This is a genomic window from Hyphomonas sp. (assembly GCF_016125515.1).
In the GTDB taxonomy this organism is placed as follows: Bacteria; Pseudomonadota; Alphaproteobacteria; order Caulobacterales; family Hyphomonadaceae; genus Hyphomonas.
This window is the reverse complement of sequence record NZ_WGLO01000009.1, coordinates 162,763-213,207: the sequence shown is the minus strand read 5'-3', so window position 1 is coordinate 213,207 and position 50,445 is coordinate 162,763. Positions and strand designations below refer to the sequence as shown.

Annotated in this window: 46 protein-coding genes, 2 tRNA genes, 1 pseudogene and 1 other annotated feature (1 of these 50 only partly in view); of the genes and pseudogenes, 15 read left to right on the top strand and 34 right to left on the bottom strand. The window is 62.8% G+C overall.

Translation table 11 applies throughout. The features are described 5' to 3' along the window. Nucleotides 1-386 precede the first annotated feature (386 nt). The 4 genes from GC148_RS09155 (at nucleotide 387) to GC148_RS09140 (ending at nucleotide 2,701) form a co-directional block, all read left to right on the top strand. Nucleotides 387-764: a helix-turn-helix domain-containing protein gene (locus GC148_RS09155; RefSeq protein WP_291070370.1), complete on the top strand. Its 378-nt coding sequence runs from the start codon at nucleotides 387-389 to the stop codon at nucleotides 762-764. A gap of 131 nt (nucleotides 765-895) precedes the next feature. Then, on the top strand, nucleotides 896-1,585 hold the full coding sequence (locus GC148_RS09150) for a hypothetical protein (protein WP_291070369.1): 690 nt from the start codon (nucleotides 896-898) through the stop codon (nucleotides 1,583-1,585). 4 nt (nucleotides 1,586-1,589) lie between these two features. Then, on the top strand, nucleotides 1,590-2,351 hold the full coding sequence (locus tag GC148_RS09145) for a hypothetical protein (protein WP_291070368.1): 762 nt from the start codon (nucleotides 1,590-1,592) through the stop codon (nucleotides 2,349-2,351). 122 nt (nucleotides 2,352-2,473) lie between these two features. After that, entirely contained in the window at nucleotides 2,474-2,701 is a 228-nt protein-coding gene (locus GC148_RS09140) for a hypothetical protein (protein ID WP_291070367.1), read from the top strand. Between the two features lie 129 nt (nucleotides 2,702-2,830). Here the strand turns inward: GC148_RS09140 and GC148_RS09135 are convergent. Continuing rightward, nucleotides 2,831-2,906 (bottom strand) — tRNA-Lys (locus GC148_RS09135). Nucleotides 2,907-3,021: 115 nt separating this feature from the next. On the opposite strand from GC148_RS09135, the gene GC148_RS09130 reads away from it, so the two are divergent. Continuing rightward, entirely contained in the window at nucleotides 3,022-3,636 is a 615-nt protein-coding gene (locus GC148_RS09130) for a hypothetical protein (RefSeq protein ID WP_291070366.1), read from the top strand. A gap of 7 nt (nucleotides 3,637-3,643) precedes the next feature. On the opposite strand, the gene GC148_RS09125 is transcribed toward GC148_RS09130, so the two are convergent. The 3 genes from GC148_RS09125 to GC148_RS09115 all read right to left on the bottom strand — a co-directional run bounded on the left by GC148_RS09125 (nucleotide 3,644) and on the right by GC148_RS09115 (nucleotide 6,309). Next, entirely contained in the window at nucleotides 3,644-4,783 is a 1,140-nt protein-coding gene (locus GC148_RS09125) for a serine hydrolase domain-containing protein (protein WP_291070365.1), read from the bottom strand. A 124-nt stretch (nucleotides 4,784-4,907) separates the two neighbouring features. Further along, a complete protein-coding gene (locus GC148_RS09120) occupies nucleotides 4,908-5,771 on the bottom strand; it encodes a division plane positioning ATPase MipZ (protein ID WP_291070364.1) in 864 nt (287 codons plus the stop codon). Nucleotides 5,772-5,844: 73 nt separating this feature from the next. After that, a complete protein-coding gene (locus GC148_RS09115) occupies nucleotides 5,845-6,309 on the bottom strand; it encodes a hypothetical protein (protein ID WP_291070363.1) in 465 nt (154 codons plus the stop codon). A gap of 67 nt (nucleotides 6,310-6,376) precedes the next feature. Here GC148_RS09115 and panC point away from each other — a divergent pair, with 67 nt between their 5' ends. Beyond that, a complete protein-coding gene (panC, locus tag GC148_RS09110; protein WP_291070362.1) occupies nucleotides 6,377-7,258 on the top strand; it encodes a pantoate--beta-alanine ligase in 882 nt (293 codons plus the stop codon). Here panC and GC148_RS09105 read toward each other — a convergent pair. The 13 genes from GC148_RS09105 to GC148_RS09045 all read right to left on the bottom strand — a co-directional run bounded on the left by GC148_RS09105 (nucleotide 7,242) and on the right by GC148_RS09045 (nucleotide 21,106). Continuing rightward, a complete protein-coding gene (locus GC148_RS09105; RefSeq protein WP_291070361.1) occupies nucleotides 7,242-8,336 on the bottom strand; it encodes a histidinol-phosphate transaminase in 1,095 nt (364 codons plus the stop codon). The two genes, panC and GC148_RS09105, sit on opposite strands and share 17 nt — an antisense overlap. Nucleotides 8,337-8,391: 55 nt before the next feature. Then, nucleotides 8,392-9,372, bottom strand: a complete 981-nt coding sequence (locus GC148_RS09100) for a LacI family DNA-binding transcriptional regulator (RefSeq protein ID WP_291070373.1) — start codon at nucleotides 9,370-9,372, stop codon at nucleotides 8,392-8,394. Between the two features lie 138 nt (nucleotides 9,373-9,510). After that, a complete protein-coding gene (locus GC148_RS09095; protein WP_291070360.1) occupies nucleotides 9,511-10,488 on the bottom strand; it encodes a LysR family transcriptional regulator in 978 nt (325 codons plus the stop codon). A 144-nt stretch (nucleotides 10,489-10,632) separates the two neighbouring features. After that, entirely contained in the window at nucleotides 10,633-11,595 is a 963-nt protein-coding gene (locus GC148_RS09090; protein WP_291070359.1) for a UDP-glucuronic acid decarboxylase family protein, read from the bottom strand. Between the two features lie 279 nt (nucleotides 11,596-11,874). Then, nucleotides 11,875-12,882, bottom strand: a complete 1,008-nt coding sequence (locus tag GC148_RS09085; RefSeq protein WP_291070358.1) for an alpha/beta hydrolase — start codon at nucleotides 12,880-12,882, stop codon at nucleotides 11,875-11,877. An 11-nt stretch (nucleotides 12,883-12,893) separates the two neighbouring features. Beyond that, nucleotides 12,894-14,174 (bottom strand): TRAP transporter large permease, encoded by a 1,281-nt coding sequence (locus tag GC148_RS09080; RefSeq protein ID WP_291070357.1) that lies wholly within the window; start codon nucleotides 14,172-14,174, stop codon nucleotides 12,894-12,896. Continuing rightward, nucleotides 14,165-14,674, bottom strand: a complete 510-nt coding sequence (locus tag GC148_RS09075) for a TRAP transporter small permease (RefSeq protein ID WP_291070356.1) — start codon at nucleotides 14,672-14,674, stop codon at nucleotides 14,165-14,167. The genes GC148_RS09080 and GC148_RS09075 overlap by 10 nt, the downstream gene beginning before the upstream one ends. Then, nucleotides 14,671-15,690 (bottom strand): TRAP transporter substrate-binding protein, encoded by a 1,020-nt coding sequence (locus GC148_RS09070; protein WP_291070355.1) that lies wholly within the window; start codon nucleotides 15,688-15,690, stop codon nucleotides 14,671-14,673. Before GC148_RS09070 ends, GC148_RS09075 begins: the two co-directional genes overlap by 4 nt. A gap of 110 nt (nucleotides 15,691-15,800) precedes the next feature. Further along, nucleotides 15,801-16,799 (bottom strand): sugar kinase, encoded by a 999-nt coding sequence (locus GC148_RS09065; RefSeq protein WP_291070354.1) that lies wholly within the window; start codon nucleotides 16,797-16,799, stop codon nucleotides 15,801-15,803. A 24-nt stretch (nucleotides 16,800-16,823) separates the two neighbouring features. After that, a complete protein-coding gene (kduD, locus tag GC148_RS09060; protein ID WP_291070353.1) occupies nucleotides 16,824-17,582 on the bottom strand; it encodes a 2-dehydro-3-deoxy-D-gluconate 5-dehydrogenase KduD in 759 nt (252 codons plus the stop codon). Nucleotides 17,583-17,591: 9 nt separating this feature from the next. Next, nucleotides 17,592-18,437 carry a 5-dehydro-4-deoxy-D-glucuronate isomerase gene (gene kduI / locus GC148_RS09055; protein WP_291070352.1) on the bottom strand — a complete coding sequence of 282 codons (846 nt, stop codon included), beginning with the start codon at nucleotides 18,435-18,437 and terminating at the stop codon, nucleotides 17,592-17,594. An 89-nt stretch (nucleotides 18,438-18,526) separates the two neighbouring features. Then, nucleotides 18,527-19,621 carry a LacI family DNA-binding transcriptional regulator gene (locus tag GC148_RS09050; RefSeq protein ID WP_291070351.1) on the bottom strand — a complete coding sequence of 365 codons (1,095 nt, stop codon included), beginning with the start codon at nucleotides 19,619-19,621 and terminating at the stop codon, nucleotides 18,527-18,529. Between the two features lie 81 nt (nucleotides 19,622-19,702). Further along, the gene (locus GC148_RS09045) at nucleotides 19,703-21,106 is read right to left on the bottom strand and encodes a pectate lyase (RefSeq protein WP_291070350.1); all 1,404 of its coding nucleotides are present in this window, start codon (nucleotides 21,104-21,106) and stop codon (nucleotides 19,703-19,705) included. Nucleotides 21,107-21,290: 184 nt separating this feature from the next. Between GC148_RS09045 and GC148_RS09040 the strand changes: the two genes are divergently transcribed. From GC148_RS09040 to GC148_RS09030, 3 genes are all read left to right on the top strand, one after another. Beyond that, nucleotides 21,291-22,139: a hypothetical protein gene (locus tag GC148_RS09040; RefSeq protein ID WP_291070349.1), complete on the top strand. Its 849-nt coding sequence runs from the start codon at nucleotides 21,291-21,293 to the stop codon at nucleotides 22,137-22,139. 176 nt (nucleotides 22,140-22,315) lie between these two features. Continuing rightward, the gene (locus tag GC148_RS09035) at nucleotides 22,316-25,165 is read left to right on the top strand and encodes a TonB-dependent receptor (protein ID WP_291070348.1); all 2,850 of its coding nucleotides are present in this window, start codon (nucleotides 22,316-22,318) and stop codon (nucleotides 25,163-25,165) included. A gap of 201 nt (nucleotides 25,166-25,366) precedes the next feature. Then, a complete protein-coding gene (locus tag GC148_RS09030; protein WP_291070347.1) occupies nucleotides 25,367-26,917 on the top strand; it encodes a family 43 glycosylhydrolase in 1,551 nt (516 codons plus the stop codon). On the opposite strand, the gene GC148_RS09025 is transcribed toward GC148_RS09030, so the two are convergent. From GC148_RS09025 to pelA, 3 genes are read right to left on the bottom strand one after another with little or no spacing between them, the layout of a single operon-like run. Next, nucleotides 26,914-27,420 carry a hypothetical protein gene (locus GC148_RS09025; RefSeq protein ID WP_291070346.1) on the bottom strand — a complete coding sequence of 169 codons (507 nt, stop codon included), beginning with the start codon at nucleotides 27,418-27,420 and terminating at the stop codon, nucleotides 26,914-26,916. The genes GC148_RS09030 and GC148_RS09025 overlap by 4 nt on opposite strands. Before the next feature lie 28 nt (nucleotides 27,421-27,448). Beyond that, nucleotides 27,449-29,059 carry a carboxylesterase family protein gene (locus tag GC148_RS09020; RefSeq protein WP_291070345.1) on the bottom strand — a complete coding sequence of 537 codons (1,611 nt, stop codon included), beginning with the start codon at nucleotides 29,057-29,059 and terminating at the stop codon, nucleotides 27,449-27,451. Next, nucleotides 29,008-30,189, bottom strand: coding sequence for a pectate lyase (gene pelA, locus GC148_RS09015; RefSeq protein WP_291070344.1), 1,182 nt, complete (start codon nucleotides 30,187-30,189; stop codon nucleotides 29,008-29,010). Before pelA ends, GC148_RS09020 begins: the two co-directional genes overlap by 52 nt. A gap of 867 nt (nucleotides 30,190-31,056) precedes the next feature. Between pelA and GC148_RS09010 the strand changes: the two genes are divergently transcribed. Beyond that, nucleotides 31,057-32,100 (top strand): AGE family epimerase/isomerase, encoded by a 1,044-nt coding sequence (locus tag GC148_RS09010; protein WP_291070343.1) that lies wholly within the window; start codon nucleotides 31,057-31,059, stop codon nucleotides 32,098-32,100. 155 nt (nucleotides 32,101-32,255) lie between these two features. Here the strand turns inward: GC148_RS09010 and GC148_RS15945 are convergent, their stop codons facing one another. The 9 genes and pseudogenes from GC148_RS15945 to GC148_RS08975 all read right to left on the bottom strand — a co-directional run bounded on the left by GC148_RS15945 (nucleotide 32,256) and on the right by GC148_RS08975 (nucleotide 39,650). Next, nucleotides 32,256-32,522 carry an SUMF1/EgtB/PvdO family nonheme iron enzyme gene (locus tag GC148_RS15945; RefSeq protein WP_366063511.1) on the bottom strand — a complete coding sequence of 89 codons (267 nt, stop codon included), beginning with the start codon at nucleotides 32,520-32,522 and terminating at the stop codon, nucleotides 32,256-32,258. 4 nt (nucleotides 32,523-32,526) lie between these two features. Beyond that, nucleotides 32,527-32,685: pseudogene (locus tag GC148_RS15940) on the bottom strand (SUMF1/EgtB/PvdO family nonheme iron enzyme); the annotation flags it as partial. 216 nt (nucleotides 32,686-32,901) lie between these two features. Next, nucleotides 32,902-34,136, bottom strand: a protein-coding gene (locus GC148_RS09005) for an IS3 family transposase (protein WP_291070342.1) whose coding sequence is annotated in 2 segments (ribosomal slippage) — nucleotides 32,902-33,842 and nucleotides 33,842-34,136 — 1,236 coding nt in all. Because the reading frame shifts where the segments join, the coding sequence is not laid out codon by codon here. Beyond that, nucleotides 33,733-33,849, bottom strand: a sequence feature (AL1L pseudoknot). (Overlaps the previous gene by 117 nt.) A 185-nt stretch (nucleotides 34,137-34,321) precedes the next feature. Further along, the gene (locus GC148_RS09000) at nucleotides 34,322-35,782 is read right to left on the bottom strand and encodes a DNA cytosine methyltransferase (protein ID WP_291070341.1); all 1,461 of its coding nucleotides are present in this window, start codon (nucleotides 35,780-35,782) and stop codon (nucleotides 34,322-34,324) included. A 94-nt stretch (nucleotides 35,783-35,876) separates the two neighbouring features. Continuing rightward, nucleotides 35,877-36,284: a very short patch repair endonuclease gene (locus GC148_RS08995; protein WP_291070340.1), complete on the bottom strand. Its 408-nt coding sequence runs from the start codon at nucleotides 36,282-36,284 to the stop codon at nucleotides 35,877-35,879. 99 nt (nucleotides 36,285-36,383) lie between these two features. Then, nucleotides 36,384-37,250: a hypothetical protein gene (locus tag GC148_RS08990; RefSeq protein ID WP_291070339.1), complete on the bottom strand. Its 867-nt coding sequence runs from the start codon at nucleotides 37,248-37,250 to the stop codon at nucleotides 36,384-36,386. A 218-nt stretch (nucleotides 37,251-37,468) separates the two neighbouring features. Next, nucleotides 37,469-37,545: transfer RNA gene (locus GC148_RS08985), tRNA-Arg, on the bottom strand. A gap of 69 nt (nucleotides 37,546-37,614) precedes the next feature. Next, on the bottom strand, nucleotides 37,615-38,658 hold the full coding sequence (locus GC148_RS08980) for a serine protease (protein ID WP_291070338.1): 1,044 nt from the start codon (nucleotides 38,656-38,658) through the stop codon (nucleotides 37,615-37,617). Beyond that, nucleotides 38,655-39,650: a P1 family peptidase gene (locus GC148_RS08975; protein ID WP_291070337.1), complete on the bottom strand. Its 996-nt coding sequence runs from the start codon at nucleotides 39,648-39,650 to the stop codon at nucleotides 38,655-38,657. Before GC148_RS08975 ends, GC148_RS08980 begins: the two co-directional genes overlap by 4 nt. 78 nt (nucleotides 39,651-39,728) lie before the next feature. Here GC148_RS08975 and ggt point away from each other — a divergent pair, with 78 nt between their 5' ends. The 4 genes from ggt to GC148_RS08955 all read left to right on the top strand — a co-directional run bounded on the left by ggt (nucleotide 39,729) and on the right by GC148_RS08955 (nucleotide 43,683). Continuing rightward, nucleotides 39,729-41,504, top strand: coding sequence for a gamma-glutamyltransferase (gene ggt / locus GC148_RS08970; RefSeq protein ID WP_291070336.1), 1,776 nt, complete (start codon nucleotides 39,729-39,731; stop codon nucleotides 41,502-41,504). Nucleotides 41,505-41,521: 17 nt separating this feature from the next. Further along, nucleotides 41,522-42,109, top strand: a complete 588-nt coding sequence (locus tag GC148_RS08965; RefSeq protein ID WP_291070335.1) for a thymidine kinase — start codon at nucleotides 41,522-41,524, stop codon at nucleotides 42,107-42,109. Nucleotides 42,110-42,224: 115 nt separating this feature from the next. Then, a complete protein-coding gene (locus tag GC148_RS08960; RefSeq protein WP_291070334.1) occupies nucleotides 42,225-42,779 on the top strand; it encodes a rhodanese-like domain-containing protein in 555 nt (184 codons plus the stop codon). 82 nt (nucleotides 42,780-42,861) lie between these two features. Next, nucleotides 42,862-43,683, top strand: coding sequence for a ferredoxin--NADP reductase (locus GC148_RS08955; protein WP_291070333.1), 822 nt, complete (start codon nucleotides 42,862-42,864; stop codon nucleotides 43,681-43,683). Here the strand turns inward: GC148_RS08955 and GC148_RS08950 are convergent. The 5 genes from GC148_RS08950 to GC148_RS08930 form a co-directional block, all read right to left on the bottom strand. Next, on the bottom strand, nucleotides 43,680-44,135 hold the full coding sequence (locus GC148_RS08950; protein WP_291070332.1) for a hypothetical protein: 456 nt from the start codon (nucleotides 44,133-44,135) through the stop codon (nucleotides 43,680-43,682). The genes GC148_RS08955 and GC148_RS08950 overlap by 4 nt on opposite strands. Nucleotides 44,136-44,193: 58 nt before the next feature. Then, nucleotides 44,194-45,174, bottom strand: a complete 981-nt coding sequence (locus GC148_RS08945) for an alpha/beta hydrolase (protein WP_291070331.1) — start codon at nucleotides 45,172-45,174, stop codon at nucleotides 44,194-44,196. 67 nt (nucleotides 45,175-45,241) lie between these two features. Continuing rightward, complete coding sequence (locus GC148_RS08940; RefSeq protein WP_291070330.1) at nucleotides 45,242-45,397, bottom strand: hypothetical protein; 156 nt, start codon at nucleotides 45,395-45,397, stop codon at nucleotides 45,242-45,244. Nucleotides 45,398-45,440: 43 nt separating this feature from the next. Next, nucleotides 45,441-47,552 (bottom strand): protein-disulfide reductase DsbD domain-containing protein, encoded by a 2,112-nt coding sequence (locus tag GC148_RS08935; protein WP_291070329.1) that lies wholly within the window; start codon nucleotides 47,550-47,552, stop codon nucleotides 45,441-45,443. A gap of 180 nt (nucleotides 47,553-47,732) precedes the next feature. Beyond that, nucleotides 47,733-48,521, bottom strand: a complete 789-nt coding sequence (locus GC148_RS08930; RefSeq protein ID WP_291070372.1) for a SapC family protein — start codon at nucleotides 48,519-48,521, stop codon at nucleotides 47,733-47,735. Between the two features lie 113 nt (nucleotides 48,522-48,634). On the opposite strand from GC148_RS08930, the gene GC148_RS08925 reads away from it, so the two are divergent. After that, nucleotides 48,635-50,445, top strand: partial view of a DUF885 domain-containing protein gene (locus GC148_RS08925; protein WP_291070328.1) — the 5' portion only. It continues 64 nt past the right edge of the window; 1,811 of the gene's 1,875 nt are visible here — the first part of the coding sequence; it begins with the start codon at nucleotides 48,635-48,637; the stop codon falls past the right edge of the window.

The window sequence follows — 50,445 nt, the reverse complement described above, 5'->3', positions numbered from 1 at the left end:
TCAAGAATAGCTCGGCGCAGAAGCCGAAATCGAAAAAGGAGAAGGCATCGTCTTGACCCGCAAATGAAACTCGAAAGATAGTCTAAAGGCGGGTCAGTTCTCGATGGAAACCCCGGGTCAGTTCTCAGCAGAAATCAACACTCTCCAATTTCGGCAAGCCACAGCGAACACCCACGTCCGAGTTTGATCGCAAGATCCAGGTCATCCATTCGGGACGGATGCCTGATCCCGTGAGGTTAGGCAATGTCGCCTTCGGGCCAATCTCGGTCATGAATAGCTTGCGCGATCAATGACTGACTTAAGGCCCTTTGCAGACACAGATGTATCTGGAGCATTTGGGTGCTAGGCTTCAAAAGGTCATTGCAAGCCTCAACCGGGACCCAACTTTGAAAAAGCCGAAGAAGAAACGCGCAGATCGAAGCGCGACCGAGACTGACTTTGTCGTCGGCGCCAATGTTCGGCGGCTGCGGGCGGAGGCGGAACTGACTTTAGCCGAACTGGCGGCTGCGTTGAGTATCAGCCATCAGCAGCTCCAGAAGTACGAGACGGGCGCGAACCGGATCTCTGCCGGCATGCTCTATGAGCTGGCGCGCTTTTTTGCGCAGCCTGTCGATGCATTTTTTGAGGGCAGCGAAGACCCAGAAGCGGAAGATGCGGACCTCATCCGCGCTAGGCGCAAATGCCACGCGATCATTGAACGAACCTCGTCGCGAGAGACGCTGGAGTTGATGGCAAAAGTCATACGCTCAATGTCGGGCGATTGAAGTCTATCAGACACGGCGTTCTTCAGCAGACAACCGTGCCGCACAAATCGGGTCTTTGAGCTGGGCCCTCCCGAACATCTACGAACGTCCACGGAACGATGCTTGCTCCGAGCCCCATTTTGCCAACAGATTTGGGCGAATATCCGGAGACGGACGGCATGGGTGGTTTCGGCAGCGGTGGTCACAACAGCAAAGGTCGAAGCCTCGTCGAGGCCCAGTACCGGCTTGATGCGAGCAACCTGCAGCGCCGGGGCCTCACCCGCCTCGGCAATGTCTCGCAGCTCAGCTGGAAGGACCATGACGGCAGTATCGGCCGCTCGATCCGGGTCATCGGCGGCAACGATGCCATCACGCTTGAATACTCCTGGCGAAAGAGGGACGGCGCCTGGCAGGCACATTCCGAGCGGGTTGAGCTTGACCGCGTCGCGAGAAATCTCGGCGGGGAGGAAACCTACTTTCTTTGCCCGCGCTGCTCCGTTCGCGTGAAGCGCATCTACGGGGCTGGTGTCCGATACCTTTGCCGAACCTGTCACGCCCTGGTCTATGCCTCGACACAGGAACGACCCGGCAACAGGGCAACCCGCAAGAACCAGAAGCTGCGCCGGAAGCTCGGGGTGGAGATCGGACTCGGCGACTGGGTCGGGCCGAAACCCAAGGGGATGCACCAGAAAACGTTCGACCGGTATCGCGCGCGGATCCAGATCGCGGAATCGGAAGTCTACGACGACATGCTGGTGCTGCTCGGACGCATGGAGAAACACCGCGTGAATCACACCGCCAAGATCCGCCGGCAGTTCGCTGCTTTGCCCTTCTGGAGATGAAGTCTTGAGCGAGACAGCCATTGTCCTCCCGAACCGCGTTGAGCCCTCTCCCTACGAGCAGGCGCTCCTGCCCTGGGAGGATGACGACGCGTTCCGGGCGTTGCGGGAAGAGTATCTTGCGGCTCACCTACCCGGCAGCCCGGCCGAACGGCATATCGTTGAACAGCTTGTCTGGTGTGACTGGCGCAGGCGCCGGCTCGTGCTTGGCGAACGCGCGTTACACCTTGCGCAGCTGGAGCGGCGGAGCAGTACGAAGCACGGAGACGATCTCGCCGAACGCGCCCTGATCACCCACGGCGTTTCCAAGATCGAGTTTTCGTCCATCGATGCGGTGACGAGTACGGCCGAGTTCGACGACGATCTGGCGGAAGATACAAAAGACGACATGAAGCACACCGAAGTTGCGCTCGCGCTCCTCGGGACAAGCCGCAAAGATGCCTACGAACAGGCTGTGGCCGCCCTGCGCGAGGACAGCCGGGAATACTGGGAAAACCATGGTCCCGGGGACGACCCGGAGACCTATCCTCCGAATGCCGAAGGCCTGCAGCGGTTCATCAAGCGCGAACTTGTACCTCTGCTGAACCGGAACCAGGCCGAAGCGAAGTTCCGGCCGGACGTCCGCCTGCAAGCCTGGGGCGAGAGCCTCGATCCTGACCGGATGGACCGTCTGATGCAGCTCGATGAGCGGCTGCTCAGGCAATATGACAAGCTGCTCGGGATGCTGCTCAAAGCCGGCCGCGCACGCGCGACACCCTCCGGCGGCTGAACAGCCGGCTGTCCGCGACTTTCGCTTTGGGTCCGCGATGGTCGCTATTCGTGACCTTCATCTTTGGGTAGTGCGACTCCCCTTAAAAATTGTCCGAAGGATTCTCTCGCGGGAGGGGCATGATGGCGCGGCAGCAGCTTTGGACGTTCGACAGCGCGACGGTTGATTTCGAAGACCTCGATGCGGTGGTCACCGCGACCCACGGACCGAGCCTCGCCCAGATATGCATCCGGTTCCGGCTAAGCCGCGCACAACTCAGCGGTGAGGTCGACACCTTGCGCCGGCGTCTGGAATGCCTTGCCGTGGACAAGGTTCTGGACCTCGCATCATTCCTCGATTTGCCGGGTTGAGAGCGGCGCTGGGGGCGACTCGACGGATCTCTGACCGCGTCGATTTGCGTTTTGGCACACTTGTGGCACACTTTGGTGAAATCCGCTTCGGAGAGGCGGTTAGGTCGCTGGTTAGTGTCTTGAAAAAATTGGTGTGCCCAACAGGGTTCGAACCTGTGACCTACTGATTAAAAGTCAGTTGCTCTACCAGCTGAGCTATGGGCACCACCGGACGGTCTGAATCGACCGAAGCGGCCATTTAGGCTGCGCGAAGGGGCCGGTCAACCGCTACCTGCACGGTGCGGCTTGATGCAGCCGCTATTTTATCGTTCCCTTGGCTCATGAAGGTATTTTTTGCTGCTTCTGTGCTGGTTCTGGCACTCGTCGGGTGCGCCAGCCGCGATAAACCGGCCGAATCCGGCGCCGACGGCTCCCTGGCGCAGAATGTCGAAGCCGCCGCCGACAGCACCGTCACCCAGACCCAGGACGGGTTTGCCGACGCGGCGCTGGCGCCGTTGGAGGACCTGAACCTGCGCCGGGAACAGATTCCCCCGCTGCTGGCAGCAATGAAGTCGCCCTACGACCTGCCGGTGGACCTGTCTTGCGAACAGATCGCGTCGATGATCGTCGAGCTTGATGCCGTCTTGGGCCCCGATTGGGACACCGCCAACCCGGACGAGCGCCTCAACACCGAGAAGCTGGCGGACGAAGCGGCCGATGCGGCCCTGGGCGCAGTCGAGTCGGGTGTGACGGGGTGGATCCCCTATCGCGGCCTGCTGCGCGAAGCGACCGGCGCCGCCGCGCACCAGCGCAAGTATAACCAGGCCTACAAGATCGGCGCCCAGCGGCGCACCTACCTCAAAGGCTACGGCCTCGCGATGCAGTGCGACCTGCCCGCCAAGCCGGACTTCGAAAAGATGCAGGCCGATGCCGACGGCCGCATCGTCTACAAATAGCGATTGGTCAGGCGGCCATCGCGCCCCAGGCTGCCATCAGGATCATGAAGGCACGCATGTCGCCCGTCGTGGTCGCCGCCATCTTGTTCATGGCGTAGGCGTAAGTGGCGCGGGCATCCATGTCGATCACGACCAGCGAGCCGCCATACCCGCCCCAGTAGATCGTGTTGGGGTTCGGGAACGGCACAGCGCCGCCGGCGAGGCCAAAGCCCATGCCGTAACGAACCGGAATGCCGAGGATCTTGTCATGGCCCTCGATCTGCAGTTCCAGCGCCTTGCGGCAACCGGCCTCGGACAGGATCTGCTTGCCATTGGCATACCCGCCATTCGCCATCAGTGACTGAACCGCCGCGACAGAACGCGCATTGCCCGTGCCGCCAGCGGCCGGAATTTCAGCGCCGCGCCAATCCCGCGTGCGGGTGTCCAGGGGATTGATCGGAGGGTTGGACGACATGTTCGCCACCAACGGGCTGACCTCGCCCTGACCAATGCCGGATCCCGGCGGCGGCGGCGTCAGGTCGGCCACGCGGTGGTCTTCGGAGGCCGGGAGACCGATATGGAAGTCAGCGCCAAGCGGCCCCGCAATCTCCTTGCGGAAAACCGTGCCGACCGTCTCGCCGGCCACCCGGCGCACGACTTCGCCCACCAGATAGCCTTGCGTCATCGCGTGATAGCCCGGCGCTGTGCCCGGCTCCCAGTACGGCGCCTGCGCGGCGAGCAGGCTGGTCGCCTTCTCCCAATCGTAGAGGTCTTCGCGCACGAGCGGCTCTTTCCAACCCGACAGGCCGGCGGAGTGGCTCATCAGGTGCGCCACCGTGACATCTGCCTTTCCGTTGGCGGCAAATTCGGGCCAGTATTTCGCCACCGGCGCTGCGAAATCGAGTTCGCCCCGGTCCGCCAACAGCAGCGCCGTCAGGGCGGTCATCGTCTTCGTCGTCGAATAGACGTTCACGATCGTGTTCTTTTCCCAGGGGCGCGTCTGGGCTTCGTCGGCCCAGCCGCCCCAGAGGTCCGCAACCGTCTCTCCGTCCACCGTCATGCAGAATGACGCGCCGTTCTCCTGCCCACCTTCGAAATTGGATTCGAAGGCGGCGCGCACGGGCGCGAATTTCTCCTGCACGAAACCGTGGCTCTCGATCTTGCTCATTCCGGACCTCCCCTGCGCCGGCCCTGTTCTTCGGGCGCGTACGCACGACAGGAGTAGGCACCCCCTGATGGCGAGGCAAGATTGCATTGCCTCGCTTGTCGCAGGGGAACGTGGGTGGGCAGCGCTAGAAGCTGAACTCGGCGCCGACGAGTTCGGGCAGCTGCAGGACGATCACGAGATCGCGCAGCTCCTGACGGGCGGCCTTGTGGCTCATCGTGAAGGCGACGTTCGAGTTCGCTTCGCTGAGGTCCAGCAGCGTCAGGCCGGCGGGGAAAAGTTCGCGGTAGATCACGCGCTCGGACAGACCCGGCGCCAGGCGGAAACCGATCCGCTTGGACAGGTTTTCGAGCGCGCCGCCCACGCGCTCCTTGTTGCGGGCCGCCAGCGGCGACATGCGGTTGCGCATCACCACCCAGTCGATCGGGCGGCGGCTGGTCTGGGCTTTCTTCTTGCGGCAGTTCCAGACCATCTCGGAATAGAAGCTCGGCCGCAGCACTTCGAGAGTCTGCGGGTTCACATCGCCCAGCAGGTCGAAATCCACGAAGCTGTCATTCAGCGGCGTGATCAGCGTATCGGCATACATATGCGCAAGACGCGACAGGAACGTGTCGCCGCCGGGTGCGTCGATGATGATGAAGTCGCAGTCGCGCTTGAGGCGCGCCAGTGAGCTCAGGAAGCGCTGGCTTTCTTCGGCTTCGGCCTTGTCGAGATCGCGCTCCTGGCTGGCATCGACGCGCACGATCGCCGGCATCGGCAGCGTGGCGCCGGTATTCTGCATCCAGCGGGTGCGATTCTCCAGATACCGGGTGAGCGAGCGCTGGCGCACGTCGAGGTCGATCACACCGACCTTCTTGCCGATGCACAGAAGCGCAACGCTGAGGTGGATCGACACGGTGGATTTACCCGCGCCGCCCTTCTCGTTGCCGATGACAATGACGCGGGCCTCAGCTGCCTGCGGCGTGATGTCGGCCAAGCCGGTCCGGCTCATGGAAGACATCCCGTCGGCGGGCATCAAGGCTACTCCACAATCTGCACGGCCTGAGGCCGGCTAAACCAACAAATCACGCAACGCGTGGAAGTGATTCAATAGACGCGGAGGGTTTCTGAAGTGTTAGGGAGCTCTCGATGAAGAGGTCGTCATCGTCGAAGGCCACGACATTTGTCAGCACCGGAACCGGGGCTGCAATTTCGTCGAACAGAGCCGGATCGAGCGCGACCGATGACGCGGCCACGGGAACGTAAGCTTCTTCAGCCGACAGCGGCATCTTGGTGAGGTTCGAGAGAACCGCACGCAGACCGGCCAGCGCACCCGACACCCGGCCATATTCCTGGTCGAGCATGTAGGCCTCGGACGAAACGGCCGCCTGCGGACGATCGAACATCCAGCTGTCCGTCAGGTCCTCAGCTTCCGCACCGCTGCGCCTGGGTTCCGGTTCGCGAACGCTGATGCTGGCCTTGCGCAGACCGAGCGTGACAGCTCCGAAGAGCGCGAAGGAACGAACAGTGTTAACGATGCGGTGTGTCATGACTTGGAAATTCCGGCCTATGGGTTAACAACCCGTTTACTTCATCCCGAAGCAGGGCGTTATCAAAGTGAATTCCACGACAGAAAAGACCGTCACCGTGCTGCGCACGCGTGTGGCGCTACAGCAACAGGTGCGTGACTGGACAGCCGCAGGCGAAACGGTCGGATTCGTGCCCACCATGGGCGCCCTTCACGAGGGTCATATCTCCCTCGTTGAAAAGGCAAAGGAAAACGCCAGCCGGACGATCACGAGCATATTCGTTAACCCGACCCAGTTCGCGCCCGGCGAAGATTTCGAAACCTATCCCCGCCGCGAAGCGCACGATCTGGCCCTGCTCGCAGAGGCCGGATGCGATGTCGTTTATATGCCCGGTGTTGCAGAAATGTATCCCGATGGTTCGGTCACGGACGTTCGGGTGAACGGCATGTCGGACCTACTGGACGGCATCTACCGCCCGCACTTCTTCTATGGCGTGGCGACAGTCGTGGCGCGGCTTTTCCTGCACGCGCAGCCGGATGTCGCTGTTTTTGGAGAGAAAGATTTCCAGCAGCTGCAGATCATCCGCCGGATGGTGCGCGATCTGGGCTTCCCGATTCGAATCATCGGCGGCGAAACCCGGCGCGAGCGCGACGGCCTCGCCCAATCGTCCCGCAATCTCTACCTCTCTCCCGAAGAGCGCCGTATCGCCGGCGCGATGTACGCCGCCCTGCACCGTGCCTCCGTACGCCTCGCGATCGGCTCTCTGCCCGGCGAAGTCCGCGCCGAAGCCGAATCACACATCCTCAAGGCTGGATTCAAAAGCGTCGACTACATCGCGCTGGTCGATCCCGATTCGCTGATGGCCCTCGCCGACGACGCTCCGCTCGCACAAGGCACAAACGCGCGCCTTCTAGGCGCCGGCTGGCTGGGCCGCACCCGCCTGATCGACAATCTCAGCGTTTCGCGGTGAAGGCCTGCAAGGCGTCGAGCACCCTGGTGTTGTCCTCGGCGCTGCCCACGGTAATCCGCAACTTCGTCGGCAAGCCATAGCCGCCAATCGCACGCACAAGGATGTCCGCATCCTTGAGGAACTGGTTGGCTTCCGCCGCCCGCGCGGCTGAGCCAAATTCCGGCACGACGAAGTTCGCGTGCGATTCCGGCGTCGGCAGCCCCATCGCATTCAGCGCTTCGGTCATCTTCGCGCGCCAAAGCGTGTTGTGTTCTCGCGACATGGCCAGGAAGGCATCATCGCCGACGCTGGCGATCCCGGCCGCAACCGCAAGTGCGTTCACATTGAAGGGGCCGCGGATGCGCTGGAACGTGTCTGCAATCGGTCGCGGCATGTAGGCCCAGCCGAGGCGTGCGGCGGCCAGTCCATAGATCTTCGAGAAGGTGCGCATCATCACAGTCGTATCGCGCCGGTCGACCAGATCACGCAGCGCGGCCTCATACTCCGGTCCGAGATACTCCGAATAGGCGCCGTCCACGACGAACAGCACATGCGGTGGCAGCGCGTCCTGCAGCGCCTTCAGCTCCTCGACCGACAGCATGGTGCCGGTCGGGTTGTTCGGGTTTGCGAGGAACAGGATCTTCGTGCGCGGCGACACCCCGCCGAGGATCGCGTTCACCCCCGCCTTCATGTCGGTCTCGGGCGCCTTCACGGCGGTCGCCCCGTGCGCACGCGTCGAGACCTCGTACATCGAGAAGGCATGCTCGGTGAACAGCACCTCGTCGCCCGGTCCGGCATAGCACTGGGTCAGCAGATGGATGATCTCGTCCGACCCCGCCGACGTGACCACCCGCGCTGGATCGGCAATGCCTTTGGCCATCGCAATGGCCGCCCGGAGCGCGCCATAGTCGGGATCAGGATAGATCTGCAGGCCTTCTGCCGCCGCATTCCGGATGGCTTCGACCGCACGCGGGCTTGGTCCGAACGGGTTTTCGTTCGAGGCCAGCATGGCCACGGGGCCGGTTGCGCCCTGGAGCTTTCCGCCAGGAACATAGGCTTTGGTATTGGCGATATGGTCGAGGGGCTTGATCGTGTTCATCGCCCGCGCGCTTACACCAAAGCCGGCGGGCCGGAAATGCCCTCGATTGCCGCGTTCAGGCTTTGGGCGGCGCCGTCGACTCGCGCACGACGAGGCGGTGGGGCAGCACGATGGACGTTTCCGGGCCACGCTCGACGCCGCCGAACAACATGTCCGCTGCCTTGCCGGCCTGTTCCCGGATCGGCTGGTAGATGGTCGTCAGCGAGGGCGCGACCACGGAAGCGAGCGGCGTATCGTCGAAGCCTGCCACCGAAAGGTCTTCCGGCACGCGGATGCCCTTCCGGTAGGCGGCGGCGAGCGCGCCCGCCGCCATGTCGTCATTGCTGGCAAAAATCGCGGTGGGACGAGCGCCGAGCGCCAACAGTTGCTCGGTCGCCTGTACACCGGACTCAAAATGGAAATTGCCCCGGCAGACCAGTTCGGACGAGGGCGAAATGCCATGCCGAGCCAGGCCCTTCAGGAAGCCCGCCTCGCGCAGGCGGGCCTGAGGATGCTCCGCCGGTCCTGCGATGAACCCGATACGGCGGTGCCCCAGGGATACGAGATGGTCCACCATCTCCCCGGCCGCGCTTTCATCATCCATGCTGACATGCCCGGCTTCGCCGTCCGCCTCGATCGGCGCCAGGCGCACGAAGGGGATGTCCGCTTGGGCCAGATGGCGCATGATCGCGGCGTCTTCGGTCAGCGGTGGCACCAGGATCACGCCGGCAAGGTTCGGACGCCCTCTCAGGGATACGATGCTGTCGAGACCGCCGCTGGCCTGTTCGAAGATCGCGTTGAACCCTTCGGCGTTGCAGCGCTCCAGCACGCCAATCTGGATCTCGCTCGTATAGTTGCGCGAAGGATTGGAGAAATAGACCGCGATCAGCCGGCTTTGGGCGGCCCGGAGGCTGCGAGCGAAAGGGTTGGCGCGATAGCCCAGCGTGCGGACAGCGTCCATGACCCGGGCCCGGGTCGGCTCGCGCACATTGGGTTCACCATTGAGGACGCGGCTGACGGTCTTGAAGGAAACGCCGGCTTCGCGCGCGACGTCGATGATCGTGGCCGGCCGGCTATCGTGCGTGTCGATGATCGTTCCCCGTCACTCTTCGGCGCACGCACGGTCTGCGCACGCCGCCGCGCGGTAGAATATGTCCTCGCGGTTTTCGGGCAAGCCCGGCGGCGCAGGCGCCCGTCAGACTTCGCGCCGGATCTCAGGGCGCAGCTGGCGGACCTTGGCGGCATATTCGCTGGGGTGCACGAACTCGTCGTCGAACCACAGCGCCTCTTCACTCGCGAACAGTCGCCGGATCCAGTCGATGAGCGGCGCGCCCTGCGGCAGCCGGCGCACGCGCTCGGAATAGGTGATCCAGAACCGGATCGGGGCAATTTCCGGCAGCTCCAAGGCAACCAGGCGCGGGTCGATCACGGACATGAATGACGGAAGGATGCCGATGCCGCCGCCCTTGGCGCAGGATTCGGCGATTGCGGTGCCGGAGTTCGTGATGAACGCAAAATCGACCATCTTGCGCAGTTCTGACATCCGCGGCGCCCAGCGCTCGACCTGGTTCACGTAGGATGTGTGCAGGATGCAGCGGTGCTTGTAGTAGTCTACCAGACTGTCGGGTGTTCCCTTTTCATCGAGATAATCCTGGGACGCGAAGCCGACATAATGCTGGACCCCCAGCTTGTGCGCGATCTTCTGGTTGCGGCGTGGCTCGGCAAAGCTGATCGAAATATCGTCGTCTTCTTCTGCTTCGGACTCCGGCGTTTCTTCGCGGACGATCATCCGCACCTGGATTTTCGGATGCTGCTCGTGGAACCGCGCGAGCCGCGGCGCGATCCAGTAAGGCCCGAGACCATCGCCCGTGCGCAAGGTGATCGTGCCGGTCACAGGCGCGCCTGCAAATGACGTGTCCCGCTGGATCTCGTCGGCAAGGGTCGCCATTCGCTCGACATAGGCGAGGACCTGCTTGCCGGTTTCGGTGAGTTCAACGCCCCGGGTCGAGCGGAGGAACACTTTCGAACCGAGCGACCGTTCCAGATCATCGATCTTGCGGCTGATCGTCGGCGGCGACTCGCCGAGCCGCGCGGCCGCAGCACTCATGCTCAAGAGTTCGGATACGACACGGAAAACGCGCAACGTGTCCCAATCCAGACGATCAATGGACATCGGATTTCACCCGCCAGCGCCCATCATCGGGCCAGCCAAAAAACTGTAGCCCGGTCTGATCGTGCTGGTCAAACCCGTCAACCCAGAAATGCATATGACGCAACGTCATCGACTTCCGGTTGATCGGCTTTCTTCAGACGGTGTCTATTGAGCGGCCATTTTACCCGAAAGCATGCCGTCGAAGTAGGAGATCGTCTTCGTCAGGCCGTCGCGCAGCTGGATTTTCGGCTCCCAGCCGAGGATCTCCTGCGCCTTCTCGATATTGGGCTTGCGCTGCTTCGGGTCGTCCTGCGGCAGAGGCATGAAGACCAGTTTCGACTTGGAGCCCGTCAGGTCGATGACCTGCTCGGCCAGCTGGCGGATCGTGAACTCACCGGGGTTGCCGATGTTGATCGGGCCGGTCACGTGGTCCGGGGAGTCCATCAGCGAAATCAGGCCGCGAACCAGGTCGTCGACATAGCAGAAGCTGCGCGTCTGCTGGCCGTCGCCGTACAGCGTGATGTCTTCGCCTTTCAGGGCCTGGACGATGAAGTTCGAGACCACGCGGCCGTCATTCGGATGCATGCGCGGGCCGTAGGTGTTGAAAATGCGGGCCACCTTGATGCGCAGCTTGTGCTGGCGGTGATAGTCGAAGAAGAGCGTCTCGGCGCAGCGCTTGCCTTCGTCGTAGCAGGAGCGCGGACCGATCGGGTTCACGTTGCCCCAATACTCTTCCGGCTGGGGGTGGACCGCCGGGTCGCCATAGACCTCGGAGGTCGACGCCTGCAGAATCTTGGCTTTCACACGCTTGGCGAGGCCCAGCATGTTGATGGCGCCATGAACCGAGGTCTTGGTCGTCTGGACGGGGTCGAACTGGTAGTGGATCGGGCTTGCCGGGCACGCCATGTTGTAGATCTCGTCGACCTCGACATAGAGCGGGAAGCAGACGTCATGGCGCATCATCTCGAAGCGCGGGTGGTTCTGCAGGTGTGCGATATTGGTGCGCGTACCCGTGAAGAAGTTGTCGGCGCAGATCACGTTCGCGCCGGCCTCGAGCAGACGCTCGCAGAGGAACGAGCCGATGAAGCCGGCCCCGCCGGTGATCAGGATGCGACGCTCAAGGTGCATGACTATTGTCCTTTAACTATACCGGCGCCTCGAAAGCGCCCTGCCGCGCGAGATTCTGCAAGTTCCGTGCAAAACGCCGCCGGACTTCGCCTGATTGCGTGTGAACCACAACTTGCGGGGGAGGAAAACTGCCGGGACACCGCTCAGGTGGGTTCTTCGCGGGGCCAAGCAGGTCCAGCCCTGGTCCAGCGCGGTTCATCCGGGGGCACCAAGTGGTTCAATCTGGCTCGATAGCGGTTCGCGATGGGCTCTCGCGCGGCCAGGGAATCGACCGCCGCGTTAACCCTGCCCGCCGGACGCGTTCGCGTCGCCGGGGAAGATGCCCTTCGCCCTGCCCCACCCGGCGATCAGCTCAGGCCAGACTTCGCGCGGCGTACCGGCGATGCCGCGCAGTCCGAACCCGTGGCCGCCTGTTTCGAACAGGTGCAGCGCCACGCTGCAGCCTGCTGCGCGTAAGGCGGCGTGCATCATCAATGCATTCTCGACCGGCACGGCGGTGTCGTCCTCGGCATGCATGAGGAAAACGGGTGGCATGGCGGGATGTACGAGGGTTTCCACCGAATTTGCCGCCTCGGCTTCCGGCAACGGGGACGGTCCGATCAGGCACAGCCTTGACCCTTCATGCGCGAATGGACGGGTCATCGTGATCACCGGATAGATCAGCGCCGCCGCATCAGGGCGCGCAGATTGGCCATCGGCCGGGTCTACGGCATCGTAGACCGCCGCGCCGTAGCGGGTTGCCAGCATGCCGGCGAGGTGACCGCCTGCCGAAAAACCCATGATCATGATCCGCGAGGAATCAACGCCGTCCGCCTTGGCGCGCGAGCGGATCACGCGCATGGCGCGCTGCGCGTCCTGCAAGGGCGCGTCCGGACCCGCAGCCCATCCCTGGTGGGGCAAGCGGTAGCGCAGGACATAGACAACCGCCCCGCTTGCAATGAAGTGGCGCGCGCCTTCGAAGCCTTCCTTGTCGATCACGACCCATTTGTAGCCGCCGCCGGGAATGATCAGGATCGCGGAACCATCGGGCCGGGCCGGTTTGAACACCGAGAGGCTCGGCGTCGTCACATCATGGGCCGCGCGGTCGAGCAGGCCGAAGGGATTGTCGCGGAAGACGATATGCTCGGTCAGCCCGTCCGGCACTCCACCCGGGAGGCCGGCCGGCCAGAGCGGGATCACGTCCTCCGGTTCCGAAGGCGCGGACGCCAGAGCCGCCGGCCCAGAAACGCAGGCGCTGGCGCTGAGCGCGGCCATCGAAACCAGAAAGGCGCGGCGCGGCAGGTCCATGCTGGGCCGCCCTATTTGAACAGGCCCGGCAGGGTCAGCGACAGCGCCGGAACGTAGGTGATCAGCAGGAGCGAAACGACGAGCGCCATATAGAATGGCCAGATGGTCTTCACGGCCTTCTCGACCGGAAGGCCGCCGACTGCGGCGCCGACAAACAGAACCGAACCGACCGGCGGCGTGACGAGGCCGATGCCGAGATTGAGCATCATGATGATGCCGAAATGGACCGGATCGACCCCGACCTCCATCACCACCGGCAGGAGGATGGGCGTGGTGATCACGATCAGTGGTGACATATCCATGAAGGTGCCGAGCACGAGCAGCATGACGTTGATGATCAGCAGCACCATCAGGGGATTGCGGGTGATGGAGGTGATCAGCGCGGCGAGCTGCGACGGCGCTTCCAGCACGGCGAGCGCGTAGCCGAACGCGGTGGCGGCACCGATGATCAGCAAGACCATCGCGGTGACCTTGACCGACTGCATGGCGGCTTCGACGAACTTGCTCCAGCCGAGCGAGCGATAGACGAAAGCGCCCACAAAGATGGTGTAGATGACGGCAATCGCCGAGGACTCGGTGGCCGTAAAGATTCCTGACAGGATGCCGCCCATGATGATCACCGCAGCCATCAGGCCGGGAATGGCGACGAGCAGCGCCTTGGCAAAAACGCGCCAGCCCGGAAACGATCCCGCCACGTAGCCGCGTTTGACCGCAACAAGCCAGGTCACCACCATCAGGATGGCCGCGGTCACCAGACCGGGAACGACACCGGCCAGGAACAGGTCGCCGATCGGGACACCGATGCCGGATGCCGCCGAGTAGATGATCATGTTGTGCGACGGCGGAATGAGCAGGCCCACGATGGCGGACGTGACCGTGACGTTGACCGCATAGTCCGCGTCATAGCCCTTCTGCTTCATCAGGGGCATCAGCGTAGAACCCATGGCCGACGCGCTGGCGATGGCCGAACCGGACACGGCGCCGAACATGGTCGAGGCGCCGACATTGACGAGACCGAGCCCGCCGCGCGTGCGCCCGAGCATCGCTTCAGCGACCTCCACCAGCTTCTGCGCGATACCGGACCGGTACATGAGATCGCCCGCAAAGATGAAGAACGGGATCGCCATCAGCGTGAACACGCTGACGCCGGCCGCGAGCCGCTGGAAGACAACAACCAGCGGAATATCCATTGCGAGAAAGGTCGCAATCGACGCGCCCAGCAACGAATAGGCCACCGGCACGCCGAGCGCGAGCAGCACGAACAAAGTGACCATCAGGATGATCAGTTCCATCGGGGGTCTTCCTCATCCTTCAGCTTCTGGGAGGCGAGCACTTCCAGCGTCCGCTCGAATGCAAACAGTGCCATCAGCGCGCCTGCGATCGGCAGGCCGAGATAGGCAAGGCCGCGTGAGATGCCGAGCGAGGGGATCACATGGCTCCAGGTGCGCATCACCAGTTCGCCGCCCCAGATGAGCATCGCGGCGCCGCAAGCGCCGACGACAGTATTTGACGCCACCTGCATGACCTTGCGCAGCGGCGGGGACACGGCTTCTTCCAGCGCGACGATGCGGATGTGGAAACCCTGGCGCACGCCGGCGGCGGCGGCGAGCGAAACGTACCAGATCATCAAGGTGAGCGCGGCCTGCTCCGACCAGGAGGGCGTCGAGTTCAGCACATACCGGCCGAACACCTGCCAGCCGACGATGACCGTCATCAGCACAAGGCCAAAGGCGGAAATCTTCACGAGGATATCTGCGATCACGTGTGTGATGCGGGACAGGCTTTCCATCATCCGACCTCTGACATCGCTTCGATTTCCTTCAGGAGGCGCTTCTGTTCGTCGGTGACGACATACTTGTTCCAGACCGGCCGCATGGCCGCCGCGAACGCGGCAGGGTCTGCGATCTCGTTGACCTTGATACCGGCGGCGAGCAATTTCGAGCGCGCTTCATCGACGGCCGCGTCCCAATGTTTGCGCATGAAGGGCACCGAGTCCTTGGCGGCCTGGCGCACCCGTTCCTGATCCGGCTTGCTGAGCTTGTCCCAGCGCCGTTTCGACATCACGAGCACTTCCGGCGCAATCACGTGATGCGTGAGGCTGTAGTACGGCGCGACTTCGAAATGCCGCCCGCTTTCGTAGGATGGCCAGTTGTTTTCCGCGCCGTCGATCACGCCCTGAACGAGCGCCTGATAGACTTCCGCGAGGCTCATCGGCGTTGCGTCCGCGCCCAGCGCCTTGATCATTGACACGTACAGGTCGGAGTTCGGTACGCGGATCTTCATGCCCTTCATGTCGGCGGGCGTGTAGATCGGCCGTTTGGTGTTGTAGAAATTCCGGTCGCCGCTGTCATAGAAGCAAAGCCCGATCAGGTCGTGCTTCGTCAGGGAGGCGAGGATCTCGTCGCCGATGGGGCTGTCCAGCGCCTGGCGCATGTGTTCGTTGGAGCGAAAGAGGAAGGGCAGCGCCGGGATGGTGGTGACGGGTTCGATTGCGTTCAGCGGCGCGAGGTTCACGCGGTTCATGTCGAGCCCGCCGAAGACAGTGATCTCCAGCGTGTCGCGCTCTGATCCCAGCTGGCCGCCCGCATAGGTCTTGATGTCCAGCCGGCCGTCGGTCCGCTCCCGCAGAAGCCGGGCCATCTCGTCCACGGCAGTCACGGTCGGATAGTCCGGCGGGTGCGTGTCGGACGAGAGGAAGGCCCGCCCGCCCTTGCGCCCGCACGCCGAAAGAACACCGGCCGCCGCCCCCGCAAGCAGAACGCTGCGCCGGCTCAGGCCTTCAGAGGCAATCTCTTTGGTGTTGGTCATCGGCGTTTCCCTGCCCCGGCGGATTTTCCGCTCGGCCTCCGGCATCTTCTTCTTTTGCGGCCCATACTGACCGTATGGTAACCGGTGTCAATACCTTACACACTTTGCCTTTAGCGGCGCACGTCCAGGCTTCCGCCCGCCATCGCGGCCTCGACTTCGGCGACGCTGACCCGGTTGAAATCACCCGGGATCGAGTGCTTCAGCGCCCCTGCTGCGGCCGCAAATTCGATCACGTATTGCGGATCGCGGCCCTCAAGGACGGCGTGGAGCGCGCCCGCAGCGAAGGCATCGCCGCCGCCGATCCGGTCGACCACGCCGGGAAGGTCATGGCGGCGGGAGACCCACCGCCCTTCCCGCGTCACCAGTTCGGCGGCCAGCGCCTGATCCTCGACGGAGGCCTGCACACGGGTCGTGGCAGCAATTCGCTCCAGTCTCGGGAACGTGTCGAAGGCCGCCTGGAAGGCCTCGGCGCGCGAGACGAAGGACCGGCCAAGGATCAAGGCCAGATCGCGCTCATTGATGAAGGCCGTGCTGGCGCCGGAGAGGATTTCTTTCAGGATCCCGGGGCCGTCGCCCTTCCAGGCGTCCCAGAGGAGCGCGCGGTAATTGCCATCGAAAGAGACCGGCACGCCCATTTCGTTGGCCGCCTTGACGACGCGCACGGCGGCCTCGGCTGCCCGGGGCCCGATCGCGGGCGTCACACCCGAAATGTGGAAAAGATCCGCTCCCGGAAGAAGTGCGGACCAGTCGATCGCGTCCGGCGCCGCTGCGGCAAAGGCAGACCCCGCGCGGTCATAGGTGATCGCAGAGGGGCGCAGCACTGCGCCGGGCTCCAGGAAGTAGAGCCCCATGCGTTGCGGGCCGCGCAGCACGCTGCCCGTGGCAACGCCCGCCCGCTGCAATTCGCCGAGCGCCGCCGCGCCGAGAGGGCTCGCCGACACCACGCTGGCGAACTGGACCCGGTGTCCGAACGCGGCCAGCGAGACGGCCACGTTGGCCTCGGCGCCGCCAGTGCAGACATCCAGCGACCAGGACTGAAGCAGGCGCTCGTTGCCCGGCGCGGTGAGGCGCAGCAGCAATTCGCCGAAGCAGATGACGCGTGCACCCATGTTGGCGGTCTCCCGAGCCCCTGACTAGCGCGCGAGCCAGCCGCCGTCCACGGCGAGGATTGTTCCGTGCACATAATCCGAAGCGCCCGAAGCGAGGAACACGGCCGCCCCGGCAAGGTCCGAAGGCTGCCCCCAGCGCCCGGCCGGAATGCGGCCGAGGATCTCGGTGTTGCGCTTTTCATCGGCGCGCAGGGCGTCGGTATTGTTGGTGGCGAAATAGCCGGGCGCGATGGCGTTCACGTTGATGCCGTGCTTGGCCCATTCGTTCGCCAGCAGCTTGGTCAGCCCCGCCACGCCGCTCTTCGAGGAGGTGTAGCTCGCCACTCGGATTCCGCCCTGGAAAGACAGCATCGAGGCGATGTTGATGATCTTGCCGCCATCGCCGCCCGCCACCATGCTGCGTGCGACCGCCTGGCTGAGGAAGAAGACTGACTTGAGGTTCACATCCATCACTTCGTCCCAGTCGGACTCTGTGAAATCCAGGGCGTCATTGCGTTTGATCGTGCCGGCATTGTTGACGAGGATGTTGATCGGCCCGAACGGCGTTTCCGCCTTCGCGGCCACATCGCCGGCCGTTGAGGGTTTCGAGAAATCCGCCGGTACAAAGGCAAACTTCCGCCCCAGCGCTTTCACCGCCGCCTCGGTTTCGGATGGCGTGGAGCGCCCGGCCGCCACGATGTCTGCGCCTGCTGCTGCGAGCCCGACTGCCAGCCCCTGGCCGAGCCCCGTATTGGCGCCGGTCACGAGCGCCACCTTTCCCGTCAGATCGAATGCCGATGACATGTCCTGCCCCTATTTCAGCTGGCAGATATCGAGCACGTTCATGTCGGTATAGTCGAGGTTTTCCCCGCCCATCGCCCAGATGAAGGCATAGCTCTTGGTGCCGGAGCCCATGTGGATCGACCAGGGCGGCGAGATCACGGCCTCGTCATTGTTCATCACGAGGTGGCGCGCCTTGTCCGGCTCGCCCATGAAGTGGAACACGCGGTCATTCTCGCCCATGCCGAAGTAGAAATACACTTCCGAACGGCGATCATGCAGGTGCGGCGGCATCGTGTTCCAGACCGAGCCAGTATCGAGGATCGTCAGACCAAGGAGCAACTGGCAGGACTTGGCTGTGGTCGGCACAATGTACTGGTAGATCACGCGCTTATTGCTTTCCGCGAGCGAACCCCGCTCCAGCGGAACGGCTTTTTCGACCGACAGCTTGACCGTCTCATGACGGGCGTGGGCCGGTGTGGAGACGAGGTAATACTTCGCCGGCGAGGCGGCATCGGCCGAGGCGAAATCGACCTTCGAGCCCATCGGCACATAGAGGCCGTCGCGGGGCGCCATTTCGTAGGCTGTTCCATCGACCGTCACGGCGCCGGCGCCGGCGCCGACATTGATGACCCCGAGTTCGCGCCGCTCCAGGAATGGCTGGCCCGCAGCCGAGGCTGGCTCGGTCTGGTCCGGAAGGGAGACTTTTGACTTCACCGGCATCGCGCCGCCGATGACCATGCGCTCATTGTGCGAATAATTCAGCTTCATAGTGTCCGCGACGAACAGGCCCGAGACGATATAGCGGGCGCGCAGATCGTCGTTCGAGGCGCCTTCCATCATGTCTGGATGCGTGGCGTGGAACGTTTTCTCGAACATCTGGCACTCCCGTTCTTTCTGAGTTTGGTAACCGGTGTCATATCAACTGGGGCAGCACACTGCAAGCGGCCTTGTCGCCCGCGTTGGCTTTAACCCGCTTTCGGCGGCGGCGCGGTGGAATCCCGCACCACGATTTCCGGCGCAAAGCTGATGATTTCGGTCTGTTTCTTGCCCGCTGCCTTGTCGAGCAGCAGCCGGGCCGCCGCCCCGCCCATCTCGCGGATCGGCAGGCGAACGGTCGTCAGGGCCGGCCAAAGCCGCCCCGCGATCGGCGTATCGTCAAAGCCGACAATCGAGATGTCATCCGGAATGCGCAGCCCGGCCTTGCGAACCGCCACATAGGCGCCGGTCGCCATCTCGTCGTTGCCGGCGAAGACCGCGGTCGGACGCCGCTTAGCGTAGATCAGCCGCTCCATCGCCTGCAGGCCCGAATCGAAAGTGTATCCTGCCTCGGCGATCATGTCGGATGGCAGGCTGCGGCTGGCCTCGGCCAGCCCCCGCACGAAGCCGCTCCGGCGCTCATGGGCCGAGCGGAAGGTTTCGGGTCCCTGGATGTGGGCGATGTCGACGTGGCCGAGCGAACACAGGTGGCGCGCGGCCTGCGCCGCACCTTCGGCGTCGTGCGTGCGAATCATCCGCTCCGGCGTGTCCAGTTCCACCGACGCGATGCGCACATAGTCCACGCCATGCTCGCGCAGCATGTCCGCCAGCTCCTCGTCCTCGGACACCGAAGGCGGCAGGATGAGACCGAAGGGCTTATGCTGCAGGATGAACTGGCGCAGCCGCTCCCAATAATTGGCATCGGCCCGGTTCACCGGCCTCAGCACCAGCTGGAAATCGGTATCCTCAAGCCCGTCGAGGATGCCGCGCTGCATGTTCACGACGTATTGCGGACTGGGATTGTCATAGACCAGCCCCACCAGGAACGACCGGCGCAGGGCGAGGGCCCGGGCCTGCGGATCCGGCGTGAAGCCGAGTTCGGCGATGATCGTCTTCACGAGATGCCGGGTTCGCGGCTTGACCAACGGACTCTCGTTGATCACTCGGGAAACGGTCTTCTTAGACACCTTCGCGATGCGCGCGATATCGTTGATGGTCGCGCGGCCCGTCAGCCGGAAAGCGGCAGCTTCGCGAAGGGCATCAGCGATTTCAATTTGTTCTTCGGAGTCGGGTACTTCGGTCAAAAACAGGCCCTTGGTTCAACGGGAAAACTTGCCAAATACCTGTCTCGCGCGGAGACCAGCATTTGGCAAGTTCCACCCCGTTCAGGTCCCCCGGCCCTTCTGGCTGCTGTCCAGCGCCTCGGGCGCCTTCGGCAGCATGGTTTCGAGGTCCCAAAGCGTCTCGTCAAAAGCGCGGTAGGTCGGCGTCATCCGGGGATAACCGCCCACTTCGGACTGGCTGTCGATGATGTCGCCCCGGCCTTCCGCCACATCTGCCAGTACCCGAACGTCATGCCCGTCCCGGTCCCAGGGCCGCGCGCCGGCACTGGCAAGCACGAACCGCTCGACATCCTCTGCCGCGAGGACCGGAAGGCCTTCCGGCAGCGGCTGCGGCGATTCCGCATCGACGATCCGGGCGCGACCGGTCGTGTAGCGTCCGCGTTGCGGGAGCGCATCACCCTTCCAATCTACCGCGATGTTTCCTTTTGCGTAGACTTCAAGGTCGCCATCACCGCCGATCATCAGCAGGGGCAGTCCTTCGCGGGTGGACTGGCCGCCGCGCATCACGTTTGCGATCAGATCCATGCGGCCCACCTCGAACGGGACCGCGCCCCATTCGAGCCCCTGGAGATTGTAGTGCACGGCCCGTTGGCCGGGATTATAGATGAAATTGTTGACGATCTGGCCGTGCACACCGCCTTTGAACAGCGGATTGCGCTCATAATTGTGCGCATACAGATTGGCGTAGATCAGGATGTCCGTGACGTTGTCATGGATCAGCGAACCTTTCGAATGCTCGAATTTCGGGTGGGTCGCGTCGGACAGTCCTTCGGCCACCAGATTGTGGCTGTACAGGATGTTGTGCGAGGTGCCCTTGTGCCAATCGTCCGGCGTTTCGCCGGTGAAACGCGGGCCGGACGCAGACATGTTTTCATCCACCGCCCAGGTGAGCGAGCAGTGATCAAGGATCAGGTTGTGCGCGCTGGCGGTCGAAATCGAATCTTCGGCAAAGCCCGAACCGCGTTCCTCGCCATTATCGCCAGGCCGGACGCGGATGTGCTGGATGATGGCGTCGCTGGCCTTCACGTCGATGCCGCCCCGGATCAGCGTGATGCCCGGCGAAGGCGCCGTCTGTCCTGCTATCGTGACATGCGGATTTGAGATGACGAGCGTTTCCTTCTCGAGATCGATCACACCGCCCACCTCGAACACGATGATACGGGCGCCTTCCTTTTCCACAGCGTCGCGGAAGCTGCCGGGGCCGCGATTGTCCAGGTTCGTGACCTTCACGATCTCGCCGCCACGTCCGCCGACCGTGATCGATTCCCAATCCATTGCGGGAAAGAACCATTCTGGTTGAACCGGAGGCGGCGCATAGGCATCCGCCAGTTCGACCGTCTCCGGCGCGCTGGTTTCGCCAGAGCCCAGCGGCGTTGCACAGCTGGCGAGCGGCGCGAGTGCAGCAAACGCGAAGGCCGCAGCGACCCGGTGGAGTTGCATGGACATCAATGTCCTCCCATCTAAGCTTCTAAGCGTTTTTCCGGGCACCGAGACATAAAATTCGATTGACACACACCCGATTGCCCACATTATGACACCGGTTTCCGCGCCTGTCCAGCGACGGCGGGGCCATAAAACAATTGGACACGCGGGCGGAATGAATTGCGGCGGCGACGAGGGATAGAACGGCATGCAAGACCCAAGACCTTTGACACGCTCGGGTGCTTCTGCGGTGGATCCGCGGGCCTCGGCGTTTGTTGAGGCCCGTCTGGCAGGTCGCTCCATCGCCGCCTATCCGGGCGATCTGCCTGCCACGCTGGAGCAGGCTTATGCCGTCCAGTCCCAAGCCATCAATCTGTGGCCGGACGAGATTGCCGGCTGGAAGGTCGGACGTATCAATCCGCCCTGGGACGCTCAGCTTGGCACCGATCGACTGGCCGGTCCGATCTTCAGCCGGCAGATTGTAGAGGCCACTGAATCGGCCAGCCCGATCTTCCTGTTCCAGAACGGCTTTGGAGCCGTCGAAGGCGAAGTGGTCATCGAAGTCGGCGAGGATGCGCCCGCTGAAAAACTCGACTGGACGCTCAATGAAGCCAAGGAAATTGCGGCTTACCTGCGGGTCGGCGTTGAAATCGCCTCCAGCCCGTTTGCTGAAATCAATGACCATGGCCCGCTCGTTACCATATCCGATTTCGGAAACAATAACGGCTTGATTCTCGGCGCCGAGATTCCCGGTTGGCGCGACGCGTCTCCGTCAGACTGGAAGTTCCGTACGTCTATAAATGGCGTGGAGGTTGGCGCAGCAGACGCAATGTCCGTACCCGGCGGTCCGTTCGAATCGCTGCGCGCGCTGCTAGAAATATGCGCCCGCCGAAACCTGCCCCTCAAGCGCGGGATGCACATCTCGACCGGCGCTGTCACCGGCGTCCACGTGATCGCTCCCGGCCAGTCCACGCTTATCGAAATGGCCGGCCTGCGCGCCATTCCGTGCCGCGCAGAAACCGCACACAGCACGTATTCACCGGCCAGCCGCGCCTGATCAAAGAAACAAATTTTGCAGCACTCGCCAATGATGCACCTGATCATGACAAGATCGAAACAAAAGCAATTGACACCGGTATCATGCTTTGCCATGCTACCGGTAACAAACTGAACGGCTTCTCTTGAAGGCGGCCGTCTTGCAGAAAAACGCTCAATTCTGGGAGGAGAGCACCGATGCGTTTCAAGGATACCAGCTTCAATTTCCGGCTACTCATGGGCGCGGCCGTTGTCGGTCTGATTGCGGGCGGCGCCACGGCACAGGAGCAAGACGCCCCTGAAGACGAAAGCCGCCAGGAAACAGTCGTCGTCACCGGCTTCCGGCAGAGCTTGCAACAGGCCATCGCGGTCAAGCGCAATGAGACCGGCATTGTCGACGCGATCAGCGCAGAAGACATTGCAGATTTCCCTGACCTCAACCTCGCGGAAGCCCTGCAGCGGGTTCCTGGCGTGCAGATCGACCGTGACGGCGGCGAAGGCCGTTCGATCAACGTCCGCGGTCTCAGCTCGGACTTCGTGCGTGTGCAGATCAACGGCATGGAAGCCCTCGCAACCACCGGCGGCCGTGACGGCCGCGCCAACCGAAACCGCCAGTTTGACTTCAACGTCTTCGCTGCCGACCTTTTCACGAGCGTGAAAGTCGCCAAGTCGCAAGAAGCCGAAGTCGAAGAGGGCTCGCTTGGCGCAACGGTTCAGCTGCGTTCGGCCAAGCCATTTGACTATGATGGCTTCACGATGGCCGCCGGCGCAAACGCCTCGTACAATGACTTGTCGGAAAACACCGATCCCCGCTTCACGGGCCTGATCTCGGACCGCTGGCTCGATGGCCGCCTCGGCGCGCTTGTGTCGGTCGCCTACTCGACCCGCAACACGTTCGAAGAAGGCTCAAGCTCGGGCCGGTTCCGCGTCCCGGCTGACGACGGCTGTAACGGCCCGAACTACGTCAACATCACTCGTTGCTACCAGTCCGTTGGCACCATCACGGATGCGAGCGGGAACGTACTGACGGGCACAGCCGCTCAAGTTGCCGCCGCCAACGCGGCTGCTCCGCGCATTCCGCGCTATGGCCGCATCAGCTACGACCGCGAACGCCTCGGCCTTACGGGCGCGATCCAGTTTGAGCCGTGGAACGGCACCGAGATCACATTCGACTCGCTCTATGCGAAACTCGACCAGACGCGCAAAGAAGAGTTCCTCGAAGTTATCTCGCTCGCCCGCGAAACCGCCGCCCAAGGCCTGCGGACAATGGACCTCATCAGCGGCGTTGTGGACAACAACGACACGCTCGTCCAGGCGACGTTCAATGACGTCGATGTCCGCACCGAGCAGCGGATTGACGTTCTTGCCACCGAGTTCTTCCAGAATTCGCTGTCGTTCGAGTCGGACCTGTCGGACTCCCTCCACCTTTCCGGTCTTTTCGGCGTCTCGCGCGCGATCGGCAAAAACCCGCAACAGACAACCGTGTCACTTGAGCGCCATGACGTCGACGGCTATTCTTATGACTACTCCGATCCGAATCTGCCGGCGTTCAGTTACGGCTTCGACGTAACGGACCCGGCCAACTTTACGTTCACTTCGAGCAACGCTCTCGGTGATGCGTCGATCATCCGTGAACGGCCGAACAAGACCTTGAACTCCTACGAGACCGGCCGGATCGATCTGGCTTGGGACATCAATGACATGCTCACGCTGTCCGGCGGCGTTTCGCAAAAGGAGTTCGGATTTGACGTTAAGGAACGTCGCAAGGCAACCGAAGGCGTCTCTGCCGCCACTCTGACGGCGCTTGCGAACAACGGCTATACGCTCGCGGACTATACAACCACGATCACCGGCTTCGGAAACGGCATGGATCTGCCAGGCGGCACGCCGACTACCTGGGTCATCCCCGACTTGAACGCCCTCAACGCCATCGTCGATTTCGATTGTGATTGCGTGAACGAGTATGGAGACTGGCGCCTCAGCCAGTTCGCCGGTGAAACCCGCAGCGCGACGGAAACGTCGAAAGGTGCCTACGTCCAACTCGATTGGCGCACCGATTTTGGCTACGTCCCGGTGCGCGGAAATGTCGGCGTGCGCTACGTGGAAACTGAACTCGAAGCGACCGGCATCCTCAGCGGTTCGCCGACCACAGCCGTCTTCAAGTATGAAGACACACTGCCGGCGCTGAACATCGTGATCGAGCCTGCCGAGAACGTTTTGCTTCGCATCGCCGCGGCAAAGACCATCGCTCGTCCCAGCCTTGCCTCGTTGACGCCGGGTGGCTCCGTGGATGCCAGCCCTCCGGGCCTGTCACTCACAGCCGGCAACCCATTCCTCGAACCGATCCGCTCAAACAATGTGGATCTCTCGTTGGAATGGTATCCGTATGATGAGGCTCTCTTCTCGGTCGCCCTGTTCCGCAAGAACATCGAGAGCTTCACCCAACGTCTGCGCCAGGACATCCCCTACTCGCAGACCGGTTTCCCGGTATCGCTCCTGCCGCCAGGCGTGACGCAGGACGACATCTTCGCGGTGACAACCTTCGTCAACACCCCGGGCGGCGTGGTCAACGGCTTCGAAGTGACACTTCAGACGCCATTCAACTTCGACTTCGTCCCCGAAGCCTTGCACGGCTTCGGAGGTCTGGTGAACTACACCGAAATTGAGTCGGAATTCGACTACATCATCAACCCGACCAGCGGCGCTACGGTGACCCAACCGCTCATCGGCCAATCCCCGTCCTCGATGTCGGCGACGCTTTACTACGAGCGCGGCCCGTTCGAAGCCCGCATCTCCAGCAGCTGGCGCGACGAGTACCTGACCACCGTGCCTGCATCGAGCGGAAACGATGTCGAAGGCAAAGCCGCCACGATGAACATCGACTTCTCGGCCTCCTACGAACTGTCCGAACAATTCGAGCTGACCTTCGAAGCGATCAACATCACGGACGTTTATGACGAGCGCTGGATCAACAGCGAACGCCACAACAACCTGAACTACGAGCACACGGGCCGCGAGTTCGTGGTCGGCGTTCGCTATCGCTACTAAAGACTGAACGGACACGTGCGGAATCGCCTACTCCCTCGGCCGCACGTCCTCAATTGAACCTTTGCCGCCGGCTCGCCCCTACGAGCCGGCGGATTTGTATCTAGCAGCCTACGATGACAGAGCATCCCTATGACGTTCACCCGCCGCATGACCCTTGCAGGCCTGGCTGGCCTCCCCCTCACAGCATGTTCGACCGCGTCAATGACCACAGACCCACGCGAAGGCCTGCTCTCCCCTTCCGGGGAGCGCTGGTCAGGTCTCGCATGGGCGCGAGGGTTCGAAGGCCAGCGCCGCGCCGATCTCGGCAATGGCAAATTCCTGAACCCCGTCTTCGCCGGCGATCATCCCGATCCCTCGGTCCTTCGAGACGGCGACACATATTACATGACGTGCTCAAGCTTCGACGCCTACCCAGGCCTCGTGATCTGGAAATCAACTGACCTTGTGAACTGGTCCTCGATTACCGCTGCCCTAACAACGCCCATCGGTTCGGTATGGGCGCCGGAGCTTTGCAAGCATGCCGGACGCTACTATCTCTACATTCCCGCCCGCTTTCCAAACTACCGGTCAAACTACGTCATCTGGGCGGATCGGATCGAAGGCCCCTGGAGCGACCCCATCGACTTGAAGCTGCCCGCCCATATCGACCCGGGGCACGCCGTCGGCGAGGATAGCCATCGCTACCTGTTCCTGTCGGGCGGCGACCGCGTGCGCCTTTCGGAAGACGGGCTCTCGACAATAGGCCAGGTCGAGCATGTCTACGATCCCTGGCGCTATCCGGACGAGTGGACCGTCGAAGGCTTCTCGCCCGAAGGGCCTAAAATCACGCGCCGGGGCGACTGGTTCTACATGATAACCGCAGTCGGCGGCACCGCCGGCCCGCCCACCGGACACATGGTTATTGTCGCCCGATCCAGCTCCATCCATGGTCCGTGGGAAGACTGTCCCCACAACCCCATCGTGCGCACCTGGTCCGCTGATGAAAAATGGTGGTCACGGGGACACGCCACGCTCGTTGAGGGGAGCGATGGTAATTGGTGGATGGCTTATCACGGCTACGAAAACGGATTCTGGACCCTTGGACGTCAGATGCTGCTAGATCCTGTCGACTGGTCTGCAGACGGCTGGCCAATCGCGAGGGGCGGTGACCTATCCAAGCCGCTGCGCAAACCCTCAATCTCAACCCATCAGACGCACGGCCAACCGCTATCCGACAACTTTTCCACAAACCGCCTCGGAACACTTTGGGCGTTCTATAATCCGGGCCCAGATGAAAGCTCACGTTTCAGGTTGACGCAGGATGGTCTCGCCTTGGCCGCAAAAGGCACTGGCCCAGCCAATACCTCCCCCCTCTGCTTCGTCTGCGGCGATCTCGCGTACGAGGTCGAAGCCGATATCGAGCTGGCCAATGGCACGGAGGCAGGCCTCCTGCTGTTCTACTCCAAACGCCTCTATGCTGGGCTCGGCTTCGATGCGAACGGGCTCGTCATGCACCGCTACGGTCGCTCTCGGCGGGGCCGCGCGCCCGAGAACCCTGGCAACCGCCTTTTCGTACGTATCCGCAACGACCGCCACATCGTCACGATGTATACGCGCCGCGAGGGCTCCGCCTGGGAAAAATATGGTGTCCAGATGGAGGTCTCAGGCTACCATCATAACACTGATGGCGATTTCCTGAGCTTGCGTCCCGCTCTTTATGCGTGCGGCGGCGGCGAAGCGAGAATCCGGAACGTGACATACCGGGCGCTTTAGTGCGGCCAGCGTTCAGTCAAAATCGCTGCCACGCTACCCGCCCATGAAACTTCGATGGCTGGATCCGAGGGCGCACCCGGCGCAAACAATTCAAAGATCACGGTTCCGTCCGTCTGCGTACTTTCGATAACACGCACCGGTGACAGGCCGGGCGCAGCCGCCTCCGCCGCCGCGCGCACCGCCACCGGCACCGCGCTCCAGTCGAGATCGCGCTGCGTCTCCACAATCTGCGGGCCCGCTGCTGTCATCAGGATGTCGAACTCCAGTTCACTGCCATCCGGCAATTCCCCTTCGACATCATAATAGGTTCGCCCGTCGCGCACCTTCTTCTGCACCTCGGCGATGACGAACCCTTTTACTGCGCCTACGGCGAGGGCGCGTACCTCAGCGGGTGTTTCGTCAACCGCAATATTGGTGATGACGACTCCGGTGGTTGGAGGCGTTGCACAAGCGGCAAGCGCGCCCGCCGCCACGGTCGCCAATGTCGCAAATTTCCTGTTCATCGCTTCAACTCCTTTGGTGGAAATGGCATCAACTGCCCCATTGGTTGAAGGGCACTTTCGCAAACAGTTTTCGTTCCTCCCCACGCGGATCGCGCACGAGACGCGTTTGGGCGCCGAACAGCAGGGTCTCGCGGGAGGGCACACGGTACATCGGCCAGCCCGTCAGGCCGGCATGCTCCGGCGTGCCCGTCCGCGCCAGCGAGACGAAGGCGCCGCCAAGTTCCTCGTTGATGCGTTTGGCGGCCGCCGCTTCGCCCGGCATGGCGTTCGCTTTGTCGAGATTGCCGAACACGTAGCCGATATCGACTGCATGCGGAGCACCCCATTTTCCGCCATCCTGCGTCCAGGGCAGATCAAACCGGTAAACCCATGTGGGTGCGCCTTGCCGCGCCCGGGCGTCCGCCTCCTCCACCTGCCCGCGCCAGGATCGCCCGGCCGTGGCGGCGGCAAAGAATATCTCACCCGGCGTCCGCTCCGGATAGACCTCGCGATAGGCTGCAACCACCGTACCCGGATCAATATCGCACCGCATATGCAGCGCCAGCGCGCCCGGCAGATCCTCCCAGCCGAGATCAAACTTCTCGGGCTCCCGGCGTCCGATTAGCGTGCGCGTCTCATCCAGCGTGTTGCCGAGGATCATCGGAATGCGGGCCGATTGCGCAGGCGCATCCGGCCAGAACGGGTGGCGCGTCAGCATCCGTTCGTCCAGCACCGGACCGAAATACAGACCTTGCGTCTCGTCCAGCGGATCGCGCGCATCGAGCGCCTCGACGATCCGCGCGGCTGGCAATTCGGCGATGGCAGCAGGCCTGCTCGCGTCGATCTTCAGCGCCTCCAGCAAGGTACGCGCGCGCCGCTCGGCATGTAGCGGCCCGGATGCGGTCACCTGCTGCCCGCTCATCGTTGCGGCGGAATGGAACAGGTCCGCCGCAGCCGGCGATGCCATCATCGTCGCGATCTTGGCTCCGCCGCCGGATTGGCCGAACACCATCACGCGACCGGGATCGCCGCCGAACGCGGCCGCATTGTCGCGCACCCATTCGAGCGCGAGCACCAGATCCCACTGCCCGGCATTCCCGGAATCCGGGAACACGCCCGGTATCAGCGGTTCAAGGTAGAGATAGCCGAACGCATTGAGCCGGTGATTGACCGTGATCACCACGACATCATGCCGGGCCGCCAGCCGCGTGCCATCATACAAGTCGTCGGAACCGGAACCCGAATTGTAGGCGCCGCCATGGATGTAGACCATCACCGGCCGCAACCCGCCATCGCCAAGCCCCGGCGTCCAGACGTTCAGGAACAGGCAGTCTTCGGACTGTCGGGCGTCGCCGCCGCGCTGGGGCGACGAAGCGCCGTAGCCGGTCGCCGGCTGAACTTCCGTCCACGGATCGGGCCGCTTTGGCTTTGCAAACCGCGTGGTGGCGGTATCGGCGCCGTAGCGCACGCCGCGAAATACGTTGATGCCGTCCTGCACAAGCCCGCGCACCGGTCCGGACGTTGTGAGAATCACCGGGTCGGCGGTTCCGGCGCGTGCAAAGCCTGCCATCGGCGCCATCGCCGCCGTCAACAGAAGGTGGCGCCGGTTCATGTGCATGGCGCGCCCTCGGATGTCGTGCCCAGCACGCGGCAGCGCCATGCCGGAAAGTCACGGTCCAGCAGCGTTGAGGCCCAGTTGCCATACCAGCTGTAGCCGGTGCGCCGCTCCGGATCGATCTGGTCGAAACGCTCCACGCGCATTCCGTCGCGGTTGGCCAGAACCGGCGTATTGTCGGCGATGTCATAGAACCGCGCCCACAAAGGCCGTGCTCCCGGATCGGCAACCAACTGCCGGTCGAACTTCGCGTTGTGGTACCGGTAGGCTTGCTCAGACTGCAAAGGCACCGTCTCAAGACGCCACCCTTCGATCTGAACAGCGCGCAACCATTCGGCCGCGCCCGCAACGCTGGCGATTACCTCGGGGGACGGGCTCTCGATCGACATCAGGTAATCGAGGATGGCGACGGTCTCCTGCGAAACGATGGCCGTCAGCTCGAAAGTGCGACCACCCATTGGCGCCAGGGTCATGGGATCATACTGTCCCGCCCAGCCCGTCAGGGTATCGCCCTGGCGCACCTGAAGGCGAAGCAGGCAATCCTCGCCGCGCGCCAGCGCAGCCTTCGCCGTGGCGCGCGTCTCGGCATCGAACGCATCGAACGGCGCGCGGGCCTCGGAAATCCGCCGAAGCAGCGTCAAAGGTCCGGAGAACACTTCATCCGCAACAGTCAGGCGCGACTGGTAGGCCGCCTGCGCCGGAACACTGTGCGGCCAGCCACCACAAGTTTCGAACTGGTTGCGCAACAAGTAATCCAGCCCGCGCGTGGCAGCCTCGCGATACTGCTGTTCGCCGGTCAGCACGAATGCGCCCATCAGGTATTCGATCTGTGTAAAGACGTTCCGGTTGTCGAAGCTGCCTTGGGTCTCTCCCTTTTCCGCCAGCAACTGTTTCACATCCCCGGCGCTCATCACCTGCAGCGGATCGCGGTTCTGCACCCACCCTCCATGATTACGCTGCATGAGAAGCAGGTTGTCAGCGATGGCCCGGACATCAGACTCGTCGTGGCGCGGATAGTCGCTGCCCCGCTTCAGCTGCCAGTGATGCACAGCATCGTCGAACCCGATGACCGAAAGTCCGTCCGCTCCGGCCGGCCCGGCGAGCGCGAGCGCCATCGCGGCGGCGCTGGCCGCCCATCGCCGGATGCCTTTCTGAAAACGCGCCGAACCCGTCATGTCAGTCCTCCCGGAGAGCGATCTGTGTCAGCCCTTCCCGACGATTAAATGACACCGGTGGCATTTGGTCAAGGAGAACAAGCGCCCAAGGCGAAAACAGTCCAGGGACCCCCGACTTGTGGAGCCTTTTGTGGACAGTTTGAGGAGTGGCCAGACACGCAAGAACCCAGCGCTGGGGCGCGCCCCCGGCCACGGTCAGCGCAACGACTTTTCGGTAACCGGAATGTTTTTCCTTCTGGAGCGGGCGAAGCGCTCCGGAGAATATAAAAAACCTATTTATAACAGGACGTTAAACGCAAAAAATTTTTGATTTGTAGGAATATTTGTAGGGAATTTTGTGGGATGATCTTCTCCTCTTTTTTTATTATCGTGAATGAAGTTTCGAAGCATCGACCCAATCGCGGTCTCCTGAAATTTTTCAACCGGCTTTCCAATCGATCATCCTCGCGCCAGACAACGTCGCCAAGACGCTCAGCACCGGAGCAGCGCAATAGGTGTCCGCTCTTAAACAGGATGATCCCGCCGAAACTGGTTAGCTGCAATGACTGATACCTGGACAGGTGCTGTTAGACAAATGCGAACCCGCGTTCGTGAAGCAGGTCTCCGACATTGCGCACAGCGGCGCTCTAGCTAAGACTACATTCGCTTCATCGTAGGCAAACCAAATCGTCAACAGAACTTGAACAGCGGCCCGGCAATCGGTAGGGTATTCGTAACGTTACGACATTGAATGTCCGAGGGGTGTTTGTGACAATTGCAATGCATACCGAGGTCGTTCAACACCTTCGGGGGAACGCTGACTGGGCACGGTCGTGGCTGTTTGAGAAGGCCTTTCCGCTGTGGTCGTCAGCCGGAGTGTGCCCCTCGTTGGGCTTCTGGGAAGAACTCGACGGGTCTGGTCAGCCGATCACAAACCCAAAAACACGTGTGCGCGTCCAGGCCCGCCAGACATACGTGTTCGCGAAAGCATATCAGATGGGATGGCAATGCCAGATCAGCGAACAGATGATGCGCTTGGGCGTCGCTACTCTGGTCGAGCAATGCCAACGTCATGACGGGTTGTATGGCTTCGAGATCGAGCTCGGCAAAGGACTGACACACGATCGCGCGAGCCTATACGATTCGGCGTTTGTCCTGCTTGCATTTTCGGCCGTCGCCGCGGCCGGTTTGAAGGAACTAGTGGTACTGCCCGCAGAACGGTTGACCCTCGCGCTTGAATCAACTGGCAAGCGGCAGCCGGATGGAAACGGATACTTTGAAACCCTGCCTGCGAGCCCCCAGCGGTCACAAAACCCGCACATGCACCTATTCGAGGCCTATCTCGCGGCAGCTGCCGCGTTCGACAGGATCGATTATCTGGAGCGTTGTACCAAGATCCGCGATTTCGTCCTGCGTGTATTTTTCGATAACGGATCATCGACCTTGCGGGAGTTTTGTTTCCCCTTAGGGGACGAAAGTTCAGTGAACCGCGTAGAGGCTGGCCACCATTATGAGTGGACGTGGTTACTGCAGAAACATGCGGAGCTGTCGGGTACCGCAGTGTGTCGCCACGCGGGTGAACTGTTTGCCAGCGCGCTCCGGCTCACCGAACCTGACGGATGCATTATTCTGGAACACACCCTCGACGAAGTCCCCCTGCGCTCTGACCGGAGGCTCTGGTCCCTGACAGAAGCCTTAAAGGCGAACCTGATTGTGGCACACGGCGGCGACAGGGAGGCACTGACTAGAGCCATCGAAAATTTAGGCCGGATTCGCCTGGATCATTTCGACGGTGCGCCCGATGGGGGATGGCTAGACTGCCGAACCATGGATGGTTGCATCAATGGCTGCAGCATACCTGCTAGCACAGCGTATCATATCGTGCTTGCATTCGACGAGTTGATCCGCATCTCGCAATCTCTCAACGACTAGTGTCGCGGAGCGTCCCGTCGGTGCCAGACGGACCGCATCGTCAAGCGCCTGAACTCTGATGCGCAATCGAGTCGCCCCACTCAAAACCCGTGTTCCTCGATCTGTAGACGAGCCTGCACCCGACGTGTGAAGCAGAAAAAAACCCGCTCTAGCAGCTAGCATGAGTTCGGACGATCGCGCTGGCAGAAACTCTCTGCGCAGAGAAAGCAGCTACTGCAGATCACGCCAGAATTAGGATCCACCTTGTCGAACTGTCCCCAGGTCCGCTCCCAGACATTGCCGGTCATATCGAACTGGCTAAACCCGTTCGACCGGAAGCATCCGGCGGGCGCATTACCAAATGTTGGCCTGCTGCTCGTTGTCTTCAGTAGGTTTACCGGTCTATTCGTAAAGCGCTCCGGACAGCCCGCGTCGAGCTGCATACGCCTATTGTGCTTCCGTCGGCAGACCACCCCCCGCCCGCTTCGCAAACTCGATCGAGTCATTGACGGAGAGGCGGACGACCGGATGTTTTATCCGCGCTTCGATCGAACTACCTAGGCCTTCTGGATGGCGCCCGTTGGCGCCTGCAACGGGCTGCCACGATTCGGGGGACCACGACCGAAGGGGCGTAAAATACCGCTGAACCCGGGATCAAAGCTGTAGGTGGTGAATCAGGATGGTTGTATCCGTCCGGTTCGCGCTTGGCTTTGGTTACTTAACCCGTCGCCTCAAGCACACTTTTTCGTACGGACCAGCCAATGACAAGTCTCGGGAAACAACTGAACCGCGCCGGTAACCCCGGAGGCTGTTTGGTTAGAGTCATGCAGCGATAGCGTTTTCCTTCAGCGCTGCAAAGTAGTTGGCCTCGGCTTCTGCCGGAGGGATGTTTCCGATCGGCTCGAGCAGGCGGCGGTGATTAAACCAGTCGACCCATTCGAGGGTGGCGTACTCGACGGCGTCCATGGATTTCCAGGGGCCTTTCCGCCAGATGACTTCGGCTTTGTAGAGTCCATTGATCGTCTCGGCGAGGGCATTGTCATAGCTGTCACCGACGCTGCCGACGGATGGCTCAAGGCCTGCCTCTGCCAGACGCTCCGTATACCGTATGCTGACATACTGGCTGCCGCGGTCAGAGTGATGAACAAGACCACTTCCGATGCCGGGCCTTCGGTCGTGCAAGGCCTGCTCAAGAGCATCGAGCACAAAGCTCGCATGCGCCGTCCGGCTGACACGCCAGCCGACAATGCGGCGGGCGAACACATCGATCACGAAGGCGACGTAAACGAACCCGGCCCAGGTCGAGACGTAGGTGAAATCGCTGACCCAGAGCCTGTTCGGTGCCGGGGCCTTGAAGTTGCGGTTCACATGGTCGAGCGGGCAAGGCGCCGCCTTGTCGCTGTAGGTCGTGCGGTGCGGCTTACCGCGGATTATGCCCTGCAATCCCATGGCTTTCATCAGGCGCCTGACGGTGCAGCGGGCCACGTCAAAGCCTTCCCGCTTCATCTGGTGCCAGACCTTGTTGGCGCCATAGACGCTGAAGTTCTCATTGAAGACCCGAAGGATCTCCGGCTTCAGCGCCTCATCCCGGCGGACGCGCGGCGGCTTGAGCTCGGGGCGACGCCGCCGCGCATCCGCCTCATGATAGGTTGATGGGGCGATCGGCAATACCCTGCAGATCGGCTCGACCCCATAAACATCGCGATGATCGTCAATGAACGCGATCATGTCTTCGGTCGGCGGTCGAGCTCCGCCTGGGCAAAATATGCGGACGCCTTCCGGAGGATCTCGTTCGCCTGGCGGAGCTCCCGGTTCTCGCGCTCAAGCGCCTTGATCCGTTCGCGCTCTTCAGTGCTGGGCCCGGACCGCTTGCCGGCGTCCCGCTCGGCCTGCGCGACCCAGCCATGCAGTGTCTGCGGCACGCACCCGATCTTGCCGGCAATCGAGACGATCGCCGCCCATTGCGACGGGTACTCGCCGCCGTGTTCAATCACCATCCGAACGGCTCGCTCACGCACCTCTGGCGAGTAAGGAGGTCTCTGCTTCTTGTCTGTCATAGGTCCACTCTCTCAAAGAAAATGGCCTCCGGCAAACCCGGCGCGGTTCACTTCGGCTTGGATGAGTTTTTCAAACGCAACTTGAGCGACCTATTCCCCGGCACTGTAGACTCCCACCTCGCGTCTGCGGTCGCGAATAAACAAGGTTGGTACAGTGACGATCTCCTAAAGGAGAGACTAGGGATTTAAGCGATTTTCCTTGCGGGCAATTCTTTGGCTTTTGACAATGCCTCACGAAGTGCCTTCTTGACCGACAGACCAACTGCTTTCGCCATCTTGGGCGGCACCGCGTTTCCGACTTGCGTATACTGAGGAACCTCGAAGCGCCGCCTCAGGCTTCCAGTGGTCTCTTTGGCTCTGAATTCGAATGCATCTGGGAACGATTGGAACCGAGCAAGTTCGCGCACTGTAAGTGTTCGAGGCAGGCTGGGGTGGACGTAGTCATCTGGCAAGCTCACGACCGTGGGGCTGGGCGCGCTCCATTTCAAAGGTCGCTGGCTGTGCTTCTTGGTGCCAAGTTCCATTATCGCCGTGACCAGATCAATCTTGTCTTCGGCGAGAGTAACTCCATCGGGCGCTTTAGCGGGCAGCGAGGTGTTTCCCAGCGCTTCTGCGACCATCACCCTCAATCCGTTCTTGGACACTCCCTCGACTTTTGGAATATTCAATATCTTGGCATTTAGGCCTTGATCTCGGATGTACTGGTACAGACGAAAGCGGGTCTCAATGTGTGGAGCGTGACGACGACGAGCGTGGTTCGGCAATGCGCCCTTGCTGTATGAAGCTCTAACTCGCTTTGGCATCCACTCGGTGCTCTCGCGCATCTCATTTGCAAACTCAGAGATGTTTATGTTCTCGATATACCCGTCGTCGGAAAGGTCACCGATCGCGTCCGCAACAGTCAAGATGTCCTCGCCGAAGTGCGTAGCCTTCGGCGCAACCACGGGACGACGATTGAAGAGCGTAGTTTGGATGTGATCGAATTCGGATTTCCAAGTCTGGCTTGAACCTTCAAAGCCGAGAATCTCTGCTACATCAGCCCTAAGCCCAATCAGCATCACTCTCGGACGGTGCTGCGGGGTGCCGAAGTGCATGGCGTTTAGCAGTACGGGCTGAACTTTGTATCCCGGCCCGGTTTCAGAGAGCGCTATCCGTAGCTGGTCGAAAGGCGAGGACTGCCCATGCTTCAGGAAGTCTTGCTTCATCCCCGACACGTTCTCGATGACAACTGCCTTTGGGTGAACAGCCTCGACAAACTCTAAAAACTGCCAAGGTAACTTGTTCCGCACGTCGGCGGGATTCCTGCGACCGGCTAGTGAAAAACCCTGACATGGCGGGCCGCCAGCAACGAGATCAATGTCTTGAGCCTTTAGCTGAGACAGCAGTTCTTTGCACTGCAGAACGGCCGCAAGCTCTTTGACGACGAGCTTCTTTTTCGCTTGCTGCAAGACGGACGTGTCGGGCGATGAAAATTTCTCCCAATCCTCTTGCTCAACGATACGCTCAACGAAATTGTGGAAGAATGTCTCCGCCGCCATGTCAGACTTTTCGACGGCCAGGGCTAGCTCGAAACCGGCCTGCTCTAGCCCCAACGACAGACCTCCGCATCCGGCAAACAAATCTACGTATTTGAACTTGCTCGACATGCTCGCATCTCCGAATCGATTGGTCGGAACATAACGTGATTTTCGAGTTCGACCAGGCGTTTTTCCCAGGATTTTGTGGATGGATTCGTTTTGTTCAGGGAAGGTGGTCTGAAAGCCATCTCTCCAGCGCTTCGGGATTGTTTGCGGTGCAGGCCCAGACTGTCAGCACGTTCCAACCCAAGGCGGCCAAAGCTTCGGACTTCTCGCGGTCGCGCTCGACATTCCGCGCCAGTTTCGGCACCCAATACTCTTGATTGCTCGTGGGCAGCCGACCTTCCTTGCATTCTGCGTGTTGGTGCCAGAAGCAGCCGTTCACCATTATGACGATCCCGTACTTAGGCAGGACGATGTCCGGACGACCGGGAAGGTCCTTGCGGTGGAGGCGGAACCTGTAGCCAGCACGGTGCAGCGCCTTTCTGACGTGGAACTCAGGCTTAGTGTTCTTCTGTTTGATGCCCCGCATGATGCGGCTGCGCTTTTCAGGGGAGACAAAGTCAGCCAACGCTTTTCGGCCCGTTCACGCTGCGCAAATTCGACACATCAATAGCATCCAGCTTTTATGGGCGCACCAGTAGACCTGTGGACCTGTGGACGAACTAGCCTACGCGCCGCCAAACAGCCCCGAAACTACTGTTGAGTTCCATGCGCGCTGTAGATCACGCAGGCTGCAGGCAAACATCTCACCACCGATGCTAAATTTGGTGAGTGTGCCCTTAAGATTGTGCTCGAGAGCATGTGCCTGGTCAGGCGAGCCCGTTGCCTGCGTCATGTACAGCGTCCATGACTCTCCCGTGACCACGGAGGGAATGTTGGTATTGAAGCTAGCCGCCCTGCCCGCCGGATCATGAGAGCTGCCGACCTTCCACACTTCTTGCTTTCCAAACCTGAGGACATAAACGTTGCCGAAGTTGCGCGGAGCAACCTCAAACTCCCGCTTTCCAGACGACGGCTTTGGGCCCCGGCTCGGCAGTAGGTCACGTTGGTTCGCCAGTATTTCGCGCTCCCGTTCAAGAGCTGGGGTGTCGGGCAACTCAACTTCGATTGTAGAGAGGGCTAAGGTCGCAAGTTGGTCGGCGTCCTTCACCCGGATTGCTCCCTGAGTAGCGGACCTCGGAAGCTGGCGCTCAAACACGTCTGTCAGCAGTGGCGTGTCGGTGAAACGCCACGCGCGGGTCATCGGAATGGCGCTTGAGTATCGGATACGGTCGCCGTCCATCATCTCGGGAGGGAGGGGCCACACCACGACCATTGACTGTGTGTCTACGGCGCGGCGACCTATTTCAGCCATTCCGAGCAGCCGGCCGCGTTCACCTTCCTTGGTTTCCTTGGTCTTGGTGGCGACGAACACTATCCGATCACCCGGCTCAGAATCCGTAAGAAGGTTGTCGCGATGCGTTGACGACGAAAAAGTGATCGCCGGCACGATCTCAGGCCGGAAGCCGTAAAATCTGCTTATGAACAATTTCAACTGCTGACCTCACCGCCCTCTATCGGGAGGTGTGACTGAACACCGTTGATGGACCGTGAAGTTTGGATGATGTCTCGGTGGCACTAAGCCTCTGGTGCGGACGTGACGTCCCCCTGAAGCGCGTTGAATTCCGAGACCTTAAATATGGCCTGACGATGGCCTGAGCCGCGCAGCACCGATCCGATCGATCAGCTACGCCTTGCAATCGCTAAGAAAAATGGTGCACCCGAAGAGATTCGAACTCCTGACCCCCAGATTCGTAGTCTGGTGCTCTATCCAGCTGAGCTACGGGTGCATGGCCATTGCAAGGAGGGGACACATACAGGCGTGCCCCCGGGCTTGCAAGCCACAAAAACGGGTTCGTTCAGTCCGGCTGGGCCGGGGTGGAGGGTTCGGTGGAAGCCGGTGCATCTGCCGGCCCGGCGGGCTCTGATTCTGCTTCTTCTTCAGAGGCCTCGGCGATCGGTTCCGGCGCCGGAGCGGGAGGGAGAGCAAGGCCCGTAACCGAGGCGATCCAGCCGGCATAGGCCGACACGCGCGCATAAATGCCGGGATTTTCCGCCCGGGCGCAGCCAAGGCCCCAGCTGACCACGCCGACCTGGACCGGTCCCTCCGGCCCGCGCAGCACCAGCGGACCGCCGCTGTCGCCCTGACAGGAATCCGAGCCGCCGATGCCGGCGCAGATCTGTGTCGCCTCATCGACCGTGACGCCGGCGAAGCTGCCGGAGAGGTTGGCGGCCGCGAGACCGTCCTGGATCTTCTGGGCGCAGACCGGTGGTTGCAGCGGCGGCACGTTGCCTTCCTGCAGGATCAACGATCCGGCCGCGACCTGCCGCCCGGTGCGCGTGACACCGCCCTCCCCTTGCGCGCCCTCGCCCTTGCGACCGAATCCGGCGGCCAGCACGTCCGCATAGGGCTGGTAGATATCGACCGGCGCCCCGGCTAGGCCGTCGAGCGGCATCACCGGCGCGGATGCGCGCGAGGAAAGCTGCAGCAGGGCGAGATCGTTGCCGCGTTCCGGTGCACCGGCCTTGTAGCCGGGATGGACGACAACTTTCCGGACGGCAAAGACGCTGCCGGGCGGAATGGTGCGCAAGTCGCTGAGGCCGATGGCGACCGCCAAGGAGCCGGACCGGGTCCAGCGTCCGTCCGCGCCGCGCACATATTGGGCCGCGCGGCCATTCGCGTCGATCTGCATGTCTTCGGCGCAGTGCGCCGCTGTGAGTACCCAATCAGGCGCAATGAGCGTGCCGCCGCATTCATGGAACACCTGCCGGCCTGAAACGGTCTGGATCGACACCATGCCGGGCCAGTCTGCGGGGTCCGCATCGCGCCCCGCCACCATGCAGCCGACGAGCGTGACGGTGAGCACCGCCGCCGCGGCGGCAAACTTCAGAAAACGGTTCATGCGCCAGCCTCCTGCCGTTCGGACTCATATACGCCGCGCGCGATGCTGCGCGCCAGTGTGGAGGCCGCAAGTTCGCCGACCCGGGCGACCTGCAGCGGGCGGTTTTCGCCCAGCGGACGCCGGCCGGTGGCGAGGACGAACACAACGTCGCCGTCCGTCGGTGCGAAGACCGGGCGGATGGCGCGGGCCATGCCCGCCAGTGCCATCTGCGCGACCCGCTCGGCCTCATCACGCGAGAGGTCCGCATCGGCGGCAATACAGGCTATCGTGGTGTTCTCGCGGGGTGCGGGATTGGCCTTGGCGGCGCCCCAGTCCTCGGGATCGAACGTGTGCGCGGCGTCCGGGCGCTTGCCGCCGAACTCGCCGCCGATCTCATAGGGCCAGGCCCAGAAGGCGTCACTGCCCGGTATGCGGACCGAGCCGAAGGCATTGACCGCCGTGATCGCGCCGACAGTCAGGCCGTCCGAGGCGACGATGCTGGCTGAGCCGGTGCCGCCCGGTGCGAGGCCGGCGCGGGCGCCTGTGCCCGCTCCTTCCCGGCCGAGGCGGAATGTGTCGCCGGCCGCCTCGAAGGCGCGCCGGCCGAGCGCTGCATAGGGCGACGTCTCGCCCCAATCCTTGTCGCCGCCATTGGCGAGATCGTAGAGGATCGCTGCCGGCACGATCGGCGTTGGCGGCACCCCGGGGCGCTGCACGAGCGCGAAGCCGCGACCGGCGGCCTTGAGACCGGCCATCACACCATCTGCTGCGGCGAGGCCGAATGCACTTCCGCCCGCGAGGCAGATGGCGTGCGCGCCGCCAACGAGGCGGCCGCCGCCAAGCAGGTCCGTTTCGCGCGTGCCGGGTCCTCCGCCGGCCACGGCGACGGCGCCAACGCAGAAATCGTCCGGCAGGATGACGGTGACTCCGCTGCGCACGCCAGCATCCGCCGCCTGGCCGACGCGGATGCCAGGAACATCGGTTATAAGGTTGCGCGCACCCGGCTTTGCCATGTTAAGAGCCTTGTCAGCTGATTTGTCTGCCCCGGTCTTAAGGGCCTGCGGGCGCCCCGCCAAGCAAAGGGTTTTCACATGCGCCATCTCACCAGTCTCGCTTTCGTACTTTTGATCTCGGCCTGCGCACCGCACACCGTCGCCCCAGCCGCTTCGACGACCGAAGCGCAGGCGACGGCGCCGGAAGCGCTCGGCGACCTGTCGTGGACCAAGGGCGGCATGGTGGCCGCTGCTGACCCGCGCGCGGTCGAAGCCGGGCTCAAGGTGCTGCGCGAAGGCGGCAATGCCGTGGACGCCGCAATTGCCGTGCACGCTGTGCTGGGCCTGGTTGAGCCGCAAAGCTCCGGTCTCGGCGGCGGCGGATTCATGGTCTATTACAACCGCGCGAAAGATACCCTGACCGTGTTCGACGGCCGTGAGCTCGCGCCGGCTGCTGCGACCGCCGACCTGTTCATCAAGGACGGCAAGGTGATGGATTTCGTGCCGGCCTGGCAATCGGGCCGCTCGGTCGGCGTGCCGGGACAGATCGCGCTTTACAAGGCAGCGCATGATGCGGCGGGCCGTGCAGATTGGGCCTCGCTGTTCCAGCCTGCGATCAATCTGGCCGAGGATGGCTTTGAAGTCTCGCCGCGTCTGGCCGAGACCCTGGCCGAGCCGCGCCTGCGCGGCGCCATCCGGCTCGACGACAATCCGGTCACGGCCGCCTATTTCTATCCGGACGGCGAACCCCTGCCGGCCGGCTTCGTGCGCACCAACCCGGCCTATGCCGCGACGCTGGCAGCTGTGGCGCAGGATGGTCCAACTGCGTTCTATCAGGGCCCGCTAGCAGCCGACATCGTGGCCGCCGTCGCTGAAGGCCCGGACGGCGGCGCGATGACGCTGGAAGACCTCGCGAACTACAAAGTGGCCGTACGCGAAGCGGTCTGCGGGCAATTGCAGACCGGCTACAAGATCTGTTCGGCGCCGCCGCCGAGCTCGGGCGGCATTGCCCAGAACCTGATCATGGGCCTCTACGAATACCTCAAGCCGAAGGCGAAGGATGTCGATGAGAGCCTTTACCTCAAGGCATTCGTGGACGCGCAGCGCCTCGGCTATGCCGACCGCGACCATTATGTGGCTGACGCCGACCATGTGCCGGTGCCGACGGCGGAACTGATCGATCCGGTCTACATCAAGGCGCGCGCGTTGCAGGCTTTTGCACCGAACGAAAAAGCGACGCCGGGCGATCCGGGCGTCGTGCTTGGCAAGGAACCGCTGCGTCCGATGTGGGGCGAGGATCCGACCGAGCCCGGCCATGGCACGACACATATTTCGATCATCGACATGGACGGCAATGCCGTTTCGATGACCGCCACTGTGGAAGCCGCCTTCGGCTCTTCGCGCATGGCGGGTGGCTTCCTTCTGAACAATGAACTGACCGACTTTTCCCGCGAACCGACCAAAGGCGGAAAGCCGGTCGCAAATGCTCCCGGTCCAAACAAACGCCCGCGCTCTTCGATGTCGCCGACCATCGTGTTCGACGAAGGCGGCGACCTGTTCATGGTCACCGGCTCGCCTGGTGGAAACTCGATCGTCGCCTATGTCGCCAAGACCCTCGTCGGCGTGCTCGAATGGGGCAAGACGGCGCAGGAAGCCGCGGCGCTGCCGAACGTCATCGCGCGCGGCGATACCGTTGCCGTGGAAGTGGATGTCGATGGCGGACCGGAAGCGGCCCAGGCGTTGCGGGATCTCGGCTACACGGTCGAGGAGCGCACGGGTGAGAATTCAGGCCTGCACCTGATCGTGGTGCGCGACAACGGCCTCGAGGGCGGCGCTGATCCGCGGCGCGAAGGCGCTGCGTTGCCCGTCAACTGACACGCAGGCCTGCCGCCATGGCGAAACTCTACTTTTCGTATGCGGCGATGAATGCCGGCAAATCGACGATCCTGTTGCAAGCGGCCTACAACTACCGCGAACGGGGGATGGAGGTGTTGCTGCTGACTTCGGCGCTCTACCGCGAGGCTGAAGACGGCCATATCAGTTCACGGATCGGTATTTCGGCCGAGGCAACGCTCTACACGCAAGAGACGGATCTGTTCGCCCTGATCCAGGAGCGTATGGGGCACGGCCGGATCGACGCGGTCTTCGTAGATGAGGCGCAGTTCCTGACCAAGGCGCAGGCCTGGCAGCTGGCCCGCGTGGCGGACCATCTCGGCATGCCGGTCCTGGCCTACGGCTTGCGCACCGATTTCCGGGGCGAACTGTTCGAAGGCTCTGCCGCGCTGCTCGCCATCGCCGACAACCTGCGTGAAGTGCGCACGATCTGCGAATGCGGTCGCAAGGCCACAATGGTGGTGCGCCTTGGGCCGGACGGAAAAGCGCTGACCGAAGGCGACCAGATCTCAATAGAGAAGACGACCTACCTCTCGCTCTGCCGGCGTCACTGGGAAGAACGCATGGGGCGTTGTCCGCCCGCGTAAGCCGGCCTGGATGCCGGAACGGCATGAAATTCGCAGCAAATCCACCGTGCGCGCACAATCCGGCCATGGAGTCCTGCGACTCTTCAGGCTCGAGGCCGCATCAAGGAGGCTGCCCATGAATACCGAACCTGTCCGCACCCGCTTGCCAGTTGTGGCTTTCGTGGCCCTGCTCGGCCTTGTTTCGATCGCCATCGGCGCCCTTGCCGTGCCGCCTGCCCAGGCGCAGACCGAACCGGGCCTGATCGACTATCCCGGATTCATGGAACTCGGCTCCGATATCGCCCATTACCGCGAAGGCCGGTTGATCGATCTTGAGACCTTCAACGAAATGAAGGCCGACCCGAATACGCTGGTGCTCGATTCCCGCAGCGCCGGTGCCTACTTCATGGGCCACATAAATGGCGCCGTTAACCTGAATTTCTCCGACTTCTCTGACGGCATGCTGGCCGAAGTGATCGGCGCAATGGACCGGCGTATCCTGATCTATTGCAACAACAACTTCACCGACAATGTCGCGCCGGTGATGCTGAAACGTGTCGAACTGGCGCTCAACGTGCCGACCTTCATCAATCTCTATGGCTATGGCTATGAGAATATCTATGAGCTGAACGGCGCCTACAGCATCGAAGACCCCGAAGTGCATTGGGTCAGCGCGCCGAATCTTCAGTAAAACTAAAGCTATCATCTGACGCATTGCTTTTGCCGCGTCGCGGGGTCAATTGGCCCTCAGATACTTCCCAGGAGGGCTGAGGATGAGCGCTGACGCGCCCGCCGGCCAGACGGCCGCCGCTAAAGTGAACCCCAATGGACCGACCGAGGAGACCGTCCTCGCAGTCGAGCACTATACCGACCGCCTGTTCCGCTTCCGCACGACCAGGCCGAAGAGCTTCCGCTTCCGGTCCGGCGAATTCGTGATGATCGGCCTGCCCAAGGAAGACGGCAAACCACTGTTGCGCGCCTATTCGGTCGCCTCCCCGTCCTGGGACGAAGAGCTTGAATTCTATTCGATCAAGGTGCCGGACGGCCCGCTGACGTCCCGCCTGCAGGCGATCCAGACGGGCGACAAGGTGCTGCTCGGCCGCAAGCCCACTGGCACGCTGGTGCTCGACGCACTGACGCCCGGAAAGCGGCTTTACATGTTCTCCACCGGCACCGGCTTTGCACCCTTCGCCAGCCTGGTGCGCGATCCCGAAACGTATGAGCGTTACGAGCAGGTGATCGTGACCCATACTTGCCGCGATGTGGCCGAACTGACCTATTCGAAAAACCTGGTCGCCAGCCTGAAGGAAGACCCTCTGGTCGGCGAGATGGTTGAAGGCAAGCTGACGCTTTATGCCTCCACCACGCGCCAGCCGTCCGAGCGGATGGGCCGCATCACGGCGCTGATCGAGAGCGGGAAGCTGTTCGAGGATCTTGGCGTACCACCGCTCAATCCCGCCACGGACCGCGCCATGATGTGCGGCTCGATGGAAATGATCCAGGACGTGAAAGCCCTGATGCTAAAAGCAGGCCTGACCGAAGGCTCCAATGCCGCGCCAGCAGAATTCGTGATCGAGAAGGCCTTCGCCGGCTAACCGCGTGCTGGCGGCGCCGCCGTCAGGAAGGGGCCGGTGTTGAGGTGGATCTGGCAGGTCGCGCCACCCGGGCCGGTGGAGCAATAGTCTGCGCCGAAAAGACTTTCGCGGATAGCCGATGTGGACCGGAACGAGCGGCCGCCCTCGGTCCAGGTCGACCCCGCTGCACCGCCGGGCACGCCCAGGGCCTCGTAGAAGCGCTGGGCAGGCGCGCCGGTGCAGGTGAACCGCAAGAGTTCTACCCCTTCGCCGGACACGCGGGTAACTGCGCTGCGATCAATCGCCTGTCCGATACAATCCGTATAGAGAACGCTCTTGCCGGGTGCCGGCAGCGTCTGGGGCTCGCTGAGATCCGGCGCAGGCGGCGGCAATGGCAGCGGCTTCGGCGAAGTCGAGCAGGCTGAAACCGCAGCTGCGGCAAAGATCAAGACGAGTCCGCTAAAACGCCGCATCCGAGGCTCCCTGGCCACAACCGCGCCGACTCTATCCGAGCCGGGTTGCGGCGCAAGGTCAGACGCGCCGGTGCGGGTCAGAATGGTCCCATTCCGCCAGTAGCATGCGCAGGGCGGAGATGAACGCGATCGGCTGGTCGAGCATGACATGATGGCGGGCATGCGGGATCGACACGAACGGCACCTGGTGGCCCAGAAGGCCGCGCATATGGTCGCGCACGATGTCCGGCATCAGCGCACTTTCCTCTCCGCGGATGATCGCGACCCGGCATTTGGCAGCCTTCAGCAACTCGCCGCCATCCCGGCCCGGCTCGAACCGGGTCCAGATCGTGGGATCGAACTTCCAGGTCCAGCCACCTTCAGCGCGCTTGAGGCTCCAGCGCGCGATATAGTCCATGGCATAATGGTTCTCGCAAAGCTGGGGCGGCGCGAGCCGGAAGCGCGCCAGCGCCGTCGCGAGATCGGCGTAGACCTTGTGCGGACGGCCCGCCCGTGACGGGCCTTGATGCGGACGCTCCGGCGGGTTCACCGGGCTGTCGACAATCACCATGCCCTCGAACCGGTCCCCATGCTCGGCGCCGGTGACGAGCGTCACGAAGCCGCCGAAGGAATGGGCCACGATGACCGGTTTGCGCGGCCCGTCGAACAGGCCCGCGTCTTCGGCGACGGCAACCTGTTCGGCCGAAAAGGTCGCCATGTCATAGGTTTCCCGCCACGCACTCTCGCCCATGCCCGAGAAGGTCAGGGCCGCGACATTGTAATGCTCGGCAAAGTATGGCGCGATGAAGTCCCACCAATGGGCGTGGGCACCGTTTCCGTGCACGAACAAAAGCCCCGGCGCGCCGCGCTTGCCCCAGCGCTGATAGGACACTTCGGCGCCCAGCACATCGACCCGATTGGTTTCGTAAGGTGTGGCAACAGCTTCTGGAAACCAGTCCGGCGCCGGCGGCAGTGCGCCGCGATACTCGGCGAGCGGGCCGCCTTCGGACGGAATCTCGGCCGGTTGGTCCCGTACGATCGGATCGCTTTCCCGGCTCATGTATCGCTCCCATTTCTGCAGGCAGTCTGACCCTGACCCGGTGTGTGGATCAAGCCCGTCCGCAACGTCACGGCTGCGGAACGGTGCCCGCAGGCGGCGCCGCGGGCGGCATCACGGAGCTGGGAACCGGCCGCGCGGTCGAGGCGATCAGCGCAGCCGCCGTCAGAGCAACAGCGGCGGCCATGCCGGCCGCGAGCGAGAGGTGGCGGCGGGTGATCTGCATCGGCGGGGTCCTTTCTGAGCGCGGTTTACGAATACGGCCGGGCCTAACGGTCCTCAACGTATCCGATTACAAGGTCCTGTGAGAGCAGTTCGGGCAGCACGACGGGCTCGCGGCTTGCCGCCGGATACCAGAGGTACATCGGCACACCGGCGCGTCCGCGCCGCCGGAGTTCCTCGGCGATCACCGGATCCTTCTGTGTGAAGTCCGCGACGAGAAAGGCAACGTTTGCCGCTTCGAAAGCGGTTCGGACCCGTTTCGAGGAGAGGGTGGTGAGCTTGTTGACCTGGCAGCTGGCGCACCAGCTCGCCGTGAAGTCGACGAAGACCGGACGGCCTTCCGCCAAAAGGTTGTCGACTTCCTCCGGCGACCAGACGCCTTCAGCATACGACGGCAGTTCCGGCGCCCCGGCGACGAAATCGTCCGGCACATTGGCGAGGACAGCCGGTACGACGAAACCCGCGCCCAGCGCCGCCAGCGCGATCGCACGACGGACCATCCCGCCCGACTTTGCCAGCCAGATGGCGAAGACGAGCGTTGTCGCGCCAGCCAGCGTCCAGCCGACCGCCCCTGCCCCGGCAAGGCCGGCCACCACAGAAAGCAGCCAGGCCGCGGTCAGGAACATCGGGAATGCAAAAGCCTGTTTGAGGGTTTCCATCCATTTGCCGGGTTTCGGCAGGATACGGTGCAGACCCGGCATGAAGCTGAGCACAAGGAACGGCAGCGCCATGCCGAATCCCATGGCCAGGAAAACCGCGATCACTGCGGGTGCAGGCTGGCCCATCACCGCGCCCAGCGCGACGCCAAGGAAGGGGCCGACGCAGGGCGCGCCGACGACCGCGGCCAGGACGCCGGTGAAGAAGGCGCCAGCTGCGCCGCTTCGGCTGGCCAGACCCGATCCTGTGTTCTGAATGGAACTACCCAGCTCGAACATGCCCATCAGCCAGAGGCCGACGGCAAACATGATCAGTGCAAGGACGACCACAGTGGGCGCGTGCTGAAGCTGGAAGCCGAGCGTTGCAAATCCGGTCGCCTGGCGCACGGCCAGGATCGCCAGCGCGAGCGCGGCGAACGACACCAACACACCGCCCGTATACCAAAGGCCATGGGATTTCAGCTCGCCTGCATGACCGCTCGAAGCGGCCGAAACCATGCCGACCGCCTTCATCGACAGGACCGGCAGAACGCAGGGCATGAGGTTCAGGATCAGGCCGCCGACGAAGGCGAGGCCGGCCAGCGCCAGCAAGCCGCCAAAGCCCAGCACCGCGTCGCCCGCCGGTCCGGCCAAAACCACTGCCGTGTCGGCCGTGCCGGGAAACACGCCGCCGCGCGCCGCGCTGATTTCATAACCCACCGGTTGCGCGCCGGGCATGTCGACCCGAATGATACCTTCCAGCGTCTCATCCACCGCGCCAGAGGGATCCGGCGTGAGGGAAAGGCTCGCGCCATTCGGGCCTTCGCGCTGGGGCTGGTCGGCCGGATGCCGGATCTCATGGCCGGACGGGAAAAACCGGATACGCGCGCCTTTCGGGAAGCCGCCTTCGAGAGACAGGCTCAGAGTCCAAGGCGACGCCGCGTCGTCGATCCGCGCCTCGCCCGGAAACGGGCCGGGGACCTTTGCAATCCAGGCGCCGATCAGATCGCCTCCTGCCACATTCTCTTCCGGCGCACCGACCCGCAGCACCAACGACACATCCTGCGCCTCGGGAACGCAGACGGACTCACAGATCAGATAATCGGCAACGGCCTCGATCCGCACTTCACCCGATGCCGTTTCCGGAATCGTCAATGGCATGGCGAAGACAGCCTCTTCGTCATAGCCGTAATCCATGATCTCGCCGTCGACGACCGGAAGCAGCTTCGGCAGCGGCCAGAGCATCTCGCCCACGGCACCCTCCGGCAGGTTGGTTTCCTCCTTGAGGATCAGCTGCGGCGGCAGGCCGGCATCGCCGGCATTGCGCCAGTAGATGTGCCAGCCCGGCTCCATGGTCATCTTGAGCGCGATGTAGACGGTTTCGCCCGGTGCCACGCTGGACCGATCCGACACCAATTCGGCCGTGGCCCGCTTGCCGGACGCCGACCACTGGGCCGAAGCGGCCGGCACGATCAACATGAGGCCTACGAGGGCGGCCAATGCGGCGCGATAAAAGCGGGTCATCAATGTCGGCTTCCCTGCCAGATGCGTTGTTTCCCGAGCATATGCGCCGGTCGTGCCACAGGACAAACCCCCGGTCGCCTCTTCGTGATGACGCACCTGGCCTGAAATGACAAACGGCCCTCCACCGTGGAGGGCCGTTCGAAGGCATAGAGGGCGGGCGTTTACCCTGTCCCGCTGAGATCAGGCGGCAGCCTGGCCCGTCGGCGGGGTGCGGACGGCGCGCTGGATCACTTTCGACCAGTTCAGCAGCGACACCATGTGGGCGTAGCAGGCACCCAGCGCGCCATTGTTGCGCAGCTCGAGATACTTTTCGGGGGCGAGCGCGTTCAACTTCTCTTCCGAGATGGCCCAGTAATCGGCCACTTTCTGCTGCGGGCCGACTTCATTGCCCTGCGGATCACGCGGCTGGAAGACGACCGTCTTCTGTTCGAACAGATCCATCGAAGAGATCATCTTGACGAAATCGAGCGTCGCGCGGCGCTGGCGCTCGAATTCCTTGCAGAATTCGATGGCGTCATTGGTGAACTTGCTCGGCTGGCCGTTCTCGAAGAAGGCGACATCCGGCTGGTTCGAGACCATCGGCGCGGCGCGGTCGACGCAGAGCAGCAGGCGGTCCGAGGCTTCGTCGGCCGCGAACACGAACGGATAGCGGCGCACGAAGGCGGGGATGTAGTGGTCTTCGACGACCAAGCCATTGGCATCCACGAACAGGTTCTGGCCCTGACGTACACCCATGACAGCAACCGGCGTGCGCTCATCACCGACGAAAATGATCGGATAGGAGGCGGCGCAGACACCAAACTCGGTGACCGTAACCGGCACGGCATGCGCTTCGCGCAGGAAGGCAAAAGGTTGCGCAACCTGTTTCACACCAAGACCGCCATGGGTTTCAGCCGAAAGGGGCTGCGGCTGCTTGTAGAACAGGACTTGTCCGGTGATGGGCGATTGTCCGCCATTCGCGGTGGGCATGGTCACGGGGCTGAACTCCTTGAGAATTTGGCGGGAGCGATACCGGAAATATACACTGGCCACAACACCCGAACCGGGCTCAATTACAGTCTGAGTACCGTGAAAAAAACGTCATGCGCTTGAACACCCTACCCGGCCGTCCTGCAGTGCTCGCTTTTGCGGGCGTTTTGCTCGCTTCTGTTGCGCTTGTTGGATGTTCGGGCGGCGCTGATCCGGAAGGTACGCCCAGGCGCATCGCCCGCGAAGTGGACCGGACGCTCATGACGGTGGCGCAGAACGAACTGGTGCGCGACCCCGAGCTCGCCACCCGTCTCGGCCTGTTGCCGGAAACGGCCGGATTCCCCTTCGGCCGCTATCTGACCGACCGCTCGCAGGCGGCCTTCGAGCGTGCGCGTCTTGAACGGCTCGAAACCCTCGATGCTCTTGTGCGGACCGCCCGCCCGGCCCCCGGCAGCGCGCTGGCCCGCAACCTCGACACCGTGATCGCGGCGCATGAAGCGGCCGAAGCGGTGCTGGTATCGGGCCATGGCGCGGGCGACCTGTCGGTCTTCTACCCCTATGTGGCCGATCACATGAGGGGCGCCTATCTCGATGTGCCGGAACTGCTGGTGCGCTTCCAGCCGATGGAAACGCCCGAGGACTTGGACGCCTTCCTTGCCCGTATGGCACAGCTGCCGGGCGCGCTGGATGACGAGCGCCGGCGCCTCGACGCCGACGCCCGCGCCGGTGTGGTGCCGCCTGCACCAATCCTGCTGCGCATGCAGACCGTGGCGGCCGCCGGCGCGCTGGAGACGCCGGACACATCCTTCCTTGTACAGACGTTTGACAATCTGTTGAACGGGGTCTCCGGCCTGACACCGGCGACGCGCGATTCCTATTCGAAGCAGATGCGTACCGTTTTTACGGGCTCGCTTCTGCCCGCCTATGGACGTTTTGCCGATGCAGCCGGCAAGCTGATGGAGTCTGCGCCGGCAGAGCCGGGCATCTGGCAATTGAAGGATGGCGACAGGTATTACCGCGCCGTCCTCGCCGCCTACACGGGCACTTCGGAAACACCGGACGCCTTGCACGCACGTGGCCTCTCGGACGTGGCCCGCCTGACGGAGGAACTGGACGCGGCTCTCACCGAAGCGGGTCTTGTCGAAGGCACGGTCGGCGAGCGCCTGGCCTTTCTCGCCCAGCAGCCCGGCCAGCTCTACGAGGATTCCGATCTTGGCCGCGCCGCGCTGATTGAACGGTTGTCGAGTCTGACCACCCGCGCCAGCGCAGTTGTCGAAGACCAGATCGGTCCTGTGCCGGCCTCGGCCGTTACGGTCAGCATGGTGCCGCTCGCCTTTGCCGCATCGGCGCCTTCTGCCGCCTATACACCGCGCACCGCCGACGGCCGGAACCCCGCCCGGTTCGAGATCAACCTGACGCGCATGAGCGACTGGCCGGACTACAGCCTGCCGACACTGGTGTTCCACGAGACGCTGCCCGGCCACCATCTTGAAAGCGCGATGACGACGGAAAACGGCGGACTGCCGCTGGCGCGCCAGTTGATCTGGAATGTCGGCTATGGCGAGGGCTGGGCATCTTATGCCGAAACGCTCGCCGATGAGGGTGGTCTTTATACGGACGACCCGCTTGGGCGGATCGGCTATCTGCAATCGATGCTGCTGCGCGCCGCGCGGCTGGTCGCCGATACCGGCATCCACCAGCAGAAATGGACGCGCGAACGCACCGTGGCCTACATCATCGCGGTGACAGGGCTCAGCCCGGAAGCGGCCGGCGACGAAGTTGACCGCTACAGCGTCTGGCCGGGCCAGGCGGCCGCCTACTGGATCGGGCGCCAGCGGATCCTCGATCTGCGCGAACGGGCCCAGCGAGTCCTCGGGCCCCGGTTCGAGCCGAAGGCATTCCATGCGGCGATCTTGGGAGGGGG

Bases quoted from the DNA above. Each gene is read 5' to 3' on its own strand.
- GC148_RS09140 (WP_291070367.1), top strand. From the start codon at position 2,474: ATGGCGCGGCAGCAGCTTTGGACGTTCGACAGCGCGACGGTTGATTTC.
- GC148_RS09130 (WP_291070366.1), top strand. From the start codon at position 3,022: ATGAAGGTATTTTTTGCTGCTTCTGTGCTGGTTCTGGCACTCGTCGGG.
- GC148_RS09125 (WP_291070365.1), bottom strand. From the start codon at position 4,783: ATGAGCAAGATCGAGAGCCACGGTTTCGTGCAGGAGAAATTCGCGCCC.
- GC148_RS09120 (WP_291070364.1), bottom strand. From the start codon at position 5,771: ATGAGCCGGACCGGCTTGGCCGACATCACGCCGCAGGCAGCTGAGGCC.
- GC148_RS09115 (WP_291070363.1), bottom strand. From the start codon at position 6,309: ATGACACACCGCATCGTTAACACTGTTCGTTCCTTCGCGCTCTTCGGA.
- GC148_RS09105 (WP_291070361.1), bottom strand. From the start codon at position 8,336: ATGAACACGATCAAGCCCCTCGACCATATCGCCAATACCAAAGCCTAT.
- GC148_RS09095 (WP_291070360.1), bottom strand. From the start codon at position 10,488: ATGTCCATTGATCGTCTGGATTGGGACACGTTGCGCGTTTTCCGTGTC.
- GC148_RS09090 (WP_291070359.1), bottom strand. From the start codon at position 11,595: ATGCACCTTGAGCGTCGCATCCTGATCACCGGCGGGGCCGGCTTCATC.
- GC148_RS09085 (WP_291070358.1), bottom strand. From the start codon at position 12,882: ATGGACCTGCCGCGCCGCGCCTTTCTGGTTTCGATGGCCGCGCTCAGC.
- GC148_RS09080 (WP_291070357.1), bottom strand. From the start codon at position 14,174: ATGGAACTGATCATCCTGATGGTCACTTTGTTCGTGCTGCTCGCGCTC.
- GC148_RS09075 (WP_291070356.1), bottom strand. From the start codon at position 14,674: ATGATGGAAAGCCTGTCCCGCATCACACACGTGATCGCAGATATCCTC.
- GC148_RS09070 (WP_291070355.1), bottom strand. From the start codon at position 15,690: ATGACCAACACCAAAGAGATTGCCTCTGAAGGCCTGAGCCGGCGCAGC.
- GC148_RS09065 (WP_291070354.1), bottom strand. From the start codon at position 16,799: ATGGGTGCACGCGTCATCTGCTTCGGCGAATTGCTGCTGCGCCTCACC.
- kduD (WP_291070353.1), bottom strand. From the start codon at position 17,582: ATGTCATCGGCATTCGATCTGACGGGAAAGGTGGCGCTCGTGACCGGC.
- kduI (WP_291070352.1), bottom strand. From the start codon at position 18,437: ATGTTCGAGAAAACGTTCCACGCCACGCATCCAGACATGATGGAAGGC.
- GC148_RS09045 (WP_291070350.1), bottom strand. From the start codon at position 21,106: ATGTCCATGCAACTCCACCGGGTCGCTGCGGCCTTCGCGTTTGCTGCA.
- GC148_RS09040 (WP_291070349.1), top strand. From the start codon at position 21,291: ATGCAAGACCCAAGACCTTTGACACGCTCGGGTGCTTCTGCGGTGGAT.
- GC148_RS09035 (WP_291070348.1), top strand. From the start codon at position 22,316: ATGCGTTTCAAGGATACCAGCTTCAATTTCCGGCTACTCATGGGCGCG.
- GC148_RS09030 (WP_291070347.1), top strand. From the start codon at position 25,367: ATGACCACAGACCCACGCGAAGGCCTGCTCTCCCCTTCCGGGGAGCGC.
- GC148_RS09025 (WP_291070346.1), bottom strand. From the start codon at position 27,420: ATGAACAGGAAATTTGCGACATTGGCGACCGTGGCGGCGGGCGCGCTT.
- GC148_RS09020 (WP_291070345.1), bottom strand. From the start codon at position 29,059: ATGGCGCTGCCGCGTGCTGGGCACGACATCCGAGGGCGCGCCATGCAC.
- pelA (WP_291070344.1), bottom strand. From the start codon at position 30,189: ATGACGGGTTCGGCGCGTTTTCAGAAAGGCATCCGGCGATGGGCGGCC.
- GC148_RS15945 (WP_366063511.1), bottom strand. From the start codon at position 32,522: ATGCAGCTCGACGCGGGCTGTCCGGAGCGCTTTACGAATAGACCGGTA.
- GC148_RS09000 (WP_291070341.1), bottom strand. From the start codon at position 35,782: ATGTCGAGCAAGTTCAAATACGTAGATTTGTTTGCCGGATGCGGAGGT.
- GC148_RS08980 (WP_291070338.1), bottom strand. From the start codon at position 38,658: ATGAACCGTTTTCTGAAGTTTGCCGCCGCGGCGGCGGTGCTCACCGTC.
- GC148_RS08975 (WP_291070337.1), bottom strand. From the start codon at position 39,650: ATGGCAAAGCCGGGTGCGCGCAACCTTATAACCGATGTTCCTGGCATC.
- ggt (WP_291070336.1), top strand. From the start codon at position 39,729: ATGCGCCATCTCACCAGTCTCGCTTTCGTACTTTTGATCTCGGCCTGC.
- GC148_RS08965 (WP_291070335.1), top strand. From the start codon at position 41,522: ATGGCGAAACTCTACTTTTCGTATGCGGCGATGAATGCCGGCAAATCG.
- GC148_RS08960 (WP_291070334.1), top strand. From the start codon at position 42,225: ATGAATACCGAACCTGTCCGCACCCGCTTGCCAGTTGTGGCTTTCGTG.
- GC148_RS08955 (WP_291070333.1), top strand. From the start codon at position 42,862: ATGAGCGCTGACGCGCCCGCCGGCCAGACGGCCGCCGCTAAAGTGAAC.
- GC148_RS08950 (WP_291070332.1), bottom strand. From the start codon at position 44,135: ATGCGGCGTTTTAGCGGACTCGTCTTGATCTTTGCCGCAGCTGCGGTT.
- GC148_RS08945 (WP_291070331.1), bottom strand. From the start codon at position 45,174: ATGAGCCGGGAAAGCGATCCGATCGTACGGGACCAACCGGCCGAGATT.
- GC148_RS08940 (WP_291070330.1), bottom strand. From the start codon at position 45,397: ATGCAGATCACCCGCCGCCACCTCTCGCTCGCGGCCGGCATGGCCGCC.
- GC148_RS08935 (WP_291070329.1), bottom strand. From the start codon at position 47,552: ATGACCCGCTTTTATCGCGCCGCATTGGCCGCCCTCGTAGGCCTCATG.
- GC148_RS08930 (WP_291070372.1), bottom strand. From the start codon at position 48,521: ATGCCCACCGCGAATGGCGGACAATCGCCCATCACCGGACAAGTCCTG.